53 protein-coding genes and 1 riboswitch (2 of these 54 cut by a window edge) are annotated in these 57,671 nt (G+C 35.0%); of the genes, 49 read left to right on the top strand and 4 right to left on the bottom strand.

The window, feature by feature from the left end; genetic code table 11:
* From JOC75_RS21045 to wecB, 3 genes are all read left to right on the top strand, one after another.
* Positions 1-195 carry the end of an ABC transporter ATP-binding protein gene (locus JOC75_RS21045; protein WP_204955937.1) on the top strand. Its footprint begins 543 nt before the window's first position, so the window shows 195 of its 738 coding nt (coding positions 544-738); the start codon falls outside the window, past its left edge; the stop codon is at positions 193-195.
* Positions 192-1,412, top strand: a complete 1,221-nt coding sequence (locus JOC75_RS21040; RefSeq protein WP_204955936.1) for a glycosyltransferase — start codon at positions 192-194, stop codon at positions 1,410-1,412. The genes JOC75_RS21045 and JOC75_RS21040 overlap by 4 nt, the downstream gene beginning before the upstream one ends.
* 142 nt (positions 1,413-1,554) lie before the next feature.
* Complete coding sequence (gene wecB / locus JOC75_RS21035) at positions 1,555-2,700, top strand: non-hydrolyzing UDP-N-acetylglucosamine 2-epimerase (RefSeq protein ID WP_204955935.1); 1,146 nt, start codon at positions 1,555-1,557, stop codon at positions 2,698-2,700.
* Between the two features lie 18 nt (positions 2,701-2,718).
* Here the strand turns inward: wecB and JOC75_RS21030 are convergent, their stop codons facing one another.
* On the bottom strand, positions 2,719-3,963 hold the full coding sequence (locus tag JOC75_RS21030) for a glycosyltransferase family 4 protein (protein WP_204955934.1): 1,245 nt from the start codon (positions 3,961-3,963) through the stop codon (positions 2,719-2,721).
* A gap of 57 nt (positions 3,964-4,020) precedes the next feature.
* Here JOC75_RS21030 and JOC75_RS21025 point away from each other — a divergent pair, with 57 nt between their 5' ends.
* Together JOC75_RS21025 and JOC75_RS21020 are read left to right on the top strand one after the other, a co-directional pair.
* The gene (locus JOC75_RS21025; RefSeq protein ID WP_204955933.1) at positions 4,021-5,184 is read left to right on the top strand and encodes a glycosyltransferase family 4 protein; all 1,164 of its coding nucleotides are present in this window, start codon (positions 4,021-4,023) and stop codon (positions 5,182-5,184) included.
* A 144-nt stretch (positions 5,185-5,328) separates the two neighbouring features.
* On the top strand, positions 5,329-6,411 hold the full coding sequence (locus tag JOC75_RS21020; protein ID WP_204955932.1) for a glycosyltransferase family 4 protein: 1,083 nt from the start codon (positions 5,329-5,331) through the stop codon (positions 6,409-6,411).
* 44 nt (positions 6,412-6,455) lie between these two features.
* On the opposite strand, the gene JOC75_RS21015 is transcribed toward JOC75_RS21020, so the two are convergent.
* Both JOC75_RS21015 and JOC75_RS21010 read right to left on the bottom strand, forming a co-directional pair.
* Positions 6,456-7,493, bottom strand: coding sequence for an LCP family protein (locus tag JOC75_RS21015; protein ID WP_204955931.1), 1,038 nt, complete (start codon positions 7,491-7,493; stop codon positions 6,456-6,458).
* Between the two features lie 19 nt (positions 7,494-7,512).
* Positions 7,513-8,151, bottom strand: a complete 639-nt coding sequence (locus JOC75_RS21010; RefSeq protein ID WP_204955930.1) for a YigZ family protein — start codon at positions 8,149-8,151, stop codon at positions 7,513-7,515.
* 186 nt (positions 8,152-8,337) lie between these two features.
* Here JOC75_RS21010 and degS point away from each other — a divergent pair, with 186 nt between their 5' ends.
* The 33 genes from degS (at position 8,338) to rbsB (ending at position 41,965) form a co-directional block, all read left to right on the top strand.
* On the top strand, positions 8,338-9,504 hold the full coding sequence (gene degS / locus JOC75_RS21005; RefSeq protein ID WP_204955929.1) for a two-component sensor histidine kinase DegS: 1,167 nt from the start codon (positions 8,338-8,340) through the stop codon (positions 9,502-9,504).
* 87 nt (positions 9,505-9,591) lie between these two features.
* Positions 9,592-10,278, top strand: a complete 687-nt coding sequence (gene degU / locus JOC75_RS21000) for a two-component system response regulator DegU (RefSeq protein WP_204955928.1) — start codon at positions 9,592-9,594, stop codon at positions 10,276-10,278.
* Between the two features lie 383 nt (positions 10,279-10,661).
* Positions 10,662-11,504, top strand: a complete 843-nt coding sequence (locus JOC75_RS20995) for a DegV family protein (RefSeq protein WP_204955927.1) — start codon at positions 10,662-10,664, stop codon at positions 11,502-11,504.
* 139 nt (positions 11,505-11,643) lie between these two features.
* Positions 11,644-11,844 (top strand): Myb-like DNA-binding domain-containing protein, encoded by a 201-nt coding sequence (locus tag JOC75_RS20990; RefSeq protein ID WP_204955926.1) that lies wholly within the window; start codon positions 11,644-11,646, stop codon positions 11,842-11,844.
* Between the two features lie 8 nt (positions 11,845-11,852).
* Complete coding sequence (locus tag JOC75_RS20985) at positions 11,853-13,322, top strand: ATP-dependent helicase ComFA (protein ID WP_204955925.1); 1,470 nt, start codon at positions 11,853-11,855, stop codon at positions 13,320-13,322.
* A 111-nt stretch (positions 13,323-13,433) separates the two neighbouring features.
* Positions 13,434-13,715, top strand: coding sequence for a late competence protein ComFB (comFB, locus tag JOC75_RS20980; RefSeq protein ID WP_204955924.1), 282 nt, complete (start codon positions 13,434-13,436; stop codon positions 13,713-13,715).
* Entirely contained in the window at positions 13,715-14,410 is a 696-nt protein-coding gene (locus JOC75_RS20975; RefSeq protein WP_239589606.1) for a ComF family protein, read from the top strand. The genes comFB and JOC75_RS20975 overlap by 1 nt, the downstream gene beginning before the upstream one ends.
* A 61-nt stretch (positions 14,411-14,471) precedes the next feature.
* A complete protein-coding gene (locus JOC75_RS20970; RefSeq protein ID WP_204955923.1) occupies positions 14,472-14,894 on the top strand; it encodes a TIGR03826 family flagellar region protein in 423 nt (140 codons plus the stop codon).
* A 76-nt stretch (positions 14,895-14,970) separates the two neighbouring features.
* Positions 14,971-15,234, top strand: a complete 264-nt coding sequence (gene flgM / locus JOC75_RS20965; protein ID WP_204955922.1) for a flagellar biosynthesis anti-sigma factor FlgM — start codon at positions 14,971-14,973, stop codon at positions 15,232-15,234.
* 26 nt (positions 15,235-15,260) lie between these two features.
* Positions 15,261-15,746, top strand: a complete 486-nt coding sequence (locus JOC75_RS20960; RefSeq protein WP_204955921.1) for a flagellar protein FlgN — start codon at positions 15,261-15,263, stop codon at positions 15,744-15,746.
* Between the two features lie 17 nt (positions 15,747-15,763).
* Positions 15,764-17,323 (top strand): flagellar hook-associated protein FlgK, encoded by a 1,560-nt coding sequence (flgK, locus tag JOC75_RS20955; protein WP_204955920.1) that lies wholly within the window; start codon positions 15,764-15,766, stop codon positions 17,321-17,323.
* Positions 17,324-17,333: 10 nt separating this feature from the next.
* Entirely contained in the window at positions 17,334-18,215 is an 882-nt protein-coding gene (flgL, locus tag JOC75_RS20950) for a flagellar hook-associated protein FlgL (RefSeq protein WP_204955919.1), read from the top strand.
* A gap of 69 nt (positions 18,216-18,284) precedes the next feature.
* Positions 18,285-18,860 (top strand): DUF6470 family protein, encoded by a 576-nt coding sequence (locus JOC75_RS20945; protein WP_204955918.1) that lies wholly within the window; start codon positions 18,285-18,287, stop codon positions 18,858-18,860.
* On the top strand, positions 18,857-19,294 hold the full coding sequence (gene fliW, locus JOC75_RS20940) for a flagellar assembly protein FliW (RefSeq protein WP_204955917.1): 438 nt from the start codon (positions 18,857-18,859) through the stop codon (positions 19,292-19,294). Before JOC75_RS20945 ends, fliW begins: the two co-directional genes overlap by 4 nt.
* An 11-nt stretch (positions 19,295-19,305) precedes the next feature.
* Positions 19,306-19,536 carry a carbon storage regulator CsrA gene (gene csrA / locus JOC75_RS20935; RefSeq protein WP_204955916.1) on the top strand — a complete coding sequence of 77 codons (231 nt, stop codon included), beginning with the start codon at positions 19,306-19,308 and terminating at the stop codon, positions 19,534-19,536.
* Positions 19,537-19,598: 62 nt separating this feature from the next.
* Positions 19,599-20,953, top strand: a protein-coding gene (locus tag JOC75_RS20930; protein WP_204955915.1) for an IS3 family transposase whose coding sequence is annotated in 2 segments (ribosomal slippage) — positions 19,599-20,052 and positions 20,052-20,953 — 1,356 coding nt in all. Because the reading frame shifts where the segments join, the coding sequence is not laid out codon by codon here.
* Positions 20,954-21,156: 203 nt separating this feature from the next.
* Positions 21,157-21,975 carry a flagellin N-terminal helical domain-containing protein gene (locus JOC75_RS20925; RefSeq protein ID WP_204955914.1) on the top strand — a complete coding sequence of 273 codons (819 nt, stop codon included), beginning with the start codon at positions 21,157-21,159 and terminating at the stop codon, positions 21,973-21,975.
* Positions 21,976-22,047: 72 nt separating this feature from the next.
* Positions 22,048-23,814 carry a motility associated factor glycosyltransferase family protein gene (locus JOC75_RS20920; protein ID WP_204955913.1) on the top strand — a complete coding sequence of 589 codons (1,767 nt, stop codon included), beginning with the start codon at positions 22,048-22,050 and terminating at the stop codon, positions 23,812-23,814.
* A gap of 16 nt (positions 23,815-23,830) precedes the next feature.
* Positions 23,831-24,193: a DUF8042 domain-containing protein gene (locus JOC75_RS20915; protein ID WP_204955912.1), complete on the top strand. Its 363-nt coding sequence runs from the start codon at positions 23,831-23,833 to the stop codon at positions 24,191-24,193.
* 126 nt (positions 24,194-24,319) lie between these two features.
* Entirely contained in the window at positions 24,320-25,444 is a 1,125-nt protein-coding gene (locus tag JOC75_RS20910; RefSeq protein WP_204955911.1) for a motility associated factor glycosyltransferase family protein, read from the top strand.
* A 28-nt stretch (positions 25,445-25,472) separates the two neighbouring features.
* Positions 25,473-27,080, top strand: coding sequence for a CgeB family protein (locus JOC75_RS20905; protein ID WP_204955910.1), 1,608 nt, complete (start codon positions 25,473-25,475; stop codon positions 27,078-27,080).
* Positions 27,081-27,252: 172 nt separating this feature from the next.
* The gene (gene flaG, locus JOC75_RS20900) at positions 27,253-27,609 is read left to right on the top strand and encodes a flagellar protein FlaG (protein WP_204955909.1); all 357 of its coding nucleotides are present in this window, start codon (positions 27,253-27,255) and stop codon (positions 27,607-27,609) included.
* 12 nt (positions 27,610-27,621) lie between these two features.
* On the top strand, positions 27,622-29,094 hold the full coding sequence (locus JOC75_RS20895) for a flagellar hook-associated protein 2 (RefSeq protein WP_204955908.1): 1,473 nt from the start codon (positions 27,622-27,624) through the stop codon (positions 29,092-29,094).
* A gap of 16 nt (positions 29,095-29,110) precedes the next feature.
* Positions 29,111-29,512, top strand: coding sequence for a flagellar export chaperone FliS (gene fliS / locus JOC75_RS20890; RefSeq protein WP_204955907.1), 402 nt, complete (start codon positions 29,111-29,113; stop codon positions 29,510-29,512).
* Positions 29,512-29,865: a flagellar protein FliT gene (gene fliT / locus JOC75_RS20885; RefSeq protein WP_204955906.1), complete on the top strand. Its 354-nt coding sequence runs from the start codon at positions 29,512-29,514 to the stop codon at positions 29,863-29,865. The genes fliS and fliT overlap by 1 nt, the downstream gene beginning before the upstream one ends.
* 384 nt (positions 29,866-30,249) lie before the next feature.
* Positions 30,250-30,343: riboswitch (cyclic di-GMP riboswitch) on the top strand.
* A gap of 81 nt (positions 30,344-30,424) precedes the next feature.
* Positions 30,425-35,290: an OmpL47-type beta-barrel domain-containing protein gene (locus JOC75_RS20880; protein ID WP_204955905.1), complete on the top strand. Its 4,866-nt coding sequence runs from the start codon at positions 30,425-30,427 to the stop codon at positions 35,288-35,290.
* Between the two features lie 229 nt (positions 35,291-35,519).
* Complete coding sequence (gene hpf / locus JOC75_RS20875) at positions 35,520-36,074, top strand: ribosome hibernation-promoting factor, HPF/YfiA family (RefSeq protein WP_204955904.1); 555 nt, start codon at positions 35,520-35,522, stop codon at positions 36,072-36,074.
* A gap of 197 nt (positions 36,075-36,271) precedes the next feature.
* Positions 36,272-37,258, top strand: coding sequence for a LacI family DNA-binding transcriptional regulator (locus JOC75_RS20870; protein ID WP_204955903.1), 987 nt, complete (start codon positions 36,272-36,274; stop codon positions 37,256-37,258).
* 5 nt (positions 37,259-37,263) lie between these two features.
* Complete coding sequence (rbsK, locus tag JOC75_RS20865) at positions 37,264-38,166, top strand: ribokinase (protein WP_204955902.1); 903 nt, start codon at positions 37,264-37,266, stop codon at positions 38,164-38,166.
* Positions 38,167-38,565, top strand: a complete 399-nt coding sequence (rbsD, locus tag JOC75_RS20860) for a D-ribose pyranase (protein ID WP_204955901.1) — start codon at positions 38,167-38,169, stop codon at positions 38,563-38,565. It abuts the gene before it with no gap.
* On the top strand, positions 38,562-40,052 hold the full coding sequence (locus JOC75_RS20855) for a sugar ABC transporter ATP-binding protein (protein WP_204955900.1): 1,491 nt from the start codon (positions 38,562-38,564) through the stop codon (positions 40,050-40,052). Before rbsD ends, JOC75_RS20855 begins: the two co-directional genes overlap by 4 nt.
* A 1-nt stretch (position 40,053) precedes the next feature.
* Positions 40,054-40,998: an ABC transporter permease subunit gene (locus JOC75_RS20850; RefSeq protein WP_204955899.1), complete on the top strand. Its 945-nt coding sequence runs from the start codon at positions 40,054-40,056 to the stop codon at positions 40,996-40,998.
* Positions 40,999-41,026: 28 nt separating this feature from the next.
* Positions 41,027-41,965 (top strand): ribose ABC transporter substrate-binding protein RbsB, encoded by a 939-nt coding sequence (gene rbsB, locus JOC75_RS20845; RefSeq protein WP_204955898.1) that lies wholly within the window; start codon positions 41,027-41,029, stop codon positions 41,963-41,965.
* A gap of 45 nt (positions 41,966-42,010) precedes the next feature.
* Here the strand turns inward: rbsB and JOC75_RS20840 are convergent, their stop codons facing one another.
* Positions 42,011-42,703 carry a hypothetical protein gene (locus tag JOC75_RS20840; protein ID WP_204955956.1) on the bottom strand — a complete coding sequence of 231 codons (693 nt, stop codon included), beginning with the start codon at positions 42,701-42,703 and terminating at the stop codon, positions 42,011-42,013.
* A 239-nt stretch (positions 42,704-42,942) separates the two neighbouring features.
* On the opposite strand from JOC75_RS20840, the gene secA reads away from it, so the two are divergent.
* From secA to JOC75_RS20785, 11 genes are all read left to right on the top strand, one after another.
* Entirely contained in the window at positions 42,943-45,453 is a 2,511-nt protein-coding gene (secA, locus tag JOC75_RS20835; RefSeq protein WP_204955897.1) for a preprotein translocase subunit SecA, read from the top strand.
* A 332-nt stretch (positions 45,454-45,785) separates the two neighbouring features.
* Positions 45,786-46,890 (top strand): peptide chain release factor 2 gene (gene prfB / locus JOC75_RS20830; protein ID WP_204955896.1). Its coding sequence is split into 2 segments (ribosomal slippage): positions 45,786-45,857 and positions 45,859-46,890, totalling 1,104 coding nucleotides; the frame shifts between segments, so codons are not numbered across the junction.
* 529 nt (positions 46,891-47,419) lie between these two features.
* Entirely contained in the window at positions 47,420-48,280 is an 861-nt protein-coding gene (locus JOC75_RS20825) for a YitT family protein (RefSeq protein ID WP_204955954.1), read from the top strand.
* A gap of 78 nt (positions 48,281-48,358) precedes the next feature.
* Positions 48,359-48,691 carry a cytochrome c551 gene (gene cccB, locus JOC75_RS20820; RefSeq protein ID WP_204955895.1) on the top strand — a complete coding sequence of 111 codons (333 nt, stop codon included), beginning with the start codon at positions 48,359-48,361 and terminating at the stop codon, positions 48,689-48,691.
* A 366-nt stretch (positions 48,692-49,057) separates the two neighbouring features.
* Entirely contained in the window at positions 49,058-49,744 is a 687-nt protein-coding gene (gene ftsE, locus JOC75_RS20815) for a cell division ATP-binding protein FtsE (protein ID WP_146947663.1), read from the top strand.
* Positions 49,737-50,627: a permease-like cell division protein FtsX gene (ftsX, locus tag JOC75_RS20810; RefSeq protein WP_204955953.1), complete on the top strand. Its 891-nt coding sequence runs from the start codon at positions 49,737-49,739 to the stop codon at positions 50,625-50,627. Before ftsE ends, ftsX begins: the two co-directional genes overlap by 8 nt.
* A 75-nt stretch (positions 50,628-50,702) precedes the next feature.
* The gene (locus tag JOC75_RS20805) at positions 50,703-52,037 is read left to right on the top strand and encodes a murein hydrolase activator EnvC family protein (RefSeq protein WP_204955894.1); all 1,335 of its coding nucleotides are present in this window, start codon (positions 50,703-50,705) and stop codon (positions 52,035-52,037) included.
* Positions 52,038-52,438: 401 nt separating this feature from the next.
* Positions 52,439-53,896, top strand: coding sequence for a S41 family peptidase (locus tag JOC75_RS20800; RefSeq protein ID WP_204955893.1), 1,458 nt, complete (start codon positions 52,439-52,441; stop codon positions 53,894-53,896).
* Positions 53,897-54,419: 523 nt separating this feature from the next.
* Positions 54,420-54,770, top strand: coding sequence for a swarming motility protein SwrAA (locus JOC75_RS20795; RefSeq protein WP_204955892.1), 351 nt, complete (start codon positions 54,420-54,422; stop codon positions 54,768-54,770).
* A gap of 117 nt (positions 54,771-54,887) precedes the next feature.
* Positions 54,888-56,075, top strand: a complete 1,188-nt coding sequence (locus tag JOC75_RS20790) for a PDZ domain-containing protein (protein ID WP_204955891.1) — start codon at positions 54,888-54,890, stop codon at positions 56,073-56,075.
* 650 nt (positions 56,076-56,725) lie between these two features.
* A protein-coding gene (locus tag JOC75_RS20785) for a sensor histidine kinase (protein ID WP_338036618.1) crosses the window boundary here: on the top strand, positions 56,726-57,671 show its 5' portion. Its footprint extends 791 nt past the window's final position; the window shows 946 of its 1,737 coding nt (coding positions 1-946); its start codon is at positions 56,726-56,728; the stop codon falls past the right edge of the window.

The following is a 57,671-nucleotide window of genomic DNA, read 5'->3' as shown; positions in this document are numbered from 1 at the left end:
AAATGTAGACAAGCCATAACTGAGAAAATCAAACAAGATCGAACGGTTATCCTTGTAACACATTCATCTAATCTTGTTAAATCCATATGTGATCGAGTAGTTTGGATTCACTTAGGAGAGCAAAAGGCAGCAGGTGAGACAGGTCCTATTATTGAAGAATACGATGCGTTTATGAAGAGTAGTGCTTCTAAATGAATATATTGATGCTTTTATATAAAGACATACATTATGATGCAAGAGTAAAGCGAGAGGCACATGCATTAGCTGAAGCAGGACATCAGGTTTTTATAGCTTGTGTAAAGGAATATAAGGAGCCTGCTCCTTTTATACATAAAAACATTACTATCTTACCTATTAAGATTTCTGTAAAGAGTATGAAATCATCAATTACATTAAGCGAAGGTAATAGGAAAAGTAAGAGCAACTTTAACGCAAAATCCACTCTAGTTTGGATAGCACGAAGACCTCTTGTTAAGATTGTGAAGGACTATATAGCTTATTATGAATTTTACAAAAAGGTCAAACTATCTGTAAAGGGAATTAATATTGATGTTATTCACTGTCATGATTTAAATACATTATGGCAAGGATCAATGCTAGCAAATGATTTTTCAAGTAAGTTAGTTTATGATTCACATGAAATATTTAATGAAATGGCAGGGCGTAATCAATTAGATCGGTTTGTTGGATACCGGGTTGAAAAATTTCTATTTCAGAAGGTGGATTTTTTCATTACGGTAAATACGTATTTGAGGAAATACTTATTTGATAGATATGGTGAAAAGCCTAGTTTGCTTGTTCAAAATATACCTATTATTAACGAAGATGAATTGAATACGTCTATAAAATCACTCGCATCGAAGTTTAAATTTGATAATGAAGATGTCATTTTAATTTATCAAGGTGGCTTTTCTCAATATAGAGGCTTAAAGTTAATCATAGAATCTCTAACAAGACTTCCTGATAAATACAAGTTGGTATTAATTGGTTCTGGTGTATTAAAAGGTGAATTAATTGATCAAGTACAAGCGCTAAATCTTTCTAAAAAAGTCTTCTTTCACGATCAAGTACCATCAGAAGAATTGATACATTACACGAAGCAGGCACATATAGGACTTGTCATGTACGAGAAAATATCCAAGAACAACTTTTACTCGACACCTAATAAAATTTTTGAATATATACAAGCAGGTATTCCTACGGTATCTTCAAATCACCCTGGAAAATCAGTTATCATTGAAGAATATAAAACAGGTGTTTTAGTAGAAGAAACAGTTAATGGAATTATTAATGGAATATATGAAATTGAAAATAAGTATGAAATTTTTAAAAAGAATTGTTTAAATGCACAAAGAGAGCTTACATGGGATGATGAAAGCTTGAAGTTAGTTGAGTTTTATAAGAAAATATAAATAGGTAAATGATTAGAAAGTGGTGTTTTAACTGTAACACCACTTTTCTGTATAGTAATGACTTAGATGCAATGAAATTTGTGGAAAAACTTAAAATATGCTAGTTTTATTATAGATATGTAATAAAGGAGATATAAGTAAAATGGATCGTAAAATAAAAGTTATGACAATTTTCGGAACAAGACCTGAGGCAATAAAGATGGCGCCTCTTGTTCTTGAATTAGAAAAATTTCCAGCAGAAATAGAGTCCATTGTAACGGTGACAGCACAGCATCGTCAAATGCTAGATCAGGTACTAGAATTATTTGAGGTAAAACCAGATCATGACTTAAATATTATGAAAGATCGTCAAACATTAACAGGTGTTACTACACGTGCATTAGAAGGCTTAGATGAAGTAATGAAGGAAGTAAAGCCAGATCTTGTTCTGGTTCATGGTGATACAACGACAACGTTTGTTGCTAGCTTAGCTGCATTATATAATCAAATTGCAGTTGGTCATGTTGAAGCAGGCTTGAGAACATGGAATAAATATTCACCATTTCCTGAGGAAGTAAATAGACAAATTACAGGTGTTATTGCAGATCTTCATTTTTCACCGACTGATAAGTCTGAACAGAATTTACTTCAAGAAAACAAGAAGGCAGAAACAATCTATGTTACTGGTAACACAGCAATTGACGCATTAAAAACAACAGTTAAAGCTGATTATTCACATGAAGTGTTAGAAAAAGTTGGTTCTGACAGAATGATTCTCCTAACCGCTCACCGTCGTGAAAATTTAGGGGAACCAATGAGAAACATGTTCCGTGCGATTAAGCGTCTTGTTACAGAGCATGAGGATGTCCAGGTGGTATATCCTGTTCATTTAAATCCAGCAGTTCGTGAGGTTGCAGACGAAATTCTTGGCAAAGATTCTAGAATTCATTTAATTGAACCACTTGGTGTGTATGACTTCCATAACTTTGCATCTCGTGCTTATATTATTTTAACGGATTCTGGTGGGGTACAAGAAGAAGCGCCATCATTAGGAGTCCCTGTATTGGTATTGCGTGATACAACGGAACGTCCAGAAGGTATTGAGGCTGGAACATTAAAGCTAGCAGGTACAGATGAAGAAACAATCTATTCACTAGCGTATGAGCTATTAAATAATAAAGAGGCGTATGAAGGCATGTCAAAAGCGTCAAACCCATACGGTGATGGAAATGCATCTAACCGGATTGTTAGAGCGATATTACAGCATTTTGGCAAACATGATGAAAAGCCAGAGAGATTTCAACCATAATAAAAAAGACGATTAGTGTTATAAACTAGTCGTCTTTTTTTGCAACTCTTTACGAGTGGATTTCGTCAAATTTCTTAGAGTATCAGATAATTTAATAGCCTGTGTCTCACGATTGAATGATTGAAGTAATTCATGTTTAACGTTTAGTCTAATGTCTTTTAATTCTTCTGGATGAGCTTGAGCATATTTCAATGCTTTGATAAAATCATCTGGGTTCTCCGGCTCGAAGTAAAAACCGGCATGATGTTTCTCAACAATTTCTCTTGCTTCACCATTAACACCGATAAGGACTGGAGTTGACATTGACATGTAATCAAATACCTTTGAAGGAATTGTTATTTCAAATAAAGGGTGTTTTTTAAGTGAAACAATTCCAATATCAGCTGCCTCATAGTAGCTAGTTAGCTCTTCCTTTTTTTTGCTGTCGACGAATAAAATATTTGTCAGCTGAAGGGATTTTGCACGATCAATTAATGATTGTTTTTCCACTCCCTCACCAATAATCATAAAGGTAATAGAGGTGTCATCTTTTAATTGGTCTGCAGCAGAAATGATGGTATCTAGTCCTTGAGCAGCTCCAATGTTTCCTGCATAAAGAACAAGAAATTTATTTTCTAGATTGTATTGTTGTTTTATTGATAATGACGGTTGTGTTGTGATTTGGTTTAATGTATTAGGATTTACTCCATTTGGCACAACGGTAATTTTCTCTTCTGGTATTCCTTGGTCAATAAGGCGCTGTTTGTATCCTTGTGTCACAACTATAATATGGTCTGCTTTTCTATAAAGAAAGTTTTCAAGCTTGCGAGCGAGATTTAATAATTTTGTGTTTTTAAACTGTCCTAAAAGTTCGGCAAAATCTACCCACAAATCACGAATTTCAAAAACGAACTTTGTTCTGTGTACTCTGCTTAAAAAGTATCCTGTTACTCCTTGAAATAATTGAGGAGATGTCGCATAAATAACATCTGGTTTTTTTATGAATAAACCAGATATACAGCTTGAAACCATAAAGGACAAGTAATTTGCTAGTCTGCGTATGGAGCTTGTTTTCGTATCTCTAATTCGAAAAGAACGATAAACTGTTAAATGGTTAACCTTCTCTTTTTTAAATACCTTTTTTATTGGCAGTGAGTTAGGGAAGGTTGTTAGGACATGTACATCATGACCCAAGTTTGATAGATTTGAACTCATATCATAAGCTCGTCCTTGTGCGGCACCTATTTCAGGTGGAAAATGCTGAGTAATATAGACTATTTTCATAGATGATCCTTTCCATAAAAAAATTAGGAATTATCAATATTATAGTGTAAAGTATAATTGGAAAAGTTACAACTTGGATATGTAAAAGGATATGATATTATGACGAAAATTTGTGTATTAACGACAGTCCATCATGCTTATGATGGACGAATATACCATAAGCAATGTAAATCATTAAAAAATGCAGGATATGATGTGACGTTATTAGCACCTAAGCCTGAAATAAAAATAGAAAACGATGATATTCGGCTTGTGCCAATAGAGAAACCAAAAAAAGAGTGGAAAAGATTTCTACATGCATTTTCAGTTTTTCAATTAGCAAAGAAAACAAAGGCTGATCTCTATCATTTTCACGACCCAGAGCTTTTACCTGTTGGAGTATTATTACGTATTTTTACGAAGAAGCCAGTCATTTTTGATGTGCATGAACACTATCCTAATGCAATTATGAGTAAGAAGTATTTGAAAAAGTGGATAAAGCATCCTGTGAGACTGGTTTATGAATTGATCGAGAAAATATCATTACCTATTCTATCAGGTGTGATCTACACAACTGAAGAAGTTGGTGAAAGATACCAAAGGTATACCTCATGTAAAATTGAAAACTATCCACTACCAGATATGTTTCCTCCTATTAAGTCAGGATACAAGGAGAAGGATTATATCTTATATTTAGGGGGTATTACACCAATTAGAGGTATTGAAGAATTAATAGTTGGATTTTCTCATGCTGCAAAGCTAAAGTCAGAAGCTAAGCTTGTATTTGTTGGGAGTTTTGAATCTAGTGCCTTTGAAAAGAAAATTCATGAACTTGTTTTAGAAAATGGATTAAAAGATAAAGTTGTATTTAAGGGTAAAGTTCCATATGAAAAGATTGAAGAGCACTTGGCCAAGGCATCTATTGGTATTATTCCCTATTTACCAGTACCAAACCATTTAGTTTGCTTACCGAATAAACTTTTTGAATATATGGCAGCAGGAGTTGCAGTGATTGCTTCTGATTTTCCTCATTATCGGAAAGTGGTAGAATCGTCTAATAGTGGATTAATGATAAATCCTGAACGACCACAATCAATAGCAAAGGCTATTCTGACTTTATTAGAGGATCCGAAACAGGTAATAGAGTTAGGAGAAAGTGGCAAGGAAGCTTTCACCTCAAAATATAATTGGAATCTTGAAGAAAAAAAACTTTTAGCTTTTTATAAACAACTTCTTAAATAGTAAATTTTTCTTACTCCTGATCTTTCAATATGTTTTGGACCTTTTGTTCATGCTAATAATAATTAAGAAAAAAACAATTGAAAGTTAAAGAAAATTTGCTATGATGGAGGAAGTGTAAATTTCTCACAAAAGTGGGGGTAAACGATGCATTCTTATATTGACTATATTGTAGCTTTTATTCTATCCTTTGCTGTTGCTGTCTTTATTACTCCTTTAGTAAAGAAGATTGCGATTAAAATTGGTGCTACAGATCAACCAAATACACGTAAGATTCATAAGGAAATTATGCCGAGAATGGGTGGACTTGCCATTTTCATTGGTGTAATTGCTGGTTTCCTATATTTAAACCCCCAATCTCAGCATATGAATGAAGTAATTATTGGGGCATTCATTATTATTTTGATTGGAATTCTGGACGATCGCTTCACATTACCAGCACGATATAAATTTTTAGGTCAATTAATTGCAGCGATAGTTGTTGCATCATCAGGATTACTGGTAGAAAAAATCACGGTACCATTTTTCGAAACTGTTCAATTGGGTGTTTGGAGTTACCCTGTTACTGTTTTATGGATTGTTGCGATTACAAATGCTATTAATTTAATTGATGGACTTGATGGCTTAGCAGCAGGTGTATCATCAATTGCCATGACAAGCATTCTGATTATGGCATTTGCGGATTCTCAGATTGTTGTTATTGCGTTATGTACAATATTAATTGGTAGTTCATTAGGGTTTCTTGTTCATAATTTTTACCCAGCAAAAATATTTATGGGTGATACTGGAGCGTTATTTTTAGGTTACTCAATCTCAATTATTTCAATGTTAGGATTGTTTAAAAACCTTACGTTATTCAGTTTTGTTATTCCAATTATTGTCTTAGCTGTACCGATTTTTGATACAGTATTTGCGATCATTAGGAGATTTTTAAATAAGCGAAGTATTGCAGCTCCAGATAAACTGCATCTACATTACTGCCTTGTAGATCTTGGTTTCAGTCATAGAGCATCTGTATTGATTATCTATTTCTTTAGCGCATGCTTTGGCTTTTCAGCAATAATTTTCTCAAATGCAACTTTATGGCTTTCATTACTTCTTATGATGATTTTATTGCTTGCGATTCAGTTTATCGCAGAATTAGTTGGTTTAATTGGTATGAACCGTAAACCTCTTATTAATACATTTAGAAGGTTAACAGCTGTTAAGAAGCCACAGAAGGATAATTAAAAAAAGCAGGTGAAACGATTAATAAAAATCGTTCACCTGCTTTTTTATTGTTCACTTGATGATGTTGATTCTAATTCATCTGCTGATCCAGTGTCATCTGACGACAAACCACTTGTTTGTATTCCTAAATGTGATTTAAGGATATCTTGTGTTTCAATCACGCTTTCTTCTTCTGGGAGCCAATATGATATTCCATCAATTTTTTGGCCGACACCTTCTAATTTGATTGTCTCTATACTGCTTGTGCTAAAATTGGAGTATTTTTGATAAAAACCTAATAACTCTGATACCCTCATATTTGTTTCGACATTTTTCCCTACTTCATCAGTTAGTTGATCAACTTTAAATAGTGTACCAGCAGAAGCAACTTCTTTGATAATTGCTTTAACAACTTCTTGCTGTCTTTCATTACGTCCAATATCGTTTTTAGGATCTTGCATACGCATTCTAGCGTATGCAAGGGCGTACCTTCCATCTAATTCCATTGGACCCTTGTAAAATTCAAGTTTCTCTGCTTTAGGATCATCACTATTTTGAGTGAAATTAAAAGGAACATCAACAGTAATTCCACCTACGATATCAACAATATTTTTAAATCCGTCAAAATTAACAGTTGCATAATAATCTATTGGTATTTCAAGAAAGTCTTCAACAGTATCAATCGTCAGCTCTTTTCCACCTTTTGAGAAGGAATGATTTATTTTATCTAGTCCCTCTTCAGGAATTTCTACACGTGTATCACGTGGAATACTTAACAGCTTCATTGATTGATCCTCAGGATTAAAGGTAGCGACCATTAACGTATCAGAACGGCCACCTTTACCGCCACTAGAATAATCTTCAACTCCAAGTAACAAAATAGATACCGGATCATTTGAGATATTCACCGCATAATCCCTTAATTTTGATTTGTCACGTCCTAAATCATCATAGGAATCATTGGCAGCATCTAATGTTTGATAAAATACATATCCTAGATAAAGTCCAACACCTAGAAATAAGAGTAGAAATAAACCTAAAATACGTCTTAATATCGGACGTTTCTTCTTCTTTTTCACTTTCTTCATATCTTTTCTATTCATAAAATTTCTCCTCAGTTATTCAAATTTCTACCTGCTCCTCCAAATAAGTAACATCACCTTCAGAAATTTCACTCTTCCCATTCGTCAACTCTGTCATCCATTCGGAAAAAGCCTGCTTTTTCTCTTCTTCTACATAGGCTTCCACTTCAACGTCATTTAAATAATGAATTTCCTTTAATAAATATGTGGAAGAACGTAATTCATTTTCCACTTTCCCCAACCATGTATAGTCAATCTTCGTATGCATCACACGCATGAGCTTTCTTTCGACAATTCCTGCTGCTTGAAGTCCTTCTGAAACAGATTTCCCATAAGCACGGATTAATCCGCCACCACCGAGTTTAATTCCACCGAAATAACGGGTAACAACTACTACGGTATCCTTGAGGTTTTTCTTTTTAAGAACCTCTAGCATCGGAACACCGGCGGTACCACTTGGTTCACCATCATCATTCGCTTTTTGAATGGAATTATGTTCGCCGATTAAGTAAGCAGAGCAATTGTGATTTGCATCATGATGCTGCTTTTTTATTTTTTGAATAAAGCTTATCGCTTCTTCTTCAGTTGTAGCCCTTTGTGTATAACAAATAAAACGGGATTTCTGGATAATTATTTCATGCTCTCCATAGCCTTTTACGGTATAATAATGTGAAAGCATGCTTGTACACCTCCTGACAAGCAAGCAAATTTAGAATAGCATATTTCTTTATTATAAAACGACATTTTTTTTACTTCAAATGTTATTAATGTGACAAACTAAAAAGAGTGAGATATTTCGTCGAATTTTCATACGGTAAATCTCGAGCATCTTTTTATTATATACATACTAAGCGGAGGGAAAAAAATGAACTCCAACAAGAAAATTGATAGTAAATTACTTGATGAAGTCTTAGATAAAATGATTTCGACTGTTGATGGAAGTAAGGACGAAATTTTTCAAATAGGTGAACAATCTCGAAAACAGTATGAAGGCTTAGTCGAAGAACTTAGAGATATAAAGCTTCAGGTTGGTAAGGTCATTGAAGATGGTGATAAGCTAGAGGTTCATGCTCGTTTTGCACGAAATCGTCTGTCAGAGGTTAGTAAGCACTTTAAGCAGTTTTCTGAGGAAGAGATACGTGACGCCTACGAGAAGGCCCATAAGCTGCAGGTTGAGCACTCTATGCTTCAGCAGCATGAAAAGCAGCTTAGAGACCGTCGTGATGACCTAGAACGCCGTTTGCTAGGGCTGCAGGAGATTATCGAAAGATCTGAGGCACTTGTTAGTCAGATAACGGTAGTGTTAAACTATTTAAGTCGTGATTTACGTCAAGTAGGTTTGCTTTTAGAGGATGCGCAACAAAAGCAAGATTTTGGCTTACGGATTATTGAGGCTCAGGAGGAAGAAAGAAAGCGAGTTTCTAGAGAAATTCATGATGGACCTGCTCAAATGCTAGCAAATGTGATGATGCGTTCTGAATTAATTGAACGTATTTATCGTGAGCGAGGGGCTGAGGAGGGCTTTAAAGAAATTCGCAGCTTGAGGACAAATGTTCGAAATGCTTTATATGAAGTAAGACGAATTATTTATGACTTAAGACCAATGGCTTTAGATGACTTAGGGCTTATACCAACCCTCAGAAAATATATGAACACAATCGAAGAATATAATGGAAAAACGAAGATTACTTTTCAAAGTGTTGGGGAATTGAATGATCACCGTTTACCATCAAGGTTTGAGGTTGCTTTGTTTCGCTTAGCACAGGAAGCTGTTACAAATGCTTTAAAGCATGCTGAAGCTACAGAAATTACGGTTAAGGTAGAAGTAACAAAAGAAACCATCACACTGGTGATAAAAGATGATGGTAAAGGGTTTGACATGAAGAAAAAAGTCGCTAATAAAGATAAGAAATCATTTGGCTTAATTGGTATGAAAGAGCGAATTGATCTTCTCGATGGAAAAATGACAATGGACTCTAAAGAAGGACTAGGGACTTTTATCATGTTTCAAGTGCCAAATCAAGTAGGATAAAGCTTTACTTCGACATAATTTGGACTAAAGACATATTGACGGGTTTACTAGTAAATAGAATAGAATAGTACTGTGGGGAGGCATAACATGAAAACGAAAATAGTAATTATTGATGATCATCAGTTATTTCGTGAAGGTGTAAAACGCATTTTAGATTTTGAACCAAGCTTTGAGGTTGTTGCAGAAGGTGATGATGGTGAAGAGGCTTTAGCGATTGTAGAAGCTCATAAACCAGATGTTGTGATCATGGATATTAATATGCCAAAAGTAAATGGTGTTGAAGCAACGAAGCAGTTAATCGAAGCAGATGAAGATAACAAGATTATTATTTTATCTATACATGATGATGAGAATTATGTAACACATGCATTAAAAACTGGTGCAAGAGGTTACCTATTAAAAGAAATGGATGCTGATACACTTATTGAAGCTGTGAAGGTCGTTGCAGATGGTGGATCATACTTACATCCTAAGGTAACACATAATCTTGTGAATGAATTTAGAAGACTTGCAACATCAAGTGGACAAGCTGCCCCAACGCAACCTTTACAACCAGAAATTCGTCGTCCATTACATATTCTTACTCGCCGTGAATGTGAAGTTCTACAAATGCTAGCAGATGGAAAAAGCAACCGCGGAATTGGTGAAGCGTTATTCATTAGCGAAAAAACAGTAAAAAACCATGTAAGTAATATTTTACAAAAAATGAATGTAAATGATCGTACTCAAGCTGTTGTTTATTCTATTAAAAATGGCTGGGTTGAAGTGAAATAGATTTTAGACGACAAGGCAGACTCGGGAAAATAGGGTCTGTCTTTTTCGTATGATAAGAGTATAAAAAATCACACTTAGTTTTAGTGTCTAGCTCCAGGCGCCATCGACTCGATGGAAAAATAAAGAAATAGCTCAAGAGCCAGCTATTTCAAAGTGCGCGATTTTTCCTAGGTCATAAGTCAAATAGGAAATGAAGGTAAAGACACCTTCTATTCCTATTCGCCTTATGCTTGTCGTCGATAGGCGGGCGCCTTGCGCTTTTCAGTCATAAAATAGTAAAAGTAATTGGTGTTTCGTGACAAAATTGTGTCATAATAGAAAAGGAACAATACATATAATACGAGACCTGAATTTATAAATATGTACAAGGAAGGAATTTAATCATGAAAACGGCTATTGTAACTGATAGTACAGCATATATCCCTAAAGAAATTCGTGAAAAACATAATATACATATGATTCCTCTTAGCGTTATTTTTGGCTCTGAAACGTATGCAGAGGAAATCGAAATTTCATCTGAGCAATTTTTTGCTGAAATGAGAGAAAAACAAGAGCTCCCAACTACTTCACAGCCTTCAGTAGGTATGTTTGTTGAGTTGTTTGAAGAGCTATCAAAAGAGTATGATGCAGTAATCTCTATTCATTTATCGAGTGGTATTAGTGGTACGTTTAATGGTGCAGTTACAGCTAGCGAGATGGTCGATAAAATAAAGGTTCACCCATTTGATTCAGAAATTAGTTGTATGATTCAAGGCTTTTATGTACTAGAAGCAGCAGAGATGGCGAATGAAGGAAAAACAACAGATGAGATTTTATCTCGTTTAAATGAAATGAAGCAGTCAATGCGTGCATATTTTATGGTGGATGATTTGACGAACCTACAACGTGGAGGACGTCTTAGTGGAGCACAAGCCTTGATAGGCAGTATTTTACAGGTTAAACCAATTCTACATTTTGAACATAAATTAATCACTCCTTTTGAAAAAATTCGCACAAAGAAAAAGGCATTAAACAGAGTGTATGAGCTTTTTCATGAAGACGCTAGTCAGGTAGTACCAATGCGGGCAGTTGTTATTCATGCAAATCGCCCAGAGGAAATTGAAATCATCAAACGAGATCTTGAAGCTAAATATCCACATGTTGAATTTATCACAAGCTATTTTGGGCCTGTTGTTGGAACTCACCTTGGAGAAGGAGCAATTGGGCTGGGCTGGTATAAGAAATAGTTCCTATTTGTTGAATAGGAGAAATGAGAGGGAAGTACGAATGATCTAGTGCTTTCTTCTTATATTCCCGCTAGATTATGGACATGTTATTAAATTTCCTTCATACTACTTTTATACATAGATTTAGGAGGTTCAATAATTGAGTATTACTTCAAATAACACGCTGCAAACTAGTGAAGAAGAGGTAAAGCGTACATATCGTCATTGGACAACTCTAGAAGATCGCAAGCTTTTGCAACTGCGTGCAAGTGGATTGAAATTTAAGACGATAGCAGAACAGCTAAACCGGACCCCAATTAGTGTCGAAAAACGATATCGAAAAATTTTAAAAAACAACTGAGGTGAACCATGCGTTTTCTTTTGAAGGAAAATGTCCTCTATCCCCTGTTGTCACGTGAAGAAGGTATGCCGATTTCAAGGCATACAACAATACCCCATATACCAACAAATTATCAATTTCCCTATTCTAAACAACTACAACAACATCTCTGTGGAAAGGAGTTATTATCTACAGAAATTCCTTTCTCTCTTGAAGAATTATTTTCTCATTATCAAAATGGCTTTGTTCGATTAAATCCAGGTATTACCCTTGAAAAGGGTCGTAGAACATGTAACAGATGTAATAATAAAGATGAAAGATTTTTTGCCTTTTTTAATTGTGCCAAATGTGGAGAACAGAACTGTTATTATTGCAGAAAGTGTGTGATGATGGGGCGTGTTAGTGAATGTACACCGTTATTTACCTGGTGCGGTCTGATTCCTGCAATCTCTGAGAGAATAACTCTTCAATGGAATGGTAGCTTATCACAAGGTCAGTCAAGAGCTTCTGATGAGGTCCTTCAAACGATAAACACAAACGATGAGCTACTAGTCTGGGCAGTGTGTGGTGCAGGAAAAACTGAGGTGTTGTTCAAAGGACTCGAATTTGCACTAGGTCAAGGTAAGAAGGTTTGTATTGCTACACCTCGTACTGATGTGGTACTAGAATTAGCTCCACGTCTGAAAAAGGTCTTCCCTACTATTGAGATATCAGCCCTATATGGAGGTAGTGAAGATAGAAATAAAAACTCATCATTGTACATTTCCACAACACACCAATTACTTCGGTTTAAAGAAGCCTTCGATTGTGTAATTGTTGATGAAGTTGATGCCTTTCCATATACAGCAGACACATCCCTTCAATTCGCTGTGAAAAAATCCCGTAAGAAAGAAAGCTCTCTTATTTATTTAACAGCCACACCATCAAAGCAATGGAAAAAAGAAGTACAACAAAATAAGCGCAATGCGGTGAAGATTCCATTACGTTATCATGGACATCATCTACCTGCACCTGAGTTCAAGTGGTGTGGAAATTGGAAAAAACGACTAACGAAAGGCCAGCTTCCTAAAAATGTTGAGAGCTGGTTATCTGTCAGGTTAAAGAGTAAAAAACAAGCCTTTTTATTTGTGCCATCCATATCAGTTATTCAAAAGGTAGTGGATATCCTTAAAAAAATGGATGGCCGAATAGAAGGGGTATATGCCGAAGATCCTAATCGACGAGAAAAAGTCCTTTTATTTAGAAGCGGAGGTATCCCGATTATTGTTACATCTACAATATTAGAGCGTGGTGTAACGATTCCAAACAGTGATGTAGCTATTTTAGGAAGTGAAGATGAAATTTTCACAGAAAGTGCCCTTGTGCAAATTTCAGGAAGAGTGGGCAGAAGTGTAGCTTATCCAACAGGGATGATCACATTTTTTCATTATGGTAAAACCACAGCTATGATAGAGGCAAAAAAACATATTGAGAAAATGAATGAAGAAGCAAAGAAATAGAAATAGTGACTATATTACCAAATATTTGAAGATAACTTTTCAACTTTCCATTGTTGTGGCATAATAATCTAAAATTGCTCACATTTTGTGATACCAAGGAGATCAAATGTTATGGTCATTAACGCAATGGAACGTATCATGAAGGATTTATTAGATGAATATAAAAACCGTTTACAATTATCATGTACTTGTGACGAATGTTTAGATGATATCTTAGCGTTAACATTAAATAAAACGCAACCACGCTATGTAACAAACTCAGATAAAATTATGTATATTAAAGCGGAATTTGTTGATAAACAAAATATGACATCTTTATTTGTGAAACTTGCAGAATGTGCAAAAATTGTCTCAGACAAACCAACGTGTCAAATAAAAACAAAAGGAGATTGATGACTATTTCTTGTTTAATTTGTCATGAAGAGTATTCCCAGCAAGTAACTTGGACAGGCTTACTTTTGTCGTCAGATCAGCAAACATGTGATGAATGTTATACTTCATTGCAGAAGATAACTGGTCCAACTTGTTCGAGATGTTTTAGACCACAAGAAAGTGTTGAAATTTGTAGTGATTGTCAGAGGTGGAGCAGTGATGAGCAATGGCAAAACATGATTCAAAAAAACATCTCGGTTTTTCACTATAATGATGCAATGAAAGATATTTTAGCAGCCTTTAAGTTTCGTGGTGATGCCGAATTAGTGAAGGTTTTTCAAAAAGATTTTTTGGCTAGTTATAGAAAATATTATTCTTCTTATAAGATTGATGCAGCAGTACCTATCCCTTTAAGTGAAGAGCGCTTATATGAACGTGGCTTTAATCAAGCTAAGCTTCTTGCAGACAGTCTTCCTCTACCACAACTCGATGTTCTCCAACGAACGCATCATGAAAAACAATCAAAAAAGTCCCGCCACCAGCGAATTACAGCTTCAAACGTGTTTTCTCTTAAAAATTCTAGTACAATAAGTAATAAGAAACTACTATTAATAGATGATATATATACAACGGGAAGTACCCTTTATCATGCAGCGAAAGTGCTAATTGATCATGGTGCAGAAACTGTTTTTTCTCTAACATTAATTAGAAGCTAAAAAAATACAAAATCCTGCCGATATATTAAGTAGATACCGAACCGAATAGGAGAATGAATATATGGGAGAATTATCTAATTGCCCAAAATGTAATACATTATTTATAGAAACGCAATTTAGAACAGTTTGTGATGCTTGTCATAAGCAGGAAGAAAAAGCATATGAAACAGTTTACGCATTTTTAAGAAAGCGTGAAAATCGTAAAGCTCTTTTACATGAAGTAGAAGAGGGGACTGGGGTAGAAGAGTCTTTAATTCTAAAGTTTATCCGTAACGGAAGAATTCAATTGTCTAATTTTCCTAATTTAGGGTACCACTGTGAAAAGTGTGGGAAAACGATTAGAGAAGACAAGCTTTGTGATGGCTGTAAAAAGGATATTCACAAGCAGATCCATCAGATGGAGCAGGTCGAAATGGTTAGTGAGCGTAATAAGGTGGAGACGCCTAAGTCAACTTACTACTCAAATAGTACTAAAAATAGATAAACGCTAAATATATACTCGGAAAATCCGATAGGAACTATAGATAAATGTACGATGGTAAAGAAAGTGAGGGTTAATCATGAAAATTAATAATCTTGGATCAATGGGTATGAACCCTTATAAACGAAATTTAGAAAAAAACGCAGAAGCTTCAGCAAAATCGCAGAATAAGGAAGATAAAGTAGAGATTTCTTCAAAAGCAATAGGACTTCAACAAACGAATGAAGTAACAAAGGCTAGACAGGAAAAGGTTCAAGCGATTAAGACTCAGTTAGAGAGTGGGAATTATACGATTGACCCGAAGGCTATTGCTAAGGGATTAGTAAACTTTTATAAAAACTAACATCTAATTAATTCGGAGGGTTATGAATGGTAGTAGAAAAGTTAATACAAGCATTAGATAAACTGTTACAGCTACATCAAAATCTCTATCAAGTAGCCCTTCAAAAAACAGACTATCTAAAACACAACAAGGTTGAAGAGTTAAAAGAATTGCTGAAAAAGGAGCAAATGTTTGTTCAAGCAATTAAACAAATTGAGACTGAACGAATCCAGCTTACAGCAGAATTTCTAAATCGTGACCATGACTTAACTCTATCAGCTTGTATTGAAAGATCTGAAGGAAAACAAAAAGAAAAATTCGAAAAAATTGCTGATGGTTTTTCTGAAACAATGAACAAGCTGAAAGCAGCAAATCAGTTGAATCGTGAATTAACACATCAAGCTCTTCAATTTGTTTCAATTTCATTAGATATGCTTATGCCACAAGAAAATATAACGAACTATCAACGACCGGATGTAAGTAATGCTCAATCAGACAAATTACGAAGGTCATTATTTGATTCACAAGCATAACGGAGGGAGGAAAAACGATGACATCAACATTTTATGGATTAGAAACTGCAAAGCGTGGAATGTTTACTCAACAAAGTGCTTTAAGTACAACAGCACACAATGTTGCTAATGCAAATACAGCAGGTTATACACGTCAACGTGTAAATTTTGTTCCAACAGAGCCATATCCGCCAGTATCAAAAAACAGCCCGAATATTCCTGGGCAATTAGGGACAGGGGTAAAAGCTGGGACTGTAGAGCGAGTGAGAGAGGGCTTTTTAGATATTCAGTATCGAAATGAAAATAATAAGCTAGGATACTGGGATAATCGTGCAAATGCTTTAGAAAAGATGGAAGAAATTATGAACGAACCATCTGATACAGGGTTATCTATTACGATGGATCGCTTCTGGCAATCACTACAGGATTTAGCTTTAGATCCGACAAACGCTGGGGCACGTTCGGTAGTGCGTGAGCGTGGAGTTGCGTTAGCTGACACGTTCAACTATTTATCTACTTCTTTACAGTCCGTTCAAGGTGATCTGAAAAATGAGTTGGATATTTCAGTTAAGGAAATTAACTCTCTTGGTACACAAATTAGTAATATTAATAAGCAAATTTCAGAAATTGAGCCACATGGCTATTTACCAAATGACTTGTATGATGAACGTGATCGTTTAATTGATCAGCTTTCTTCATTAGCAAATATCAAAGTGACAAATACTGCATCAGGTGGTAATGCAATAGCTATTGCAGAAGGCTCTGTCACAATAGAACTAGTAGATGATAATGGTAAATCTCTTGGTACACTAGTAGATGGGAGTTATAAACGAGCGAATGAATTTAAAATAGGTTATAACGCAGATAATGGATTGGTAGAGTCTGTAATCTTAGGCTCTACAAAGATGGATGTTTTAAAGTTTAACAGTACTGGAAAAATTAGTAGCTTAATAGATTCTTACGGATATACGTATGAAAGCAATAACACTGTGTTTGAAAAAGGGCTTTTTCCTGACATGGTTGGAAAGCTAGACACAATGGCATTTGAATTTGCAAAGCAATTCAATGATACACATCGTGAAGGCTGGAGTATAGAGGATTACAACAATGGAGCACAAACACCTGTTGATTTCTTTTCATTTGGAGGGACAACATTAACAGATACTAAGGGTGCTTCATTATTACTTCAAGTGTCACAAGATATCATCAACTCAACTGACCATATCGCGGCAGCGTATCCTAATTCAACAGGTAATGTGACAATAGGTAATAGTGCTAATGCGATTCGCTTAGCAGAAGTGAAAAATAGTACAGTCCGAATTGGGAATGACACAACTACATTCCAAAATTACTATGAAGGTATTATTGGTGGGATGGCAGTGGATGCTCAGGAAGCAGAACGTTTGACAACAAACAGCCAAACGTTAAAAGACTCTGTTGATACTCGAAGACAATCAATTAGTGCTGTGTCATTAGACGAAGAAATGACAAACATGATTCAATTTCAGCATGCATACAACGCATCAGCTCGGATGATCACGATGCAGGATGAAATATTAGATCGTATTATAAATGGAATGGGATTATCAGGAAGGTAGGTAAGTTGATATGCGCGTTACTCAAAGTATGCTAGCAGCAAATTCATTACGAAATTTAAGTAAAAGTTACTCTGATATGGGTAAATACCAAGAACAGTTAGCAACAGGTAAGAAAATTAACCGACCTTCTGATGATCCTGTTGTGGCGATTAAAGGAATGTTTTATCGAACGAATTTGACTGAAGTCGAACAGTATAAGCGAAATTTAAATGAGGCATATCAGTGGATGGAAAGTTCTGAGCAGGGGATAGAGCATGCTACAGAGGTGACCCAAAGGATTCGAGAGTTGTTGGTTCAGGGAAATAATGGAACGAACAGTTCAGATGACTTAAAAGCCATTGCAGCTGAAATTGGTCAATTAAAAGAAGACTTAGCTGGAGTGGCAAATACTCAGGTTGCAGGAAGATACATTTTTAATGGAACAAAAACAGATGAAAAACCTATTACTGTAAATGGTGATGGTAGTCTAACATTTGATATGAATACTGAACCCTTCAATGTAGAAGTTTCAAAAGGAGTTCAATTAAAAGTGAACATAAATGCTACTAATGTTTTTGGTAGTGATTTTTTTAACACACTTGATTCAATTGAAGCATCATTGAAAAATGGCGATATGTCAAATGGTGGACAATTATTAAGTGACTTAGACAGTCAATTTAATACTATGTTAGCAGAGCGTTCTGAGATTGGAGCTAGATATAATCGTTTAGAAATGATTGATGCAAGAATACAGGACCAGGAAATTATTGCGAATCGAATTCTTTCTGAGAATGAGGATGCTGATATAGAAAGAGTCATTACTGAGCTTACAATTCAAGAAAGTATACACAGAGCTTCTTTAGCGGTAGGCTCAAAGGTTATTCAACCTACATTAATTGATTTTCTTCGTTAATATAAAAAATTTTTTATTGGGTCTGACACAAACTTTGGAGTCAGGCCTTTTTTATAGGAGTGACTAATAGTGAATATTCCACAAATCCGTTTACAGAGTATATTTGCACAAATTGGCATTCATACTAATCATGCTAAGCTGCAAATTGATCAAGAACCTGCAGATCTCTCAATTCAACAACCAAGAGCAGACATAAGTATAGAAACAAAACCATCACGTTTAACAATAGATCAGACTGAAGCTAGAGCTGATATGGATTTAAAAAGTATCGGGAGAAGAATAGAGGAAGCTGCTCAGCTTGGGAAGAGTAATTGGTTAGAAGGAATTACAAGAAGGATAAGAGAAGGCCAACAATTGATGAAAATTGAAAATGGAGGTAATCCAATAGCTGAAATCTCTAAGCATAATAGTCGTGAATATTATCCACCAGTAAATATAAAATTTATTCCTTCTGCTGGTAGTGTGAAAATTAACTACGAGCCGGCTAAAGTAAATATAGATGTGCGACCTAATAAGCCAATTATTGATGTAGGAGTTAATGAACCAATTATGGAATACCTTCCGGGTAACGTAGATATTACATTAGAGAGAAGAAATGAGTTGGAAATTGATTTTGAACCAGCCTTGAAGGAGGTAAAAGGATGAATGTAGAAACAAAGTATCATGGTGTTATTGAAGTGCTAGAAAAAGAAATCATCCATTTTCAAAGTGGCATCCCAGGATTTCAAGGTGAAAAGTCTTTTGTGCTGCTTCAATTGGAAGAGGATTCACCTTTTTGGATTCTCCAATCAATGACTACATCACAATTAGGATTTGTTACAGTAGAGCCTTTTCAATATTTCACAACATATGAATTTGAAATATCGGAAAATGATAGAAGTAATTTAAGTCTTAAATCAGAAAAGGATGTAGCTATTTGGGTATTCCTTACAATAAAGGAACCTTTCATAGAATCGACCGCTAATTTACAAGCTCCAATTATAATTAACAGTAATAATCGACAAGCGAAGCAAATTATTTTGAATGATTCAAATTATAAAACTCGGGAACGGTTATTTCCAGAAGAAATAGAGAAGTAGGAGGTGGATGTATGCTAGTTTTGGCTAGAAAACAAGGGGAGTCTATACAAATTGGAGAAAATATCGAGATAACAATTTTATCAATTCAGGGTGATCAGATTAAATTAGGAATTAAAGCTCCAAAAGAAATTGAGGTTCATCGCAAAGAAATTTATTTATCAATTCAGGAATCGAATAACGAGGCAGCAACCACCTTACCAAACATTTTAGATATCCTTAAAACAAACATTCCAAAACCTTAAGAGAAAATGAACTGCACCCCAATTGTTAGACACCATCTAACAATCGGAGGTGCAGTTTTTCTATGGCTAAATTTTCTACAGAAGATAAATTACAAGCAGTTCAACGTTATTTAAATGGAAATGAGAGTTCCTATGAATTAGCTAAGTCTTTCGGAACTGATAATAAAGCCATTCTTAAATGGGTCAAACAATATGAACACAATGGTGTAGAAGCATTCGTAAAATTATATACAAATTACACCCAACAGTTTAAACTAGACGTACTAAATTATATGATTGAACACGGTACGTCCATAATGGAAACAGCGGCCATCTTTAATATAGCTGCTCCATCCACAATTCTTGTTTGGAAAAAGCAATTTGAAACACAAGGATTAGATGCCCTTCAATCAAAGAAAAAGGGGCGTCCATCCATGAAAAAAGATGCGAAGAAACAAACAAAATCTAAACCACTAGAAGGGTCAGACGAGGCACTAGAAGCACGTATTAAACAACTTGAAATGGAAAACGAGTATTTAAAAAAGTTGAATGCCTTAGTTCAAAACAAGAAAAAATCACCAAACAGGACAAAACGCAAGTAGTCTATGAATTAAGGCATAAATATCCGGTGAAAGCACTAGTAAAACTCGCTGGCATTCCACATAGCACTTACTATGACTTAGTGGAACGTATGAATCGTCCAGATCCAGATTCCGATCTAAAAGTGGAAATAAAGGCAATTTATGAAGAACATGAAGGGCGTTATGGCTATCGCCGTATTCGTGATGAACTTGCGAACCGTGGTCAAAAAGTGAATCACAAGAAGGTACAACGGATTATGAAAGAACTAGGGTTAAAGTGTATCGTACGAATGAAAAAATATAAATCTTATAAAGGTTCGGTCGGTAAAATTGCGCCGAATATTTTAAATCGCCACTTTACGGCAAATACCCCAAATGAAAAATGGGTAACTGACATTACAGAATTTAAAATATCTGGTGAGAAACTTTATTTATCGCCTGTCTTAGATTTATTTAATGGGGAGATAATCTCATACACAATTGGTTCTAGACCAACCTATTCTCTTGTTTCAGATATGTTAAAGAAGGCTTTCAAACGTTTACCTGATATCCACCAGCTACTTATGCATTCCGATCAAGGCTGCCATTATCAAATGAAGAAGTATCGTCAGGCACTTGAATCAAGAGGGATTGTTCAAAGTATGTCCCGTAAAGGAAACTGTTACGACAACTCTGTTATGGAGAACTTCTTTGGAATTATGAAATCTGAGTTCCTCTACATAAAAGAATTCGAAAGTGTAGAGCATTTTAAAATAGAATTAGAAAAATACATCGATTATTACAATACAAAGAGAATAAAGGCAAAATTAAAAATGAGCCCGGTGCAATACCGAACTCATTTTACCCAAGTTGCCTAAAGAAATAACCGTGTCTAACTTTAAGGGGTCACTTCAAAAACTTAAGGTTTTTTTTATTTTTCTACAAAAAACACTAAACTGGTTGAAGATCCTGTCGATATATATAGTAAGAGGTTGAACAAATGGCGGCCGACATGAGGGATACCTTAATTAGATGATTCACAAGGATGTGAATCACACACATTCAAGGAGGAAATAATAAAATGAGAATTAATCACAATATCGCAGCTTTAAACACGTACCGTCAATTAAACAGTGCTACTAATGCACAAGGTAAATCAATGGAAAAATTATCATCTGGACTTCGTATCAATCGCGCTGGTGACGATGCTGCAGGTCTTTCAATTTCTGAAAAAATGCGTGGTCAAATTCGCGGATTAGAACAAGCATCTCGTAACGCACAAGATGGTATTTCTTTCATTCAAACTGCTGAAGGTGCATTAAATGAAACGCATGATATCCTACAACGTATGCGTGAATTAGCGGTACAAGCTTCAAATGATACTAATGTAACTGCTGACCGAGTGGCTATATCTGATGAACTTACTCAATTAAACAGTGAGATTACTCGTATTGCAAACGAAACAGAATTCAATACTCAAAAGTTAATTAGTAGTATTGGAGGAAGTTACCAGTTCCAAGTAGGTGCTAATTCAGGTCAAGTCATTGCACTTACTATGACAACAATGACTGCAACTGCGTTAGGGTTAAGTGCTGGTGCAATTACAGTTACAAGTAACGGTTCAGCAAATACTGCTATTACAAACATTAATGATGCTATTGAAACAGTATCTACAATGCGTTCTAAATTAGGATCTGTTCAAAATCGTTTAGAGCACACTATTAACAACCTTAATACTGGTGCAGAAAACTTAACTGCTGCAGAATCACGTATCCGTGATGTAGATATGGCGAAAGAAATGATGGGACAAACAAAGAATTCTATTCTTTCTCAAGCAGCTCAAGCAATGCTTGCTCAAGCTAACCAACAACCACAAGGTGTTTTACAACTTCTTCGTTAATTGATTACGATAACTTTAATATTAAAGGCAACCAAAAAATTTGGTTGCCTTTTTTAAAAGGGGTATTTAAAAATGTTTAATGAAAATATAGAGAACAATTTTAATATAGAAATTGAGGAAAGTAAGTCTGAAAATGTAAAAACAATTAAAATTATGAATTATTACTTGCATAGTAAATATAAGCCTTTACTTGAAGCGGAAAAAATAGCTAATTCTTCTTATAAGAAAAATCATTTGCATATCTTATTTGGATTTGGTTTAGGTTATATAGCTAATGCAATGTTAGAAAAAATAAGTGATACTGATAGGCTCCTTATTGTAGAGCCGAGTTTGAAATTGTTTAAAATTGTAGGGCAAAACAGTGAGAATAACGAATTATTCAAAGACAAAAGAGTGGAGATGTTTCTAGGGACTGACACATCCTTATTGGAGTATAAACTTAACTTATATTTTCAAGAGTATATGGGAAGATTTACGATTATACAATCACCTAATTACCAGAAAATATATCCTGATTTTTTTAGGGATGTACTAAAAATATCTAAAGAGAAATTAATGATGGAAGTTATTAACAACAACACAAGGCAAATGTTTTCGTTACAATGGCAAGAAAATTATATTTCTAATTTATACACAGCTTTTACTGCTTATAATATTGAAGAAATAAAAGGGAGGTTAACTTGCCCGATTGTCATTGCCTCAGGAGGTCCTTCTTTAACAAAACAACTCCCATTACTAAAAAAGCTAAAGAATAAAGCTCTAATAATTTGCGCTGGTTCAACTGTAAATTCTTTACTAAAGGAAGAGATATATCCTAATCTGGTGGTTACAGTTGATGGTGGTATTGCAAACTATAAACATTTTGAGAAAATTAAAATAGATAATATTCCCCTGGTTTATCCTTTGATCGTTCATAAAGATATACCATCGAATCACAAAGGGAAACATGTTGTTTTTAATATTAGTGATGTAACAGTAATGAATAAACTTACGAATGATCTATTATCAACTGAACTTGGGATTGTTCAAACAGGACATTCTGTTGCAAATTTTTGTTTCAATATTGCTCTTCAAATTACAAGTGGACCAATCTGTTTAATTGGTCAAGATTTAGCATATACAAATAAACAAACACACGCGTTAGGAAACCAAGGGTTTACTATAGTAGATGAAACAAAAGAGAAACAAAGAAACATGTTCTATGAAGAAGGTTATTACGGGGAAGATGTTCTTACAGACTTTATATTTCTGGGCATGAAAAGTGGCTTTGAATACCAAATGAGTAAATTAATTGAAAAAGGTAATTCACGTGCTATATTTAATTGTACAGAGGGTGGACTTAGAATCAAAGGTTTTAAACAAATACCCTTTTCAGAGTTTTGTGAGAGTTATTGTAAAATTGAGTATAGTGACGAAATAGTTTCATTATTGCCTAATAAGGAAAATAGTGTTAATTGGGACGAATTTTATCAGAGATTATCTGATTTGAAAAATGAATATAATGACGTAGTTAAATTAGCTAGTGGATCATTAGAAGTCTTGGAAGAAGTCGAGAATAATAATTATTTATTTGATCAGGAAAGTATCAGTAAACTAGATGAATTCGATTTAGAGTTAAGACGTATATTAGAAAATGAATTTATTTTTTATATATTAAGACCAGTGTTGTTCAAACTCCAACATAGTCATTTAGAGATAGAGAATGAAAATGAAGATGAAATGAATGAGAGAATATATAACAAATCCTTAATATTATATAAAGGAATAAAAGAGGCATCAGTTCAAGGGATAGAATGGATCACAATTTTACTTGAAAAAGTGGAAAAACATATTATATAAAGAACGAGGTACAGTTATGGAAAACAAACAACTTGTGCAAGAAACAATACAAAGTTTAACTGAATTTTTACCAAAGATTGCTGAAGTATGTATTTTAATCTCAGAGGATTTAAGAGTTGATAAAGAAAGTGAAGCCCTAAGTAATATTAACGAATTTATTGATGCCATGGAATGGACTACTCAGGCAATAAATGGAATTATTTCCTTAGGTTATAACTTAGATATTAACACTAATGAATTAAATGATTTCTTAAAAGAAGCTCAAGAAGGATTAGAAGTGCATGACTATGTATTAGTTGCTGATATGTTTGAATATGAGTTTGCTCCTAATATAGAGAAGTGGATAAATAAAGTGAAAGAATCGAGCTCTGAAAACTAAATGAAATGGGAATTAATTGAGACTAAGACAGTACCCTCACTGATAGTAGTAGGAGAGAGCAATAAAAAATATTATTTGCATAGTAAGTACAACCCTTTAAAGGAGGCGGACTCCTGGGTAAGTAATTTGCAAATAAATAAAGAAAGTGCTGATATAATAGTTGTTGGTATTGGGTTGGGATATCATGTGTTGAAGCTAGCTGATAAATATCCCAACCATACAATACATGTCTTTGAGTTGAATCTATTATATATGCAATGGTTAATAGAAAAAAACTTACACATTATTATGAAAAACAAAAACAATATAATAATTAATCAAATACAAGATGTTTCTTTTCTTTTAAAAATACTTTCAGAAAAGATAAATGATTCACAAGGGAATTTTTTCATTTATAAACCTTCATTAGAATTAATCCCAAACAAAGATCTACGAATCACCTTGGAATCATTCCTCATGAAAAAGAGAACTATTAATGATCAAGGAGATTCATTAACAATTAATTTCAACTTGAATATTCAGTTAAGAGATAAGTCATTCAGCCAGTTTTATGAACATTACAATAATTATTCAACGATTCTAGTATCTGCAGGTCCATCCCTAGCTAAGCAACTACCTCTATTGAAAAAAGCTTCTTTATGTAAGAATGTCGTAATTGCATGTGTAGGAACAGCTCTAATACCTTTAGTTAAAGCAGGGATAAAGCCGAACTTAATAATGATTTCAGATCCAAAAGAACTTATTAACGAACAATTTGAGGGATTAAGAGATCTTGATATTCCTTTATTTTACTTAAGTACTGCGAACCATTTAGCAGTTAAACAGTATAATGGACCAAGGTTTATAGTTTGGCAAAGTGGTTTTGAAAAAGCTGAATATCTCGCTGAAAAAACAAAGTCTCCACTTATAAAAACTGGAGGTTCTGTTGCTACCTGTCTGTTAGATTTATTAATCAAATTAGGCTCGAAGAAAATAATGCTTGTTGGGCAAGACCTGGCCTTCACAAATAATAGCTCACACACAAAAAACGCACATTCTCAAACCAGTATTAAAAACAAAATAAATCTAATAGAAATAAAAGGTTATTTCCAAAATGAAACAGTATTAACATCTCTTAACCTATATACTTATTTAAAGTGGTTTGAAAGGTATGTTATGGAATATAATGATATACAATTTTGGAATTGTACTGAAGGTGGAGCTTATATTCAAGGATGGAAGCATAAGCCACTTCGTGAGTTACTAAAGTGAATCCAATTTAATTGGAGTGAAAATATAGATGAAGAAAGATAACCTCATTTTAGAAATATCTAAAAAAGGTAATTATACATGTAAATATCAAATTGAAGGCGTATGGAAATATTTGTATTCTAGATATGAACCAGAAAAGTTTACAAATCAGTTCATTATAAAACAGAATGCAGAATTTATCGTTGTTTTGGGTTTAGGGTTGGGGTATGAATTAAGAGAGATATATAATCAGACAAATAAACCTATTTATTTAATAGAACAAGATAGAAGCTTTTACGAAACTATTCAAGAAATCTTTCCTGGTAGTATTGAAGAGATGTCGAATGTTTCTCTTTTTTTCAATGAAGAATATAAGAAGATGGAAATTGATATAAATGATGTTCAAATTATTATTAATAATAATTTAATTCAATGTAATATTGAGTTTTATAAAAATGTGATTAGTTATATACATTCAGGAAGTGGTAAAACTGAGAGTAAGCTTATTTGTATGGTCGATCATCCTACTATACTAGATGATTGCATGGAGGCATTTCAAGAAATAGGTTACTCGGTAGTGAAATTAAATTGGGAAAATGAAAGTATAATGTTAAAAAAAATTGCAGCTATCGACCCAACTTATTTATTTACAATTAACTTTAGTGAAAAGGTTTCCAATATAAGCAAAACACTCCATATTCCATACATTTCTTGGACAGTTGATACACCAGCATATTCACTATATAATTCTAAAAATTTATATAATAATCTAACATATTACTTTATATATGACCAAGAGGTAGTCTCTGATCTAAAGAAACAGGGATTGAAGAGAGCGTATTATCTCCCAGTTGCAGCAAATGTTAAAAGACTCTCAAGTATAGAGGTTTCTGCAAGCGATTATACAAAATATTCTTCCCAGGTAACTTTTGTAGGTTCAAGTGGAGCGAAGAACGAATTTCTGGAAAGTATTTCCCCAAAAATACCTTTAAATCTAAGGAATAAAATAAATGAAATAGTACAAAAACAATTTTCTGAAGATCTATATATATTGAAGGATTTAGTGGATGTAGATTTGGTTAGAGAGATACAGTTTCATTCGAATTATAGTATAAATAACTTGCATCATTCTTTACTTTCCAAAGAAGACAAGCTAGCCTTTTTATTAGGCAGGTATCAGTCCTATCTAGAAAGAACCCAGATAATTAATCAAATAGCTAAGACCTTTAAAGTTAATATATATGGTGACAATAGTTGGGATTTAACTGATGATAAATTATTTGGAACATATAACGGTTTTGCAGAACACTTTATAGAAATGCCTAAAATTTTTAAGGTGACAAAAATAAATTTGAATATTACAAGGAAATTTGTCACATCAGGATTACCTATGAGGATATTTGATGTTTTAGGTTCTGGAGGATTCTTAGTTACTAACTATAAATCTGATATTACGAAATTGTTTAAAGATGGAAGTGATTTAGTTGTTTACCGTGATCTACAAGATTTGATGGATATAATCAGATATTACCTTGAGAATGAAGAAGAACGAGATAGAATTAGAATGCAAGGATATGAAGCAATGAAGAAAGAACACACATATATAAAGAGAATAACAAAAATGATGGATATAATAAATGGATTCAAAAATGAATAAATATAAAATTTCTCATAAATTCTTATTGATGTCGTTAGTGTAATTTTTATTCAAAGCTATTAATTTATCCATTCCAATATTTCATGGTCTATAAATAATTAGTCCTTTACTAAACTATGCAACGAAAATGCCGATAGAATAAATAGATATAGAAAATTAGAGGAGTGTTAAGATGTCTGTTAATAAAATAGCTACACAATCTACTCTTCACAACCTAGATATAAACACCCAGAAGATTATTCCGAAACAAGAGGTTTTAGGTGATAATTTAGAGAAAATACACAAGGCAGATAATGAAGTACTTACAAGAGAAGAAATTGGATTTATGATAAATAGTATCAATGCTTTTCTAAAACCTTCTAATACACATATTAAATTTGAACTACATGAAGAATTAAACGAATACTATGTAAAAGTAGTAGATGATTATACTAAAGAAGTAATTAGAGAAATACCTTCAAAGAAATGGTTGGACATTTATGCCTCAATGACTGAATTTTTAGGGCTTATTATTGATAAAAAGATATAAGGGTGATGAAAAATGGCTATACGTATAGGTGGACTAGCTAGTGGAATGGATACGGATCAAATTGTTACTGATTTGATGAAGGCAGAGCGTATTCCTTTAAATAAACTAACACAAAAAAAACAAATATTGGAATGGCAACGAGAAGAATTTCGAGAAATGAATAAGCTATTAAATGATTTTGATCAGTTTATTTATGGAAATATGACTCTTCAAAAAGATCTTCTTAAGAAGAAAGTGACTAGCTCTGATACAAGTGCGGTTACTGCAGTTGCAAATTCATCTGCAGCTAATATAGATACTAGAATTGAAGTAACACAAATAGCTAAATCAACAAATTGGATATCTACTGGATCTACGACTTTCACAGGTGGTGTTCCACGTACGTTAGACTTATCAGTAACTAATGGGGATGGAACAACCTCTAATAATATACAGATAGTAATTGAAGAAACTGATACTTTAGAGAATGTGATATCAAAACTTTCTAATAATAAAGATTTGGGGATTTCTGTATTCAGAGATTCGTATACAGGTCAAGTAGTTATTACAAAGAAAGAAACAGGAGAGAAAGCAGCAATTACTCTAAACAACACAGATTCCACTGAAATATTTAAATCCTTAGGATTCACGGATGCTGCTGTTGGTAGTAATTTAACAGTAGGTAGCGGGACGCAAGGGAAAGATTCAATATTTTCAATAAACGGACTAACTACTTCACGGACAACAAATACATTTGTAGTTGATAATGTGACATATACCCTTCACAAAGATAATTCTGCAGCTAATGTATCACTTTCTAATGATACAGATAATATGGTAGATAAGGTTGTACAATTTGTAAATAAATATAATGAACTTATTGAAAAGGTTAATGGGAAAATGAATGAAGAGAAATACAGAAGCTATCAACCATTAACAGATACAGAAAAAGAGACTATGACTGAAAAACAGATAGAATTATGGGAAGAACGAGCTAAAAGTGGTCTTATTAAAAACGATTCTATTCTTTCAAGTGCATTAACAAAGATGCGTACTGACTTATATAATCCAAATAACTCCAATGTGAATTTTAAGCAATTAGCACAAATTGGTATAACAACTTCTAGCAATTATTTAGATAAAGGAAAACTATTAATTAATGAAACAAAATTAAGAGATGCAATAGCTAAAGATCCGACTGAAATTTTTCAATTATTTAACTCTAGCGGTTCAACTACTGAAAGTGTTGGACTGGCAAAGCGTATTCGTGAAACAATCAGTACTACAATTAAGAGTATTGAAAAAAAAGCTGGAAAAACCACATCTACGAATCAACAATTTACTATCGGAAGAAATTTAACGAATTTAAATAAACAAATTAATCGTTTTGAAGATCGATTAATTAAAGTTGAAGACCGTTATTGGTCTCAGTTCTCTGCGATGGAGCAGGCAATTCAAAAGTCCAATTCACAAATGTCCTATCTAATGCAGCAATTCTCATCTTAATAAAAGGAGCTTAATTATGGCAATGAATAATCCATATACAGCGTATCAACAAAATTCTGTTAATACAGCATCCCCAGGAGAGGTAACTTTAATGTTATATAATGGATGTCTGAAATTCATCAAACAAGCTATTGAAGATATCGAACATAAAGAATATGAAGCTAAAAATACAAATATCCAAAAAGCGCAAAAAATCATTTCAGAGCTGATGGTCACATTAAATATGGATCTAGAAATATCAAAGAATATGATGATTATGTATGAGTACGTAAATCATCGTTTAACAGAAGCTAATATTAATAATGAAGTATTAATTTTAAAAGAAATTGAAGGCATCGTTATAGAGTTTCGAGATACATGGAAGCAAGTTATTCAAATCACGCGTCAACAGCAGTATGGGCAAGGTGGACAAGCATAGTGCGTGCCATTGAAAAGGTCCATGATGTGACTGAACAACTTTTTCAACTAGTATCAAAGTCAGTACCAAAGGAAGAAAGAGATGAACAAGTGAAGAAGATAACGACCTTATTGGATATGAGGGAGCAAGATCTCAAAAATGTTCAGCCTCCTTTCTCGCAGATTGACTCTCAATTGTTCCAACAGATTGTTGATTGGAATAGAATAATAACGAATAAACTCTCTGAGACTAAAAAAGAAATTCAGTTAGATATGTTGGAATTAAAAAAGAAAAAATCATCCAACCAGCAATATGTAAATCCATTTGAAGATGTCTCATCCTCAGACGGGATGTTTTACGATAAACGAAAATAGAGAACGGGAAGATATCTTAAAGAATATGTTATCAAGATCAATTTAGTGATTATATTACACATTCATTAAACTCGTCTACTGACGAGTTTTTTAACCTTACTTTAATGTAGAATATAAAAAGATTCATAACATTTATTTTTGCCGATATGACAAAGTCGTTATTAGCCGTTGATGTTAAGAGGAAGGCAATGAAAATGATCTTCCCTTAGCAATCATCTGTTTCACATAACAATATCGCTTAGTGAAGCTAATATCAAAAATGACAGGGGTAAGCGTTATTTACCAACAAAACTATAAAGAAGCAAATTTTTTCTGTAATAGTCATTAAGAACTATTTTAATTTAGGATAAAAGTATTATAATAATGATATGCTATTAAACTACCAAGTGAAAAAGGCAAACCTTCGGAAACGCTGGGACGCAAAGCTAAGGGCCTTCCTCATGAACTAATAATTCATGAATGGCAGCCGGTTGCCACAAGGAATCATAGTCTATCAACCTATGAACCTTGTAAAAGGTTTATTTTTTTATGCCTTTTTTACAAAGAGAGGAAAAGGAAAATGAGAAATTTATTTCGTTTAAAACCCTTGCTTATCGCATTGGTGCTTCTAAGTTATCAAGTAATTGTTCCGATTGGAAGTGTATTTGCAACATCAGCTAATATGTTACCACCAAGCAATCTTGCTGTAGAAAAGGTAACACCTGATGATGTCAAACTTACTTGGAGCGCTGTATACGGAGCTTCAGCTTACAAGGTTTATGAAATCAAAGATGGACAAATTCTTCCTTTAGGAGAAGTGAAGTCGAACAGTTATACTGCCAACGATCTTGAAGAAGGTTCTTATGAGTACGTTGTATCAACATTAAGCTCAGAAGGTGAATCAGGACCAAGTGCTCCTGTCGCAGTTATGATTGAATACCCAGAGATGACGGCACCAGCAACATTCACACATACAATCAATAATGGTAATGACATCGTATTAAGCTGGAGTCCATCACAGTATGTTGAAAAATATAATGTTTTTCAAATCTCAAGTGATGGTGAAAAGTCATTACTAACTTCTGTAACAAACACAACTCACACAGTAAGCAATGCTCCAGAAGGCAACTATTCATATGCTGTTTCTGCAGTAAATTCGTTATATGGAGAATCTTCTTTATCAGATCAGCTTGATGTTACGGTTGTTCACCCAACAATGACAGCACCAGAAAACTTTACGTATTCTGTGACAAATGGGAATGACGTCACATTAAAATGGAATACTGTTTCTTTTGCGGATAATTACAAGGTTTACCAAGTGATTGATGGTGAAAAGATTTTAAAGGAAACAGTAACAAGTACTTCTTTAAAATTAACGAATGCTCCTGCTGGGGAATATATGTATGAAGTTCACTCAAACAGTAACCGCTTTGGCGAGTCAGAAAAGGGCAGTCAATTAAATGTAACAGTTGACTCTATTACAATGGCAACACCAAACGTTACGTACAAACTACAAAATATTAATGATATTACGTTAACATGGGGAAGCGTTTCTTATGCTAACAGCTATAAAATCTATCAAATTATTGATGGAGAAAAAGTTTTGCAAAATACAGTGACAGGTACAAGTATCACATTCAAAAATATGCCTGGTGGAAACTATACATATGAGGTTTACTCATATAGCGACCGTTTTGGTGAATCAAACGAGGGTGGCAAGGTTTCGTTACAGGTAGAGACTGTCACAATGGCTGTACCAGAAAACTTCAAATACGAAATTCAAAATGGGAATGATATCGTCCTAAGCTGGGACAGTGCTGCAAATGCTGACAGCTATAAAATCTATCAAGTGATTGACGGTCAAAAGGTTCTGAAAAGTACCGCTAGTGGAACAGCTGTCAGATATAGTAATCTACCTGAGGGTAATTATAGCTATGAAGTTCACTCTTACTCTAATCGTTTTGGTGAATCAAAAGAAAGCAGCAAGCAATCTATTACACTTGTTCATCCTACGATGGAGCCACCAGCTAATGTGAAAAAAACGATTAAAAGTGCTTCTAGCTTTACTATTAGCTGGGACTCTGCACCATACGCAACAAACTACAAAGTCTATCAAGTAGTTGATGGCAATGAAGTTTTAAAAAGCACGGTCACTGGTACAGCTGTTTCTTATAGTAACATAGCACCAGGAAATTACACATATGTTGTTTATGCGAACTCTTCTCGCTTTGGTCAGTCTGTTAGTGGTAGTAAGGTAACGTTGACACTAACCGGACTTACGATGGAAGCACCAACTGATTTGTCACATACGATTACAAATGGAAATGATATCACGTTAAAGTGGACAGGTGTTCAAAACGCGAATGGCTATAACATTTATCAAGTAATCGATGGCGAAAGTGTTCTTCAAAAAACAGTTACAGGTACTTCTGTAAAGTTTACAAATATGCCTGCTGATAACTATCAATATGAGATTACTTCTTTTTCGAATTTATACGGTGAATCCGAGGGAAATGCGAAGGCGGAGATTTCTTTAGTTCACCCAACAATGGAAGCACCAACTGATTTTACCTATACGGTTAAAAATGGAAATGATGTTGTGCTTAGCTGGAAATCAGTTGAGTATGCTAACACTTATAATGTCTATGAAATGATTGATGGCGAAAAGAAATTAGTTAAATCAGTCTCATCATTATCTACAAGCATTGTGAGTGTAGCAGAAGGTGATCATACCTATATTGTTCATTCTGAAAGCAGCCGTTTTGGTGAATCAGCAAATAGCGGTGAAGTCTCTTTAGCTATGGTTCATCCAACGATGAAGGCACCGGGAAATGTATCACAAACAATCCTTAATGGAAACGATATTTTATTAAAATGGGATGCTTCAGAATATGCAACAGCTTATAATGTGTATCAAATCATTGGCGGCGAACTAGTTTTAGCAAAAACAGTAACAAGTACGTCAGTTAGATTTAATAATATGCCGGATTCTGAATATTCGTATGTGATTCATTCTGATAGCACGCGCTTTGGTGAATCAGTTGAAGGAAGTAATCAGTCTTTCTCACTTGTTCATCCAACGATGCAAGCTCCAGCCAATCTTTCCGAAACAATTGTAAATGGTAATGATATACGCTTGAAATGGGATGCTTCAGATTATGCAACAAGCTATAATGTGTATCAAATCATAGATAGCGAGAGGGTTCTACAGAAAACAGTAACAGGTACAAGTTTCACTTTTGTCAATATGCCAGAAGGTGATTACACATATGAGATTCGTGCTGAAAGCAATCGTTTTGGGGAATCAGCAAATGGAAGTGATCTTTCGTTAAACCTAATTCATCCAATCATGCAAGCACCAGAAAATCTAACACAAAGTATTGCAAATGGAAATGATATTGTGTTGAAATGGAATGCTTCAACATATGCAACTGAATATAGAGTGTACCAAATTGTTGATGAACAGCTTGTGTTAAAAGCAAGTGTAAAAGGAACAACGGCAAGATTTAATAACATGACAGAGGGAGATTACGAATATGTCGTTCATTCATATAGTAATCGTTTTGATGAGTCACCAAATGGAAGCTCTACCAACTTCACATTAACATGGCCTGTTGTTGAAGCACCGGTTATTTCAGCGAAAGTAGAAAATATAAACAATATTATGTTATCTTGGCCTGCAGCAGCCTGGGCAAATGAATACCGTGTTTATCAAATCACAAATGATGAGAGAACATTAATTTATAAAGGTACTGCACGAAGCTATAAAGCTAATAATCTTTCAGAAGATACACATTCTTTTGAAGTAACAGCCTACAATACACGTTTTGGAGAATCAAAGGCTTCAAATCGTATAACAGAAACAATTGTTTATCCAATTATGGAGCCGCCAACAGCAAGCTTGACTCTTGTAAGTGAAACAAGTGCAAGAATTAATTGGAATTTTATTACCTATGCTAATGGCTACAACATCTATGAAGTGATTGATGGAGAATTAGTATTAATTGCTGAAAAAGTAAATAATTTAATGTATGCGCTCTTGAATTTAAGCTACGCAAATCATGAATATGTTGTAACGTCATATAGTAACTCATTTGGCGAGTCCAAACCATCCAATGTAGTACTTGCTAAGCTAATCTTAGACGAAGAAGCGCCAGTTACGACAGCTAACGCACCCACTGATTGGATAAATGAAGACCAAGTCATAACACTATCAGCTACAGATAATGAAACAGGTGTAGCGAAAACTTATTATTCCGTTGATGGTAGTGATTTTGAAGAAGGTACTTCATTTGAAGTAAAAGGAGAAGGTGTTCACAATGTATCGTTTTACTCAGTTGACAAAGTGGACAATACTGAAAAAGTCCATACAATTGAAGTGAAAATCGATAAAACAGCACCAGTAACAACTTCAGATGCACAAGACTTTTGGAATAATAAAGATGTTACTGTGAATTTAACTGCAGAAGATGGAAAAAGTGGTGTTGCAAAAACCTTTTATGCTATTAACGGCTCTGAATATGTTGAAGGAACCTCTTTTATTATAGAAAAAGAAGGTCTTAACCTAGTCACCTTTTATTCAGTTGATAATGCTGGAAATAAAGAAGTAGCACGAACAATTGGAGTAAAGGTAGATAAAACAGCACCAGAGACAACCTCTGATGCACCTCAAACTTGGCGTACAGATGATGTGACGGTGAACCTTGCATCAACTGATGAATTAAGTGGGGTAACAGAAACCTTCTATTCTATAAATGGCTCTGATTATGTGAAAGGAACGGCTTTTACAATAACAGAAGAAGGAATCCATGAAGTGAAATTCTTCTCAATGGATCACTCTATGAATATAGAGAAGATAAAAACAATTGAAGTGAAAATTGACAAAACAGCACCAGTTGTAAATATGGATTTAGAAGCTGAATATAAATTAGGTACTAACTTAGATTTAATCTACAGCGCAGTAGATAACATTTCTGATGTCGTTACTGAGAAAATGATTGTATCTTATCCTGACCATAATGATGGAAAAGAGATTGAGAATGGTACTTCTATTTCATTAGAGAAGCCAGGTACCTACAACCTAACAGTTTTTACAACAAATGCAGCAGGCTTAACAACAATAATTGAAAAACAATTTGTGGTGTACATTCCTGCGATCATTGATGTGACGGCTAAAGTCATTAAGGCTAATAAGGGAGTATTTACAGTTCGAGTAGACTTACCAAAAGGTTTTGATACAAAAGGCTTTGATCTGGATAGTGCTACCGTGAATGGAGTAAATGCCCTAACAAGCAACAAAGGCTACTATAACCAAGCGAAAAATGGACAATTCAAGTTTGAACGTTCTGACTTTACTTGGGATTCTTCAGAAGAAACACTTGTGTTTCGAGGGTATCTCGATGGTTATTTAGTTGTTGGACAAAAGACAGTTAGAGTTCAGAAATAAACAATTTTTTCTAAAGCTTAAAAGAAGATACAAAAAAACTCGTCGTCTAAGGCGAGTTTTTTTTATTTTAATTTTATGAATTAAAGTTCCCTATTAAAATTAAATTAACCAATCAATCTTCAACAAAATTAACAAAATTTTTCAAATTATTTTTTAGTTTAAGCAGGAGACAAGCAGGGAAATATAGAATTAGTACTACATAGCTTTATCATAAAGGAGGAGTTCAATCATGAGATATAACGTCAGAGGGGAAAACATTGAAATAACTCCAGCATTAAGAGAGTATGCAGAAAAGAAGATTGGTAAGCTTGAGAGATATTTTGAAGAGTCAGTTGACGCGAATGTGAATGTCAATCTGAAGTATTATAATGATCAAGAATCTAAAATTGAAGTAACCATTCCAATGACAGATCTTGTCCTACGTGCTGAGGAATATAACCAAGACATGTACGCAGCGATTGATCTTGTGGTGAATAAATTAGAACGTCAAATTCGTAAGCATAAAACAAAGGTGAACCGCAAACTACGTGAGCAAGGTACACCAAAGTTTGTATTTAGTAATTTTCAACCAGAGGATGCTGCACCTGGTGTAGAAGATGATGGTGATGAAGTTGTTCGTACAAAGCGCTTTAACTTAAAGCCGATGGATAGTGAAGAAGCTATTCTTCAAATGGACATGTTAGGTCACAACTTCTTTGTTTATACAGATGCTAAATCTAACAAAACAAATGTTGTGTACAAGCGTAAAGATGGTAAATATGGTTTAATTGAGCCTCAAGTATAAAGATTATGGCGCGCCCTATTATAGGGCGCTTTATTTTTTTATAAAAAACTTATTGACAGTAAATAAGGAAAGCGATTACAATACATGTAACGGGTTACACAAAAGAATAAACGTATTGATTTTATTTTTTTTGAGATATTACGTAACCGGTTACATAACGGTCAACAAGTAGATGCAAGTTCATTGAGGTGTAACATATGAGTACGATAAAGCAAGTCGCTCAAGAGGCAGGAGTATCTGTTGCAACGGTTTCAAGAGTGCTAAATAGTAATGGATATGTAAATGAAGATACTCGTAAAAAGGTTTTACAAACCATTGATAAATTAAATTACAAGCCAAATGCGGTAGCGCGTAGTTTGTTTAAAAAACAATCAAAAACGATTGCGTTAATTGTGCCGAATATATCAAATCCATTCTTTCCAGAAGTTGCACGTGCAATTGAGGATGTTATGAGTGGGAAGGAATATACATTAATTCTGTGTAACTCTGATGATAAAGAAGAGAAAGAACAGCATTATTTTGAGATGATGAAGCAGAAATATGTTGATGGTGTGATTATTGCTACTAGTACAGTGAGACCAAAATATATTGAAAAAAGCGGGATCCCAATTGTAGCTGTTGATAGATTTATTAATGAAGACATTCCATATGTTTCAGTCAACAATACGGCTGGGGCGATACAAGCAGTACGATATTTAAAAAGTACAGGTTGTAAAAAAATTGCTCATATTCGTGGACCTGAATATATTCATAACTCTGAAGAACGTTATCAAGGTTATTTACAAGAAGTTCAAGATGAAAGCTGGTTTCATCCAGAATTAATTGTAAATGGGAATTTTGAAAGTGAAACAACGATAAAGGCTACTGAAAAGTTACTTACAAAGCATCCTGATATTGATAGTATTTTTGCAGGAAATGATTATATGGCATTAAGTGTGATAAAAGCAGCACTGAGAATGGGAAAAAGAATACCTGAGGATTTGTCGGTTATTGGTTTTGATGGAATTAATTTATCTAAGCTAACAAATCCAGAGTTAACGACGATTGAACAACCAATTTATGATATTGGTTATAAAGCAGCAGAGTTATTACTAGATGTTATTGAAGGTAGACCATTAACAAATGTTCAACATGAATTAGATGTTGCTTTATATGAGGGACAGACAACAAAACAAATGAGGTGAGAATAATGAAAAAAGCGAATATTACAGTTATCGGAAGTTTAAATATGGATATTGTGACAAAAACCTCTACAATTCCTAATGTCGGTGAAACAGTACTGGGTGATTCCTTTTTTACCATACCAGGTGGAAAAGGAGCAAACCAAGCTGTTGCAGCGGCAAGGCTTGGTGGTCATGTGAATATGGTAGGTAGAGTTGGAAGTGATGCATTTGGTTCTCAGCTTAAAGATGAATTACATAAACAGGGTGTTAATTTAGACAATGTGAAACCGGTTACACATTTATCAACAGGAGTTGCAACGATCACTTTATCGAACGGTGATAATAGCATCATTGTTGTTCCTGGTGCTAATTATGAGGTTACACCTGAGGTTGTGTTACAGGTTGAAGAGGAAATTGCTACAAGTGATATCTTGCTTTTACAATTGGAAATTCCACTAGATAGTGTAATAGAAGCGGTTAGAGTAGCAAAAAAACATCATGTTCCTGTTATCTTAAATCCAGCTCCATTTTTATTATTACCAAAAGAAGTTCTACAAGAAGTTGATTATCTAACACCTAATGAGCATGAGTTAAATCTATTGATATCTTCTTATGAATGGTCAGATGATGAGCTTGATCAATTAAGAGGAAAATGTATTGTGACGAAAGGTGAAAGAGGTATCTCGTTTTTTGAAGGAAATGAACAGCTGATACCTAGCTATAAAGTAGATGTAGTTGATACAACAGGTGCTGGTGATTCTGTGAATGGGGCATTAGCAGTTGCGATAAGTAATGGACTATCTCTTAAAGAAGCATGCAGATTTGCTAATGCTGTTGGTGCTTTAACTGTGACAAAGCTAGGTGCTCAAAGCGGCATGCCGACAAAGAGTGAAGTTGAAAGTTTCTTGTCTGAAAGAGGTGAGGTCTAAATGAAAAAACAAGGTATGCTGAACAGTCATATCGCGGAAGTTCTATCACGTCTAGGTCATACAGATACGATTGTGATTGCTGATTGTGGGTTACCTATTCCTGATGAGGTGAAAAGAATTGATATTTCATTAAAGCAAGGTGATCCAAGTTTTATTGAAACAATTGAAGCTGTTTTGGCGGATATGGTTGTGGAAAAAGCAACACTTGCTAGTGAAATAGTCGAAGAAAATATTGTTGTTCATCAATCAACATTACAACGATTAGGTGATGCTGAAATCAATTATGTAAGTCATGAGAAATTTAAGGAGTTAACGAAAAATGCAAAGGCAGTTATTCGTACTGGTGAGGTAACTCCTTATGCCAATATCATTTTTCATGCGGGAGTGACTTTTTCATGAAACCGATCGTACAAATGAAATCTATTTCTAAAGCATTTTCAGGTAATAGAGTACTAGAGAATGTTGATTTTGAGATTATGCCTGGTGAGGTTCATGCGTTAATGGGGGAAAATGGTGCTGGTAAATCTACGCTGATGAAAATCTTAACAGGTATTTATGAAAGAGATTCTGGAAGCGTTTCCTTTAAGGGGAATGAAGTACATTTTAAAAATCCAAAAGAAGCAGAAGATATTGGAATTGCCGTTATCCATCAAGAATTGAACATCATTCCTTATTTGTCTGTTATCGATAATATGTTTCTTGGCAAAGAGCTGACAGTAGGGAAAACCGGTATTGTCAAACATAAAGAAATGAAGAAAAAAACGAAAGAATACTTAAATCAGCTAGGCATAGATATTGACCCTGATATCGAAGCTGGTGAACTGTCTGTAGGTCAGCAACAGATGATTGAAATTGCAAGAGCTGTCGCCGCAAACATGGAAGTGCTTATTATGGATGAACCAACCGCAGCTTTAACAGATCGTGAAATTGAATCTCTTTTTAAAGTCATTTCAAGGTTAAGAAAACAAGGTGTTGGAATTGTCTATATTTCTCATCGTATGGAAGAGATTTTTCAAATATGTGATCGTATTTCTGTGTTACGAGACGGTTCGTTTATTGGGGTTAAGGAAATTCCAAAAACAAATTTTGATGAAATTGTCAAAATGATGGTTGGACGTCAATTAGGCGAGCGCTTTCCAGCCAGAAACACCGTATTAGGTGCTGAACGCATAACGGTTGAAAACCTAACTTGTAAGGGACTTTTTGAAAATATTAGTTTTTCCGTTAAAGAAGGAGAAGTTCTCGGTGTGGCAGGTCTTATGGGAGCTGGTCGAACAGAGATCATGGAGGCGATATTCGGACATCGTTCATTACATGGAGGAAGAATTGTCCTAGATGGTCAAGAAGTGAAAATCAAAAATCCATATGATGCGATTAAAAATGGGCTAGGATTTATCACAGAAGATCGTAAAAGTGAAGGACTTGTTCTAGATCTTTCAGTTAGAGAAAACTTTTCACTCACAAATCTTGGGCGAATCTCAAAAAATCAAATCATATCCACGAAGCAAGAAGAAGATTTTGTAGATGATTTAATTAAGAAGCTACATGTGAAAACAGCTAGTAGAGAATTACAGGTGAGTTCATTAAGTGGTGGAAATCAACAAAAAATTGTGATAGGTAAATGGCTTGGAATAAAGCCGAAAATATTAATACTAGATGAGCCGACACGTGGTGTTGATGTTGGAGCGAAAAAGGAAATCTATCAACTTATTAATCAACTAACAGAAGAGGGTGTATCAATTATTATGGTATCCTCTGAGCTTCCAGAAATACTTGGAATGAGTGATCGTGTTCTTGTGATTCATGAAGGCAAGGTTTCTGCGACCATTCCGATTGCAGAAGCAACTCAAGAAAAAATAATGCAAGCAGCAACAGGAGGGATATAAAATGAAATCCTCAAAATTAGTTACGACGAATCTCCAAAAATTAGGGCCGTTTGTGGGATTGCTATTGATTATTGTGATTTTATCGATTGTTAGCCCAAATTTTATGACAGTAGATAATATTTTAAACGTATTACGTCAGGTTTCAATAAATGCCCTTATCGCTTTTGGGATGACATTTATTATTTTAACAGGTGGTATTGATTTATCTGTTGGTTCAATTTTAGCTTTAGCTTCAGCTGTTACAGCTAGTATGCTAGCTAGTGGCATGGATCCTATTTTAGCGATTTTAATCGGACTGCTGGCTGGTGCCATTATGGGGGCAATAAATGGATTGATTATTACAAAAGGAAAGGTAGCTCCTTTTATTGCAACTCTAGCAACGATGACTGTATTTAGAGGTTTGACACTTGTGTATACAGATGGTCGACCAATTACAGGTCTTTCTGAAAGTGAGTTATTCGTATTAATGGGTAAAGGTTATGTTGGTTGGATTCCGGTACCTGTAATTTGGATGCTGATCACGTATGCTGTTCTTTATTTTATCTTGAAGAAAACAACATTTGGTAGACGTGTTTATGCAATTGGCGGAAATGAAGGAGCAGCGATTTTATCAGGAATTCGTGCTGATCGAGTGAAAATTTGGATTTATTCTTTAACTGGTTTGTTATCAGCTTTAGCTGGAATTATTCTTTCATCACGTCTTAACTCAGCGCAACCTACTGCAGGTGCTTCTTATGAGCTTGATGCCATTGCAGCAGTTGTTCTTGGAGGAACAAGTCTTTCTGGTGGACGTGGTTGGATTTTTGGAACGTTAGTTGGAGCTTTAATTATCGGTGTGTTAAACAATGGGTTAAATATTATGAATGTGAGCTCCTTTTATCAACAAGTCGTTAAAGGAGGTGTTATTTTACTAGCCGTGCTGCTTGACCGAAAAAAATCAGCTTAATAATCGACAAACATAGGGGGAATTTATTATGAAAAACATGTTGAAAATGGTTATGTTCATTGTCTTAAGCTTTGCATTATTAGTAGGATGTTCAACAGAGCCACCAGGAGCATCTTCTGAAAAAGAGCCTGCTGCAGCTGAAGGAAATGATGATAAAGTCAAAGTGGGTCTTTCGATCTCGACGTTAAATAACCCATTCTTTGTCACGCTAAAAGAAGGTGCAGAAGAACAAGCAAAAGCAAAGGGGATTGAAATTGTTGTTGTTGATGCACAAAATGATTCTGCAAAACAGGTAAGTGATATTGAAGATTTAATTCAACAAAATGTTGATGTACTACTTGTTAATCCTACTGATTCTGCTGCTGTATCAGCTGCAATTGAATCCGCTAACAATGCAAATGTTCCAGTTATAACATTAGATCGTAGTGCTGAAGGAGGAGAAGTTGTTGCCCATATTGCTTCAGATAATGTAGCAGGTGGGAAGATGGCAGGAGACTTTATTTTAGAACAACTAGGTAATAAGGGGAAAGTAGCAGAAATTGAAGGAATTCCAGGATCATCAGCAGCACGTGAGCGTGGAGAAGGCTTCCACCAAGCGGTAGATGCTGTTGCTGAAATCGACTTAGCTGCAAAACAAACAGCTGACTTTGATCGTGCCAAAGGGTTAACAGTTATGGAAAATATCTTACAAGGTAATAAAGATATTCAAGCTGTTTTTGCTCATAATGATGAAATGGCATTAGGAGCTTTACAAGCCGTTGAAGCAGCAGGATTATCAGATGTTATTGTTGTAGGATTTGACGCAACTGAAGATGCAGTAAAAGCTGTAGAAGATGGAAGATTAGCAGCAACAGTTGCACAAAAACCAGCTGTTATTGGACAACAAGGAATTGATACAGCGATTTTAGTTGCTAATGGTGAAGAAGTTGATGACTTTATTCCTGTAGAGCTTGAACTAGTAAAATAGTAAGAAGGAAAGAGCCGATTTTGGCTCTTTTTTTATTGGAGTTATTTACTCCCCAAAAATAAATTCCCCAATCTCCCCACCAATTCCATCATATCCATCATCAGCTCCACTATCATAGCTAGGTGCTGAATCAAAACTATCTAAATTATTGGAGGAATCACCATCAGGATTGCTTCTATCATAGCCATCCTCTCCACCTCTCCAGTAGCCTTCTACCTCTGTTCCATCATCACGCGTGTATCCATTAACCCAATGTGGATCAACATGGTGTATATTTGATTCATCAGTATATGTATCATCATAAACTTCATAATCTTCATAATCTTCTATTGAATCATAATACTCTTCAGAGTAATTTTCTTGCTGCTCTCCTGATGGTAAAATGAATTTTTCATAAACGGTACTACCCATTAAAAATAGAATGGCTATTCCGAATCCAAACTGTAGAAAAAATAAAGCAATGCTACCGAATTGATAGAGGCCATAGTGTTTATTTCTTGAGCTCACTTTATTTATAGCTTTAGTGAATAGTTCATTTTGCTTTCGTTTTCTAAAGCTTATAAACAAGTGCCTTGAAGCTAATGCTTTGAATTCTGCTTCAATTTTATCTGTTATGTCGAGATATGGTGATAAAAAGCATAAAAAGATAAGTCCAGACGCTACGCAGACCACAAAAGAAATAATATATACCTTTTCATACCATTGACCATCAAGCCAAAAGTTTACTATCCATTCCACGACCTATCACACCACCTGATGTTTATTCTAGGTACATTATACTAAAAAGGAAATGTTTTTTGTCTTTTTTAGTAGAAAAAACAGTCCATAAAATAAGTGGTACAACAACCTCAACCAACTACTGTTCCTTCTGTCACCCTTCCCTGTTGTACCACATCCCAAATAGTGCTAAAATAAAGGATAGTTTGAATTATTTTCATTGTATTGTTTTTCCACTCTAAAACAGAGGAGCGTTTTGAATGCTTGGAATTTTAAATAAGGTGTTTGATTTTAACAAACGTGCATTAAATCGTTATGAAAAGATGGCTGATCAGGTGTTAGCGTTAGATAGTCAAATGAATGGCTTATCAGATGAAGCACTGAAGGCTAAAACAGAGGAATTTAAGGGTCGTGTGGCGAAGGGTGAATCGCTTGATGATCTTTTAATAGAAGCATTTGCTGTTGTTCGTGAAGCGGCAAAGCGTGTATTAGGATTACATCCATATAAGGTTCAGTTAATGGGTGGTATTTCTTTACACGAAGGTAATATTTCAGAAATGAAAACAGGTGAAGGTAAAACATTAACATCTACAATGCCTGTTTATTTGAATGCACTTTCAGGTGAAGGTGTGCATGTTGTGACGGTTAATGAATACTTAGCTAGTCGTGATGCACATGAAATGGGTCAATTATACGAATTTCTTGGTTTAACAGTTGGTCTTAACTTAAATTCAATGAACAAAGATGAAAAGCGTGAAGCATATGCTGCTGATGTTACATATTCTACTAATAATGAACTAGGCTTTGATTATTTACGAGACAACATGGTGTTATATCGTGAACAAATGGTTCAGCGTCCACTTAATTTTGCTGTCATTGATGAGGTTGACTCGATTTTAGTCGATGAAGCAAGAACACCATTGATTATTTCAGGACAAGCTGCAAAATCAACAAAGCTTTATATTCAAGCAAATGGCTTTGTTCGTCAGCTGAAAAAAGATGAAGATTTCACGTTTGATGTGAAAACAAAGGCTGTTCAATTGACTGAGGATGGAATGACAAAGGCTGAGAAGGCTTTTGGTATTGAAAATCTTTATGATATTACACATGTTGCTCTTCTTCATCATATTAACCAAGCATTAAAAGCACAGTTTGTTATGCAAAATGATGTTGATTATGTTGTTGATGAAGGACAAGTTGTCATTGTTGATTCTTTTACTGGTCGTTTAATGAAGGGTCGTCGCTATAGTGAAGGTCTTCACCAAGCGATCGAAGCAAAAGAAGGCTTAGAAATTCAAAACGAAAGCATGACTCTTGCAACAATTACATTCCAGAACTACTTCCGTATGTACAAAAAGCTGTCTGGTATGACTGGTACAGCAAAAACTGAGGAAGAAGAGTTCCGTAATATTTACAATATGCAGGTTGTTGCGATTCCAACGAACAAGCCAATTGCTCGTGACGATAAGCCTGATCTTGTTTATCGTTCAATGGAAGGCAAGTTCCGTGCTGTTGTTGAGGATGTAAAACAACGCTATGATCTTGGTCAACCAGTTTTAGTTGGTACAGTTGCTGTTGAAACGTCTGAATTAATTTCACAGCTTTTAAAGAAAAAAGGCGTTCCGCATCATGTGTTAAATGCAAAGCAGCATGAAAAAGAAGCGGAAATTATCGAAACAGCAGGACATCGTGGTTCGGTAACAATCGCAACAAATATGGCTGGTCGTGGTACAGATATCAAGCTTGGTGAAGGTGTTCGTGAGGTTGGTGGCTTAGCTGTTATCGGTACTGAGCGACATGAATCTCGTCGTATTGATAACCAGCTTCGTGGACGTTCTGGTCGTCAAGGTGATCCTGGTGCAACTCAATTCTACCTTTCAATGGAAGATGAATTAATGCGTCGCTTTGGCTCAGAAAATATGATGAATATGATGGATCGTCTTGGAATGGATGATACACAGCCAATTCAAAGTAAAATCGTTTCACGTGCTGTTGAATCTGCGCAAAAACGTGTTGAGGGTAATAACTTTGATGCACGTAAGCAGCTTCTACAATATGATGATGTCTTACGTCAACAGCGTGAAGTTATTTATAAACAACGCTTTGAGGTTCTTGATTCTGATAACCTTCGTAACATTGTTGAGAAAATGCTTACGTCAACAATTCAGCGTGTTGTTGCAACATATACACCACAATCAGAGGTTGAAGAAGATTGGAACTTAGAAGGTATTATCGATTATATGAATGCAAACATTCTTCAAGATGGTCAGCTTTCAATCGGAGATCTTCGTCGTAAAGAGCCAGAAGAAATGATTGAGCTTATCTCGAAGCAAGCACTTTCTCATTATGATGAAAAAGAAGCTGATTTCGGTGAAGAACAGATGCGTGAATTTGAGAAAGTTATTTTACTTCGTGCAGTTGATTCGAAATGGATGGATCACATTGATGCAATGGATCAGCTTCGACAAGGAATTCATTTACGTGCTTACGGACAAAATGATCCGTTACGTGAATACCAAATGGAAGGCTTTGCAATGTTTGAGACTATGATTGCGTCAATTGAGGAAGATGTAGCGAAATACATCATGAAAGCTCAAATCCGCAACAACCTTGAACGTCAAGAAGTTGCCCAAGGTCAAACAGCTGTTCATCCAAAAGAAGGCGATGAAAAGGTTAAGAAAAAGCCAAAACGAAACGCTGTTGAAGTAGGTCGTAATGAGGCATGTATTTGTGGCAGTGGCAAAAAATATAAAAACTGCTGTGGACAATAATTAGCATTAAGATCCATACAAGGATATAATAGACTAATGACTAAACTGAGAGAGGTGCTAATCACCTCTCTCTTGTTGCGAAAATATCATATAATAGGTTTATCAAAAAGGCTGATTTCTCAAGAAATTTTTGTTTTAAACACTATAGTGGAATGGAGCGGAAGACACTGACTCCTGCGGGTGTAGAGGAAAGGCTGAGACCCCACAGGCGTAGCCGAGGAGGCTCAGCTTCCTCCCCGCGGAAAGCAGTGTCTGCAGCGAAATGGAACGAACTATTTTAAACGAACAATTACGTATTTAAATCAGCCTAAAATAATCATGAGGTGACTGTAATGGAATTAGTAGAAATTCGTCAAGAGCTTGAAAAAACAGCTAAACGTTTAGCGGACTTTAGGGGGTCTCTTTGACCTCGATATAAAAGAAGCACGTATCTCTCAGCTTGAAGGGCAAATGACTGCACCTGATTTCTGGGATAACCAAAACGCTGCACAAGCTGTTATTAATGAAACAAATGCGTTAAAGGAAATGGTTGATCAATTTCATAATTTGTTTGAATCATATGAAAATCTTCAATTAACATATGAGCTTGTCAAAGAAGAAGAAGATGAGGATTTACAGGCAGAGCTTGAGTCAGAATTGAAAGACTTAGTTTCTCAGCTAAATGACTTTGAACTTCAGCTTTTATTAAGCGAGCAGCATGATAAAAATAATGCAATTTTAGAGCTTCACCCAGGTGCTGGTGGAACAGAATCACAAGACTGGGGCTCAATGCTTCTTCGTATGTACACACGTTGGGCTGAGAAAAAAGGCTTTAAAGTGGAAACTCTTGATTATCTACCAGGAGATGAAGCGGGAATTAAAAGTGTCACTCTTCTCATTAAAGGTCATAACGCATATGGCTATTTAAAAGCAGAAAAAGGTGTACACCGTTTAGTTCGTATTTCACCGTTTGACTCATCAGGTCGCCGACATACTTCATTTGTATCATGTGAAATCATGCCAGAATTCAATGAAGAAATCGACATTGAAATTCGTACAGAGGATTTGAAAGTTGATACGTACCGTGCAAGTGGTGCAGGTGGTCAGCATATCAATACAACAGACTCTGCAGTACGTATTACGCATGTACCAACAAATATAGTTGTAACATGTCAAACAGAGCGTTCACAGATCAAAAACCGTGAGCGTGCAATGAAAATGCTTCAAGCAAAGCTGTATCAAAAACGAATCGAAGAACAAGAAGCAGAGCTTGCTGAAATCCGTGGCGAGCAAAAAGACATCGGCTGGGGAAGCCAAATTCGTTCATACGTGTTCCACCCATATTCAATGGTTAAGGATCACCGTACGAACACTGAAATTGGTAACGTGCACGCTGTAATGGATGGAGAATTAGATCCGTTTATTGATGCGTTTCTTCGTTCTAAGTTATCTCAATAATAGATGGAAGCAACTCGACATTAAGTTGGGTTGCTTTTTTTGTTAGTCAATTTTAGTAAGGGCAACATGGACTAGGAGGCAGCTACCTCATTCTGGGCTCTCAAACTAGATGTGATGGGTGAGGTTTTTGTCGAAAATAGTCTAATCGCTGATAAATCCGGAAAATCGCCGATAAATTCCCAGAATCGCTGATAAATCAGAAAAATCGCCGATAAATCCCCAGAATCGCCGATAACCCCGATTACCTGCAACCAGATGGAGCCCAAAAGTACGAAAACAACCCTAAGTATAGTCAAAAATAGCTCCATCAGCCTCCAAAATACTAGGAAACCACAAGTTTCTCCCCCCATCTCCAGAATTTTTCAGCACAAATAGCAAATACTACATAAAAAGAAGAATAGTCTTCCAATCACAACTCTTTACTCCGTTAACACGTTATTTAACTGTTATTCACAGATAAAATGGCGAGTGCTATACTCATCTAGGGTTTTAGATTTTTGAAAGAGGAGGGCGAGCTTACGATATGAATATGAAGAAACGAAATTATACTTATCATCCTAAATTCAACACGCTACTTGAATACATATACATTTTGTTAGGATCAGCGACTGTTGCGATTGGTTTTAATTTATTTTTACTGCCTAACCGGGTTGCATCTGGGGGAGTAAGTGGAATTAGTACGATATTTGATGCTACTTTAGGTTTAGAGCCGGCTTATGTACAGTGGGCGTTTAATATTCCTTTATTTATTGCAGGTGTGATTTTATTAGGAAAACAATTTGGATTTAAAACATTGATTGGCACCATTTTTCTACCGTTTGTTGTTTTTTTAACAAGGGATTGGGAGCCGGCAACAATGGATCCGTTATTAGGTTCTCTTTTTGGTGGGATTTGCATTGGTCTTGGTCTTGGGATTGTTTTTAGAGGAAAGGCGTCAACTGGTGGTACAGATTTAGCTGCACAAATTATTCATAAATATACGGGCTTGTCATTAGGTACTTGTGTTGCGTTAATTGATGGGTTAATCGTCTTAAGTGCAGCATTTGTGTTCGATATTGAACGTGGACTTTATGCTTTAGTTGGACTTTATGTAACAAGTAAAACAATTGATATCGTTCAAATTGGCTGGGGACGTTCAAAGATGACGATGATTATTACAACAAAGCAAGAAGAAGTTCAGCATGCCATTTTAAATGAAATTGATCGTGGTGTGACAAGGCTTTCTGCACATGGTGGCTTTACGAATAATGAAAGACCTGTATTAATGTGTGTTGTTGATCAAACAGAATTCACTAAGCTGAAGCAGCTTGTAAGAAGTATTGATCCAAATGCTTTTGTTACTGTTACAGATGCTTCTGAGGTGTTAGGGGAAGGTTTCAAAAGGGTTTAGAATGGTTATAATATCAATGGTATTGTATAGTAATTGATGAATGTTCTACATAATGAGGTTTGTTAGGAGGTATGTAAAATGAAACATAAGTTACTAGCATTGTTACTTGGTACTTCTGTGATTTTAGGAGCATGTGGTGGTGCAGAAGAACCAGCTGATGAAGCGGATTCTACTGAAGGAACAACAACAGCTAGCGGAGATGCAGAGGAAATTTATCAACAAAACTGTATTGGCTGCCATGGTCGTAATCTTGAAGGAGCTTCAGGACCAAACTTAACAGAAGTTGGTGGAAAGTATGATCAAGCTGCGATTGAAAGTATTATCCTTAATGGACAAGGAAATATGCCTAAAGGGTTGCTAAATGAAGCAGATGCTGAAGTTGTTGCATCATGGTTAGCTGAAAAGAAATAGTTTTCGAAAAGAAGATGGCTTATAAAGTCATCTTTTTTATTAGCATAAAGCAACAATATTTTATTTTTTCTTGAAAATATAGTCAAATAGTTCTAAAATAAAACATAAATAATAGCGCTTTTATACCAGTCTCCAAAATATAACATTCCCCCATCGTTCTCCTTAAAATGCCCTCTACAGCAGGTGTTCGACACAAATTACATGCGTTGAAATGAAAATGTAACATTATTTAGTCTATATTTGTTGCATTTTGATGTTATAATAAATTTTGTAGTTTAATAGACAAGGAATTACTATGTCTATTCAGTCGACAATTATCGACAACAATCGACTGTTATCCAAAAAAACAACTTTAGGTGGTTCTATATGATAGAAATGTCAGAAGTATATAAAACATATCCAAATGGTGTTTTGGCCATAAATGGTATAGATATAATGATAAACCAAGGCGAGTTCGTTTATGTCGTTGGACCTAGTGGAGCAGGAAAATCAACGTTTATTAAGATGATGTATCGTGAAGAAAAACCTTCTAGCGGTAAAATTGTCATAAATGGTGTTGATCTTTCAAAGCTAAAGGAAGCAAAAGTACCAATGCTAAGACGTAATATTGGAGTCGTTTTCCAAGACTTTAAGCTATTACCGAAATTAACAGTATTTGAAAATGTCGCATTTGCATTAGAAGTAATTGGTGAAACACCAAAAACAATAAAAAAGAGAGTACTAGATGTACTTGATTTAGTTCAGTTAAAGCATAAAGCTAGATTTTTCCCTAACGAACTTTCTGGGGGAGAGCAGCAGCGTGTGTCAATTGCACGTTCCATTGTCAATAACCCATCCGTTATGATTGCCGATGAGCCAACAGGTAACCTTGATCCTGATACTTCATGGGAAATCATGCATTTGTTCGAGGAAATCAATAATCGTGGCACAACAATTGTCATGGCAACTCACAACAAAGAAATTGTAAATACATTAAAAAAGCGTGTCATCGCAGTTGAGGATGGAAAAATAGTCCGTGATGAAGCAAGAGGGGAGTATGGTTTATATGATTAATGCTCTTGGTCGTCACTTCAGAGAAAGTTTAAAAAGCTTAGCAAGAAATGCATGGATGACCTTTGCGTCAGTAAGTGCAGTGACTGTGACGTTAATTTTAGTAGGAACATTCCTAGTTATCATGATGAACCTTAATCATGTTGCATCTAATCTTGAAAATGATGTTGAGATTCGAGTACTAGTTGACGTAACAGCAAATGAAGAAGCGCAAGCAAAGCTAAAAAGTGACATAGAAAAGATCAGTCAGGTAGAATCAGTTGTTTTCTCTCCAAAAGAAAAAGAACTAGATAATTTAGTTGAAAGTATGGGAGAAGAAGGACGATCGTTTGAGTTGTTTGAACAAAATAACCCGTTAAATGACGTGTTTATTGTTAAAGCAAAGAACCCGCAGGATACAAGTGCTGTAGCTGAAAAACTGACGAATATAGAAAATGCTTCTAAAGTAAGATATGGACAAGATCAGGTTGAAAAGCTGTTTAAAGCCATTTCTGTTGCAAGAAATATTGGTTTAGGGTTAATTATTGGACTTGTTTTTACAGCCATGTTCCTAATCTCTAACACAATTAAAATAACAATCATGGCACGTCAACGTGAAATTGAGATTATGAGACTTGTTGGTGCAACGAACGGATTTATTCGCTGGCCGTTCTTCTTGGAAGGTTTATTCCTAGGAGTCTTTGGAGCGATAATTCCAATTGTGCTAATCGTGATTGGTTACAAATCTCTATACACATGGGCTCTACCAAAGCTTCAAGGCTCATTTATCGAATTTTTACCATTCAATCCTTTTGTATTCCAGGTTTCAGCCATCCTTATCTGTATCGGTGCACTTATCGGTATATGGGGAAGCTTAATGTCTGTTCGAAAATTTTTAAGAGCATAAACTAGCAATCATCTTGATTGCTAGTTTACTAGCTTTAATATAGTAAAGCTACATAACATTTGGGGAGGAAACATGATGAAAAGAAAGCTAATGACATACAGTTTGGCTGCCGTTGTTGGGACAAGCGGGTTATTGCTTCCAGCTAGTAATACAACCTTCGCTCAAACGTTACAGGAAAAAAAGCAAGAAATTGAAAAAAAACAATCAGACGTATCTTCTAGTCTTGAAAATAAAGATAGCGAAATTTCTAAGCTAGAGCAAGAAGAGCAAAAGCTTAACAGTGAAATAAAAAAGATCGATCTTCAATATGCTGAAATCAACGGAAAAATTAGAGAAAAAGAAGCTGGTATTGAAGAAGCTAAAAAAGAAATTGAAGAGCTTAAAATCCAAATAGATGAAGTAAAAGCACGCATAGCTGAGCGCAATAAATTGTTAGAAGATCGTGCTCGTTCTCTACAAGAAAGTGGAGGCGTTGTTAGCTATTTAGATGTGCTACTAGGTGCTCAAAGCTTTGGCGACTTCGTAGGTCGTGTTAATGCAGTAACAACAATTGTTGAAGCTGATAAAGAAATTATTAAAGCACATGAAGCTGACAAACTTTTGCTAGAGCAAACAGAGGCAGATCTAAATAATAAACTAAAAGAATTAAAAGCAGCACTAACAGAATTAGAAGATTTAAAAGCTCAATTAGAAGTTCAAAAGAATAAAAAAGAAGAATTAATGGCTACAGTAGAAAAGCAGCATGATGAAGCTTTACATGAAAAACATGTATTAGAAGACGAAGCGGCATTTTTAGCTGAACAAAAGAAAGCTATCGCACTTGAAGAGCAAAGACAGCGTGAAGCAGCAGCTAGAGCAGCGGAAGAAGCAAAGCGTCAAGCTGAAGAAAGAAAAAGAGCTGAAGCAGCAGCGGCTTCAAGTAAGAGTTCTAATTCAAATGCTAGCTCTGGATCAAGCTCAAGTAGTAATTCGAGCTCAGGCGGCAGCTCAGCATCTACACAAAAACCAGCTATAACTAGTGGAACTTTCATGTGGCCTGCATCTGGTTCATTTACGTCAGGATATGGACCTCGTTGGGGCAAGCTACATGCTGGAATAGATATTGCAAATCGTTCAGATGTTCCAATTGTTGCATCTGCAAGTGGTACGGTTATTCGTGCACATTATTCAAGCAGCTATGGTAATGTTGCTTATATATCTCACAATATCGGCGGTCAGGTTTACACAACTTTATATGCACATATGGAAACTTTATATGTAAGTGCAGGACAATCAGTTTCAAAGGGTCAGCAAATCGGTATCATGGGCAACACAGGTCATTCAACTGGTCAGCATCTGCACTTTGAAATTCACAAAGGACCATGGAATGGACAAGCAAATGCAGTGAATCCTTTAAACTATTTACCATAATAAATCAATACCCGTATTTTCACCTCTAAAACATATTGTTTTAGAGGTTTTTTGTTATGTTTTTACTGAAATATTGGCTCATTTGGGTCCGAGGATATGTTGGAGACCATTTTGTACTATCTCACTTGGCTGGATATCAGCAATCTTAGAATTTATCAGCGATTTTCTGAAAATATCAGCGATTTTCTGGATTTATCAGCGATTATTGAAAATTATCAGCGATTAGATAAATCTCGACAAAATCCGCACCATTTCCTCTCTTCGCATACACAATTTCAAATCCAAGAAAACTATTCCCAAATTGCTTTACATGATTTGTCCAAGCATGACATATACTAAAAAAAGTCTAATTAATGCTCAAATTACATAAACGTGGCAGCGTAAGAAATAGGAGGTAAAAGATGAATCGAAAACTAACAGCATTGTTTATGACATTGTCTTTGGCATTGGGTGCAGGTGGTATGTATGTTGGTCAAGATATCCTTCAAACGAACTCACCTAAGAAATCTGAAGCGATTCCGACATTTGGTAATGTGTTTAATGCGGAAGAACAGGCATCAGAAATTGAAGGGTTTGATAAGTTTAGACAAGCTCTTGAGTTAATATCAACAAAATACGTGGAAGAGGTAGATGAAGAGGAGCTTTTAGAGGGTGCCATTCAAGGAATGCTTTCCACATTAGAAGATCCATATTCTGTTTATATGGATAAAGAAACAGCGAAGCAGTTTTCACAATCACTTGATTCATCCTTTGAAGGAATTGGAGCAGAAGTAGGGATGGAGGGTGGAAGAGTTACAATTGTTTCTCCTTTCAAAGGCTCTCCAGCTGAAAAAGCGGGACTTCAACCAAATGATCAAATTGTGAGCATTGACGGAGAAAATGTTGAGGGCTTAGATCTACATGAAACTGTCCTGAAAATTCGTGGTAAAAAAGGATCAAAGGTTGCTATAGAGGTAGTTCGACCAAATTCAATGGAAAAATTAACATTTGATGTTGTACGCGATGAAATTCCTCTTGAAACTGTTTTTGGCAGTACAAAGGAGCATGAAGGTAAAAAGGTCGGATATATTGAAATTAGCTCTTTCTCTGAAAATACAGCAAAAGATTTTCAACAAACATTAACAAAATTAGAAAAAGAAAACATTGAAGGCTTAGTGCTAGATGTTCGTGGCAATCCAGGTGGCTATTTACAAAGTGTTGAGGAAATTTTAAAACAGTTTGTAACAAAGGATCAGCCATATATTCAAATTGAAGAACGTGACGGAAATAAAAAACGTTATTTCTCAGATCTTAAAAAGAAGAAGGATTACCCAGTAACCGTGTTAATTGACAAAGGTAGTGCCTCAGCTTCTGAAATCCTTGCTGGCGCTTTAAAAGAAGCATCAGGATATGATGTTGTTGGTGTCACATCCTTCGGAAAAGGAACAGTTCAGCAAGCAGTTCCTATGGGAGATGGTAGCAATATTAAGCTCACACTTTACAAATGGTTAACACCTGAAGGAAACTGGATTCATAAAAAAGGTGTAGAACCAACGATTAAAGTTGAACAACCTGCTTTATACCAAGCAAGTCCTTTACAGATCGAGAAATCGTTAGTACGAGACATGAATAGCGATCAAGTAAAAACAGCTCAAATCGCTCTAAAAGGACTCGGCTTCGCACCATCTCGAACAGATGGATACTTTAACGAAGCAACAGAAACAGCTGTAAAAGCATTTCAACAAACAAACGAACTGCCAATCAACGGAAAAATCGACCAACAAACAGCAGACGTCCTAAATAAGAAAATGCAAGAACTAAGAGGCAAAGAAGAAAATGACGTACAACTAAAAATGGCGATTAAGACGTTGTTTAACTAATCAAAGAATAAATAAGAATCACATTTAATGAGACAGACCAATCACAAGCAGTGATTGGTCTGTTTTATTACTATTCAATATATGTTTATATTGAGATTTGTATCCGCTGAGTACTTAGAGTGAATTTACAACAGATTAAAGAGAGCTAACCAGATGTACATTTGATTCTTAAGCTCTTCTAATAAATTTTTAAAACAAAACTATATAAAGTTGATTGGAGCGAAAGGTGCGAGACTCCTGCGGGTGCAGCGGGACAGGTGAGATCCCACAGGCGCTGTGCGCCGAGGAAGCTCACCGCCCGCCCCGCGGAAAGCGAGCAACCTGTAGCGCAAATCAACTAGCACCAGTACATTTTTCATAGCAGAATGGTCTGAAGCTTTTTAATATAATGTTATTCATATTGTCACTTTTAAATACAACAATTGATTTTCTGTATCGTCTTAGCAATTCTTTTTTTCTTCAAGGACGTAAAATTCCCATTCTCAACGAACCTCTATAATAAACAAACCAGGGGGAACTAATCTTGAGAAAATCGAGCTATCAAAGGGAACTTATATATCAAAACCTACTAGACGAACTAACTGAAAAAGTAATCGTATCACCTCACTCCCATGCAAGCTCTAGTAAATACATTCACCTATTTTGTATGTACTTAGCAAACTACTCCGAGAAGAAATCCATTCAAGAAGTGGACGAGCAAATCGTTAAAGAATACTTTACCTATTTAACAAAAAGCCATAAACGATTAACACTTACTTTATCAGATATAAAAAAATCATTACAGATGATATCAGAAACCTTAAATATTGAACTTGGTCAAACCTTGAATGATTTTTCCCTTTCCAACAGTAGTCTTTGGAACAAGTTAAAATAAGCATACTCAATTGTTAAGAGAGATGGTAAAATATGAGTAACTGATTTCAAAAAAATGAAAGTTTTTTGGACAGGTTCAAACTAGATACGGCTAAAAACAGTGAGGTGGGATTCTGTTTTGATAGAAAATTGGTTACTAGAGTTGCTGTGGGCTGTTGGTCGCTTCTTCATCCATCCACTCTTTTATTTATTTTTTCTTTTAACACTTGCTTATGGTTATTTTCGCGTCAAGCGTGAAAGAAGGTCATTTCATACTAGAGTTCGTGATCTTTATGATGAAATGAAATTCACTTATACAAAGGGAATACTTGCGGGATTGATATTATCGATTATCTTATTTGCAGTAGGCTTAAGTCTTCCTTTCGGTGCAATTGTACTATGTGCCATAGTAACAGCAGTCATTGGCTTTACGTTTCAATTACGTTGGCTTTCTGCTGCCTTTACAATCGGGTTAACATTCTTCGCTATTTCGATTCTTCCAATGGAAAGTGCTGAGAAATTTGACTCATTTTTAATTGGCTTATCAGAAACTAACTTTACATCACTTAGTATTTTGGCTGGGTTACTGATTTTAACAGAAGGTGTGCTCATCTTCCGTACAGCACATCAACACACATCACCATATATAAAAACAAGCACAAGAGGCTTACCAATTGGTACTCATGAAGCCAATCGTACGTGGATGCTTCCATTGCTATTTTTGGTTCCAGGGGGAGACTTAACATCTACCTTGTCATGGTGGCCTGTTTTATCAATTGGTGGACAACCATTTCTTCTCTTGCTTATTCCTTTTTTCCTAGGCTTTCATCAACGAGTGCAGGGTTCAATGCCATTAGAAAGCATTAAAGTAACTGGAAAGCGTGTAGTCTGGTTAGGTGTTATGACCTTATTAATTGCTGTTAGCAGTATATGGTTCACTCCTGCTGCGTTTATCGGAATGTTTATTGCGATGATTGGTCGTGAATTTATTACGATTCGTCAGCGTATAAATGATGATTCAGCTGCCTTTTACTTTTCAAAAAGAGATCATGGCTTAATGATTTTAGGCATTCTTCCACAATCACCAGCAGAAAAGATGGGCTTACAGGTTGGGGAAATGGTGATGAAGGTAAATGGATATTCGGTAAAGTCTGTTGAAGAACTTTATCAGGCTTTACAAAAGAATTCTGCGTTTTGTAAGCTAGAGATCATTGACTTTAATGGAGAAATTCGTTTTGCACAAAGAGCTTTGTATGATGGTGAACATCATGAATTAGGCATTCTTTTTGTAGAAGATGATAAGAAATGGGAAACAGAAGCGGTTTGATATCAATTTACTTCTAGGAAAATAGTTAGGTAGATTTTAAACAACGCAACTCATTTTTTAAAAATCAGGCCTGTTCTTCTCCGTCTCGATTTTTCTGAAAGGGAGTTGTGAGTTCGTTCTTTCGGATGATATGAAAAAAAGGCTTCAATTTCTTGGTATAAAAAGAATTGAAGCTTTTTTGTATTGGACTAATAAGACTTATCGATTAAATAGACTGGATTTCACATTGCTATAGTTATTGATATTCGCTTGAATTTAGTATAAGATTCAGAATATATTTACTGGATAAAACTTGTAGATAGATAAACAAGTAGAGATGTTGCTAAAAAATAGTACATTTTTTTAAAACACTTTATTATGGATAGGGTAAGATGGTAGAGGAAAAAAAACTTAACATTAGATAAGCTTCACGAATGAGTTTACCAAAATAGCAATCTAGTTAATATAAAATAACATAACATGTAAGGAAAAAATTTATTCTATTACTACTTATAACATCAACACTTTTTTAGTGAATAATGAAAGCGTTAACAAATGATCGAAAGATGTAAATTAGATTGCTTATGTGTGTTTATTGAAAAAACTGAATGTTAGAGTCATTTTGTACATGTATATATGCGACTTTACTTAAAAAAGGGGGTGAGAATATTGTGATTAAGAAATTTATCGTAAATCCTTTTAGCCAAGTCACTTTTAAAAATAGAATTATTTTTATATTCCTTATTAGTACGTTTATTCCTTTTATTTGTCTTGGTGTGATATCTTTTTACACAATTGATTCAATTATAGACAATAAAGTCGAAAGTTCAATTCAAAGTAATTTGAAGCAGGATTTAGTCACATTAGAAAACTCTTTAAATAACATAAATCACGTCTCACAGCAGCTAGCTTTTGGAGGGAGGGTGACTTTGCTATTAGAAGAACTTCAAAACGAGAGCGAACCATCCCAAAAGATAGAGTTAATAAGTGAAATCAAAAGCGAAATAAATTTGATTTCATTTTCTAATCCAAATGTTGGGTTAATTATGTACTATTATCCAGATACAGGTTTACATGATTTTGAAAATTATAAGCTTCGCAATGACTTTCTGCCGAAGCAGCTTCCTATGATGGCTAACTATTCAGGAATTACTTATTATGGTCCACATGAAAGCTACAGTGGAAACATTAATCAATTTGTATTCAGCTCAATGCGAAAAGTTAATATATCAAATCACAATATTTATTTATATATTGAGACAGGTCGGAATGCTTTGGAAACCTTATTTGCTCCTCTAAATCGTAAAGATGACTCACGAAGATTGCTTATTTTAAATAATGAAGGAAGAGTTACTTTTAGTGAAAACAAGGATGTTTTTCCTGAAAAAAATATATTTCCTGGATACAGTTCTGGAGCTAAATCAGGATATTATGATACGTACTTTTGGAGTAAAGAAACAAGTAATCAAGGGTGGAGTATCGTTTCTATTATTCCGATTAAAGAAATAAATCAAGAAAGAAACAAATGGCTTCTTCAAGTTTTTGTTATTTTTATTATATTCTTATTAATTTCATTATTATTTGCATGGTTTTTATGGAAGATGGTATACAATCCTT

Origin of the sequence: Metabacillus crassostreae (assembly GCF_016908395.1) — a bacterium.
In the GTDB taxonomy this organism is placed as follows: domain Bacteria; phylum Bacillota; class Bacilli; order Bacillales; family Bacillaceae; genus Metabacillus; species Metabacillus crassostreae.
This window is presented reverse-complemented; position numbering and strand designations above follow the sequence as displayed.

What these genes read in the sequence shown, in the direction of transcription:
- ftsE (WP_146947663.1), top strand. Translation starts at nt 49,058, where the DNA reads ATGATAGAAATGTCAGAAGTATATAAAACATATCCAAATGGTGTTTTG.
- JOC75_RS20975 (WP_239589606.1), top strand. Translation starts at nt 13,715, where the DNA reads ATGACTATTTCTTGTTTAATTTGTCATGAAGAGTATTCCCAGCAAGTA.
- ftsX (WP_204955953.1), top strand. Translation starts at nt 49,737, where the DNA reads ATGATTAATGCTCTTGGTCGTCACTTCAGAGAAAGTTTAAAAAGCTTA.
- flgK (WP_204955920.1), top strand. Translation starts at nt 15,764, where the DNA reads ATGACATCAACATTTTATGGATTAGAAACTGCAAAGCGTGGAATGTTT.
- JOC75_RS20970 (WP_204955923.1), top strand. Translation starts at nt 14,472, where the DNA reads ATGGGAGAATTATCTAATTGCCCAAAATGTAATACATTATTTATAGAA.
- JOC75_RS20995 (WP_204955927.1), top strand. Translation starts at nt 10,662, where the DNA reads ATGAAAACGGCTATTGTAACTGATAGTACAGCATATATCCCTAAAGAA.
- JOC75_RS21040 (WP_204955936.1), top strand. Translation starts at nt 192, where the DNA reads ATGAATATATTGATGCTTTTATATAAAGACATACATTATGATGCAAGA.
- JOC75_RS20850 (WP_204955899.1), top strand. Translation starts at nt 40,054, where the DNA reads ATGAAATCCTCAAAATTAGTTACGACGAATCTCCAAAAATTAGGGCCG.
- wecB (WP_204955935.1), top strand. Translation starts at nt 1,555, where the DNA reads ATGGATCGTAAAATAAAAGTTATGACAATTTTCGGAACAAGACCTGAG.
- hpf (WP_204955904.1), top strand. Translation starts at nt 35,520, where the DNA reads ATGAGATATAACGTCAGAGGGGAAAACATTGAAATAACTCCAGCATTA.
- fliW (WP_204955917.1), top strand. Translation starts at nt 18,857, where the DNA reads ATGAATGTAGAAACAAAGTATCATGGTGTTATTGAAGTGCTAGAAAAA.
- JOC75_RS21020 (WP_204955932.1), top strand. Translation starts at nt 5,329, where the DNA reads ATGCATTCTTATATTGACTATATTGTAGCTTTTATTCTATCCTTTGCT.
- rbsD (WP_204955901.1), top strand. Translation starts at nt 38,167, where the DNA reads ATGAAAAAACAAGGTATGCTGAACAGTCATATCGCGGAAGTTCTATCA.
- JOC75_RS20920 (WP_204955913.1), top strand. Translation starts at nt 22,048, where the DNA reads ATGTTTAATGAAAATATAGAGAACAATTTTAATATAGAAATTGAGGAA.
- flgM (WP_204955922.1), top strand. Translation starts at nt 14,971, where the DNA reads ATGAAAATTAATAATCTTGGATCAATGGGTATGAACCCTTATAAACGA.
- JOC75_RS20880 (WP_204955905.1), top strand. Translation starts at nt 30,425, where the DNA reads ATGAGAAATTTATTTCGTTTAAAACCCTTGCTTATCGCATTGGTGCTT.
- JOC75_RS20915 (WP_204955912.1), top strand. Translation starts at nt 23,831, where the DNA reads ATGGAAAACAAACAACTTGTGCAAGAAACAATACAAAGTTTAACTGAA.
- JOC75_RS20805 (WP_204955894.1), top strand. Translation starts at nt 50,703, where the DNA reads ATGAAAAGAAAGCTAATGACATACAGTTTGGCTGCCGTTGTTGGGACA.
- JOC75_RS20905 (WP_204955910.1), top strand. Translation starts at nt 25,473, where the DNA reads ATGAAGAAAGATAACCTCATTTTAGAAATATCTAAAAAAGGTAATTAT.
- JOC75_RS21015 (WP_204955931.1), bottom strand. Translation starts at nt 7,493, where the DNA reads ATGAATAGAAAAGATATGAAGAAAGTGAAAAAGAAGAAGAAACGTCCG.
- rbsB (WP_204955898.1), top strand. Translation starts at nt 41,027, where the DNA reads ATGAAAAACATGTTGAAAATGGTTATGTTCATTGTCTTAAGCTTTGCA.
- secA (WP_204955897.1), top strand. Translation starts at nt 42,943, where the DNA reads ATGCTTGGAATTTTAAATAAGGTGTTTGATTTTAACAAACGTGCATTA.
- JOC75_RS21030 (WP_204955934.1), bottom strand. Translation starts at nt 3,963, where the DNA reads ATGAAAATAGTCTATATTACTCAGCATTTTCCACCTGAAATAGGTGCC.
- JOC75_RS20985 (WP_204955925.1), top strand. Translation starts at nt 11,853, where the DNA reads ATGCGTTTTCTTTTGAAGGAAAATGTCCTCTATCCCCTGTTGTCACGT.
- JOC75_RS21010 (WP_204955930.1), bottom strand. Translation starts at nt 8,151, where the DNA reads ATGCTTTCACATTATTATACCGTAAAAGGCTATGGAGAGCATGAAATA.
- comFB (WP_204955924.1), top strand. Translation starts at nt 13,434, where the DNA reads ATGGTCATTAACGCAATGGAACGTATCATGAAGGATTTATTAGATGAA.
- JOC75_RS20825 (WP_204955954.1), top strand. Translation starts at nt 47,420, where the DNA reads ATGAAGAAACGAAATTATACTTATCATCCTAAATTCAACACGCTACTT.
- JOC75_RS20800 (WP_204955893.1), top strand. Translation starts at nt 52,439, where the DNA reads ATGAATCGAAAACTAACAGCATTGTTTATGACATTGTCTTTGGCATTG.
- flaG (WP_204955909.1), top strand. Translation starts at nt 27,253, where the DNA reads ATGTCTGTTAATAAAATAGCTACACAATCTACTCTTCACAACCTAGAT.
- csrA (WP_204955916.1), top strand. Translation starts at nt 19,306, where the DNA reads ATGCTAGTTTTGGCTAGAAAACAAGGGGAGTCTATACAAATTGGAGAA.
- degS (WP_204955929.1), top strand. Translation starts at nt 8,338, where the DNA reads ATGAACTCCAACAAGAAAATTGATAGTAAATTACTTGATGAAGTCTTA.
- cccB (WP_204955895.1), top strand. Translation starts at nt 48,359, where the DNA reads ATGAAACATAAGTTACTAGCATTGTTACTTGGTACTTCTGTGATTTTA.
- JOC75_RS20925 (WP_204955914.1), top strand. Translation starts at nt 21,157, where the DNA reads ATGAGAATTAATCACAATATCGCAGCTTTAAACACGTACCGTCAATTA.
- degU (WP_204955928.1), top strand. Translation starts at nt 9,592, where the DNA reads ATGAAAACGAAAATAGTAATTATTGATGATCATCAGTTATTTCGTGAA.
- JOC75_RS20960 (WP_204955921.1), top strand. Translation starts at nt 15,261, where the DNA reads ATGGTAGTAGAAAAGTTAATACAAGCATTAGATAAACTGTTACAGCTA.
- rbsK (WP_204955902.1), top strand. Translation starts at nt 37,264, where the DNA reads ATGAAAAAAGCGAATATTACAGTTATCGGAAGTTTAAATATGGATATT.
- flgL (WP_204955919.1), top strand. Translation starts at nt 17,334, where the DNA reads ATGCGCGTTACTCAAAGTATGCTAGCAGCAAATTCATTACGAAATTTA.
- fliS (WP_204955907.1), top strand. Translation starts at nt 29,111, where the DNA reads ATGGCAATGAATAATCCATATACAGCGTATCAACAAAATTCTGTTAAT.
- JOC75_RS20855 (WP_204955900.1), top strand. Translation starts at nt 38,562, where the DNA reads ATGAAACCGATCGTACAAATGAAATCTATTTCTAAAGCATTTTCAGGT.
- JOC75_RS20895 (WP_204955908.1), top strand. Translation starts at nt 27,622, where the DNA reads ATGGCTATACGTATAGGTGGACTAGCTAGTGGAATGGATACGGATCAA.
- JOC75_RS20870 (WP_204955903.1), top strand. Translation starts at nt 36,272, where the DNA reads ATGAGTACGATAAAGCAAGTCGCTCAAGAGGCAGGAGTATCTGTTGCA.